The sequence below is a fragment of the Bacillus sp. VT 712 genome, assembly GCF_001614195.1.
In the GTDB taxonomy this organism is placed as follows: domain Bacteria; phylum Bacillota; class Bacilli; order Bacillales; family Bacillaceae_H; genus Priestia; species Priestia flexa.
This window is the reverse complement of record NZ_LWBK01000035.1, coordinates 1-57,671: the sequence shown is the minus strand read 5'-3', so window position 1 is coordinate 57,671 and position 57,671 is coordinate 1. Positions and strand designations below refer to the sequence as shown.

The window sequence follows — 57,671 nt, the reverse complement described above, 5'->3', positions numbered from 1 at the left end:
AAACGATAAATGCGCCATCCGGTGATTGTGTGTTATACATCCCCGTAAATAAAATCATAAACGCTGTTGCTGAACAAACTAGTAATGTATCGATATAAACAGAAAATGCTTGAACAAGACCTTGTTTCACTGGGTGAGATACCTCTGCTGCAGCTGCCGCGTGAGGGCCTGTTCCTTGCCCTGCTTCGTTGGAATAAATCCCACGCTTAACTCCCCATGAAACAGCCAAACCAACAATCCCACCAAAAGCTGATTCTAACGCAAAAGCACTCTTAAAAATTAAGGCAAAAACCGCGGGTAATTCAGTAATATTAATTGCAATAATAACTAAAGAAAGTGCGATATAAGCCAAAGCCATAAATGGCACGATAATTTGAGCTACTCCTGCGATACGCTTAACCCCACCAAAGATGATTCCAGCTAATAAAATAATTAAACCGATAGCTGTTACTGTTGGGCTAACGTTAAATGCATTGTCTAAACCTGCTGCGATAGAGTTAGATTGCACTCCTGGCATCAAAATGCTCATAGCTACCAGTGCTGCAATCGCAAAAATAACACCATACCATTTCATTCCAGTTCCTTTTTCAATATAGTAAGCCGGGCCTCCTCGATATTGGCCATCTTGCTTTACCTTATAGATTTGTGCCAGTGTTGATTCGATAAACGCACTTGAAGCACCAATGAAAGCTACTGCCCACATCCAGAACACCGCGCCCGGTCCACCGAACGTAATGGCCGTTGCTACCCCTGCAATGTTACCTGTACCTACGCGCCCAGATAATGCTAATGCAAGCGCTTGGAAAGATGATACCCCTGCTTTTGAACTCTTTCCTTGAAACATGAGCTTAACCATTTCTTTTAGATGCCTAACCTGTAAAAAGCGAGTGAGAATGGAAAACAAAAGCCCAATCGCAAGACAGCTATAGATAACCGGTGTACTCCATAGTACGTTATTTAAGCTTGCAACAAACTGCTCCAATAAAAATCCCCCTTATAACTTACTAATTTTCTGTTTTTTTAAAATTATAAGTTATATTGTTTATTTTAACAATATAACTTTGATTATTTATTTTAAATTTAGTTATTTCGCACAAAAATAACTAGTTTTTATAGATTTTATAACTATCTTTCACAAAAAGAAAGCGGTATCATTTTTTTTGTAACCTTACGCATATTTTTATTTTCTTGCCAATTCTCTAAAGGAAACAAGCACCAAAATCTCATTTTTTCATAGTTTGAGATAAAAACGTTTGTTAGAGAAAGTGGGCTTAAATATGAAGATTGAACCTTTGTTTTATCGACCGCTTGCTTTGGACCTTCTTTATATGTGCGTACTGAGCTATCAACAGTATCAGCAAGCAGGCACGTTCGAGGTTCCAAAAGGGTATCAATTCATTAAAGCATTTCAAGCATCTGTCCTGGGGAAAAAAGAGTGGTTTGGGTTTATTCTAGAATCCGATAATGCCATAGTAATTGCATTTCGAGGAACTCAATCGGAAGCGAATTGGATTGCGGATGCTCAAATTCACCAGCGTCCTTACCCTTATACACAAAATGCTGGACTTGTTCATGAAGGATTTTTAAACATTTATGAATCATGTCGCGATGAGCTGCTGGCCACGTACACTACCTTACCTGCCAAGCCTCTTTATATTACGGGACATAGCCTTGGAGCTGCCCTCGCTACGCTACATGCTCTTGATGTTGCAACCAACACAAATTTCCCAAGCGTCACCATGTATAACTACGCATCACCACGGGTGGGAGATTCAAACTTTGTTCGTACGTATACAAGCTTAGTACCGCAGAGCCGATCGTTTATTAATACAACAGATGTCGTACCAAAACTTCCTCCTAAGGTATTTTATAACCCGTATACAAAAGAAACAATGTACTATGCAGATGACCCTTTAAAACTGTTGTTTACGATTCAAGGTGGAAGCACGGTAGAAAACCATAGTCCTAAAACCTATAGCGTGGGTATCTGGACGATGTCTGACTATCCCATTCTTTCTCCAAATTAAAAAGAAACTGCTTCTTTTCTGCTGGCTTGTTCTCTCCATTTTGCAACTGGTGCCAAACGCGAGCCACAATCATTTCTTCCATTAGGTAGAGATGTTCCAACACTTGCATAATAATCCATTTGTCATCTGATATCTTTTGATTCAACTCTTCATACGACAAATCTGAAACGGCTTCTAATACCTCTTCACGAAAAGCTTGATTTGTATTCATAACATCACTCCTTTGTGTTCTTTTTTATCGTACCAAATATTATTTTGTTCGAAAAATAGTATCCTTTCCCATAAAAAGATTTAAAAAAACACCAAAACACTATTGACTTCCACGATGATATTGCGTAAAATTATACTTCTAACTTCAAAAAGAAGTAACTTGAGAGGATGTATTGTAAAATGCAAGGTAAAAATACTGGCATTCTACACATGTTTTTAAAAACAACTTACTCACACTGGATCGGCTTCGGAGCCGTAAGGATGCAAGAGAGGTAGGGCTTGCGTCGTTTAGGTTAAACGATCGTGTGGAATTGATGAACCGCGGCAATGGATAAATCCATATGAACAGACACAATCAATGCTAATTGTGTCCAAAACAGCAGAGAAAATTTAAATCCTTATTAGTATGGGTTTAATCATAATATGAATTTGTTTTTACACTTGCAGAGAGGCAAGTTACTTAATATGAAAGCTAAAAAAGCGAGCAGGGATTTCCTTGCTCGCTTTTTTCATTTTACTAAATAGTTTCCAGTCTGTAATAGAAAACACATACCCCAACGAGATATGTGTTTTCACTTACTTCTTATTGCTCTGCCAAAACGTCTGCGAATGCTTTTGCATAAGGCGGTAAATCTGGTGGACGACGGCTTGAGATAATGTGGGCATCAACCACAACGGCTTCGTCATGCCAGATAGCGCCAGCATTCTCCATGTCATCTTTAATACCAGGTGTACTTGTGACGTTACGGCCATTTAAAATCTTCGCTGAGATCAGTACCCAGCCGGCGTGGCAAATTTGGCCAATTGGCTTTTTGTGCTCGTCCATATATTGAACCATTTCAATAACTTCTGGATAGCGACGCAGTTTATCTGGCGCCCATCCTCCTGGCACTAAAATAGCATCATAATCGCTTGCTTTCACATCGGAAAACGCATAGTCTGATACAGCGGGCACTCCGTATTTTCCTTTATACGTTTCCTTAGCCTTTTCACCAACTAAATGCACCTCAGCTCCTTCTTCACGAAGTCGCATGACAGGATACCATAACTCTAAATCTTCAAAGTCTTCGCTTACAAGCGCAATTACTTTTTTATTTTCTAAACGCATCTCGACACCTCCACTTTTCAGTATAGCATGTTCCGATTCCCCCTTGAAAATGTAAGCTTTTAGTGTGAAAGTGTACCCGACGTAGAATCAAATGAATAAAGATAAAATAACATTTTTACTAATAAGTGCAAGAACAACAGCTATAACAGCTGGTATTAATGAAATCCAACCCATATGTTCCATAAAAAACCCTCCTGCACAAAATGAATAAATATATAATTAAATTAATTATAATTCATTGATATTATATATAAATCAACCTTTATTTGAAAATCTATTACTATTTCATTAAAAACAGCTTGCGGCTTCTTTTCATGCTATAATGTACGCAATTACAAACTGTTTTTGAGGAGGTTTACCGTGAGCAAAGGAAAGATTTTAATAATTGAAGACGAAAAGAAAATTGCAAGGCTTATTCAACTTGAGCTGGAATACGAGGGATATGAAACTGCTACTGCTCATACTGGCACAGAAGGGCTATCGCTATTTCAGAGTCAACAATTTGATTTACTCATTCTTGACGTCATGCTTCCAGGGTTAAGTGGTCTTGAAGTATTGAGAAGAATTCGATCTACCAATCAGCTTACACCAGTGATTTTGTTAACAGCTCGCGATTCACTTCCTGATAAAATTAGCGGACTTGATTTAGGGGCAAACGACTATATGACGAAGCCATTTGAAATTGAAGAGCTACTTGCCCGCATTCGCGTTTGGCTTCGCAACCAGTCTACTGCTATTGAAGAAAACCCACTCCTTCAAATTGGCGACTTAACCGTTGATGAAAAAACGCGGATGGTCACAAGAGAAAAAAATACAATTGAATTGACACCAAGAGAATTTGATTTGCTTATTTACTTATTAAAGAATCAAAATCAAGTTCTTAGTCGGGAACAACTTCTGACAAATGTGTGGGGATTTGATTACTACGGAGATACAAACGTAGTAGATGTATACATTCGCTATCTTCGCAAAAAGCTTGATGCACCTTATTCAACTCCTTACCTTCATACTGTACGTGGCGTCGGCTACATGTTAAAGGAATAAATGAGATGAAGCTAAAAACGAAAATTACGTTATTTACAACGCTCCTTCTTATCTTGCTGCTTCTCATAACCAATAGCTCAATCTACTTTATCTTTAAAAAAACCATGACAGACAATGCCATAGAGCGCTTGGATAGTCAAGTTGATGATATTGCAGAGGGCTTTAACAGAAGTGGCTCAACCGCTGTTGAACCACGAAACTTATTCAATGCTTACGTCCCTTTAAACGGAATGATTCGCATTATTGATGAAAATAACAAATCGTTGCTAACAACCTTAAAGGATGAGCTATCGCTTCGCAGTTTAAATGCAACCTACCGAACAAATGAACACACCGATGTTACACAGGAATCAGGCGCCATTTATGCAAGTGCATCAATGCCTATTATTTGGACAAACGATAATGTTGTGAGCCTGGAACTTACCGAACGATTAGTGGATGTTGAGCAGTCTTTAGGGATTTTACGCATTATTCTAATTGTGGCTTCTTTTATTATTTTAGTTCCAACCGTTATTGGTGGTCGCTTTTTAAGCAAGGTGGTTTTACAGCCAATTCAATCACTCATTTATACAATGGAAGATATTCAAACCTCACGTACCTTTAAACGAATTACAACGAAGTCATCCTCTAAAGATGAGCTTGACCAAATGGCTAATACGTTTAACAACATGATGGATTTACTTGAAGAAAACTATAAAAAACAGGAACAGTTCGTATCTGATGCTTCCCATGAGCTAAAAACACCGCTTACAGTCATTGAAAGCTATGCGAATATGCTAAAGCGTTGGGGAATGAAGCGACCTGACATACTGGAAGAAGCGGTTGAATCCATTCACTCAGAGTCAATTCGGATGAAGACTTTAACAGAGCAAATGCTTGTCTTAGCAAAAGATGACTCCCAGTTGGACTTACATATACAGCCAACTGATATTAACACCCTATGTATTGAAACGGGTCGCAGTCTGCAGCAAGCATTCCAGCGAACAATTCATGTAAAGCCTTCACCGCATCCAATTCAAGTTAGTAGCGATGAGCAAAAGCTTAAGCAGCTTCTTTATATTTTACTAGATAATGCGATTAAATATAGCGAGGAATCAATAGAGTTAACCGTATCCACCTCAGCAGAGAACATGTGTCTTATTACAATTACAGACCAGGGAATCGGTATTCCAAAAGAGGATTTGGCTCACGTTTATGAGCGCTTTTTCCGCGTAGATAAAGCAAGAAACCGCGAGACTGGTGGCTCTGGATTAGGTCTGGCCATTGCAGCAAAAATTATTAAAGCACATCAAGGTACTATTCATATCGATAGTGAAGAAGGTAAAGGAACCATCGTACAAGTTCACTTGCCAATCTATTTCTCATGAAATTTTAATCTTCTTTTAACTTCATTATCATAAACCAATGAGATAATCAGTTGGAGGTGATACTATGAAACGAACATTTATTATGGTTTTAAGCGCGCTGGCTGTAGCCATCGGAATTTGGTATTGGGTAACAGCTTTAAACAATACAAATGCTTCTTCTTTATCAGAAAGCGACATACAAAGCCTCGTTAAGCAAAAATATGAAGGTCAGATTGAGCGAATTAAAAAAGTAGACAATCAGTTTCACGTACAGCTTACCAATCAAAACAATACGTACGAAATCATGGTTGATGGAGTTTCAGGTGACATTGTCGATTTTTCAAAAGTAAGTGAATCAACAAACCAAGAGAAATCTCCTCCCCAGCTCACTGAGGAGCAAGCAAAAAAGAAAGCTCTTGAACGTGTACAAGGTACTGTTGAAAACGTAAAAGAAAGCAATGAACACTACGATATAACAATTAAAAGTGATGATGGCACTCATATTGTGAAAGTCAGTCGCCCAGATGGTTCAATCGAAAATATCTCTAATCCCCCAAAAAATGAACAGTTAACTACTCTTATCAGCAAAGAAGGAGCAAAAAAAATTGCGTTAGAAAAAGTAAAGGGCACCATTTCATCTGTCGAACTAGAAGATGATGACGACCAGCTTTTATACGAAGTGGAGATTGATCAAAGCCCAGATGAAGAAGCAACTGTACTCATCGATGCGTATTCAGGTGAAATCATATCAATCCAGTTTGAGACTGATGATGATTAAAAGCTTATCCTGCTACTTTTGTAGCGTGGATAAGCTTATTTCTATGAATTATGAGAGCATTCCCTCAAAAACTATCCAATTTCTCATCAAATTCTAATCTTTCTCTCCTTTTCTTTTAATCTTCGCTGGATATGATAAGGATGTAAACAAAACAAGGAGGTTATTGATTATGAAACTTGCGACGACGTTATTAACGGGAACTTTAATTTTAGGTGGATTAGGTGCTGGTGCTTACGCTATGACAGATAAACAGCCTTTACAATCTGTATCAGCGAACTCAACAACCATTTCAGAAGAGCAAGCAAAAGAAATTGCGTTAGAACAAACAAATGGTGGAAACATCACAAAGATGAGCGTGGATACAGATGATAGAACGAAAAAGTATGAATTTGATATTGTAAACGGTGAATTTGAATACGATGTGGACATTGATTTCAACTCTGGAAAAGTAGTGGAGTTTGATCAAGAACGCTTAGATAGTGACGATGACGATGACCGTGATGATGGGATAAGTATTGAAGAAGCTAAACTTTCATTAGAGGAAGCAAAAAAATTAGCATTAAAAGAGCAAGCTGGAACGATTGTTGAAACAGAGTTAGACCGCGACGATAATCAGCTGCGCTATGAGATTGAAATTCACACTGACGATAATCATGAAGTCAACGTTGATATTGATGCGATGAACGGAAATGTATTGAATGTTGAGTGGGATGACTAATCCCCTTTTATATAGAAGAGTTTGGGACATAACAAAATGATTGCTTCTAAAAGACGAACACTAGCTGTTCCCATCTCTTTAGGTTATCTGAACACGTTCGTTCCATTGCGCTACGTCCACTCGTTTTCCGCGGGGAGGAACCTGAGCTTCCTCGCTGCGCTTTGGAATCTCCGTTTTCCCTCTATTTCCCGCAGGAGTCGAGTGTCCTTCGCTCTATTCCACTCTGTTTCCAACATTGATTGTTTTCACAATCAACAAAAAAACTGAACGATTAAAAGTGAGGAACTCTCAATCGTTTAGGTTTATCATTGACTGAACTACTTATGTCTCAGTCTCTATTTTATATCTTCAGGCCTTAACTGAAAATGCGGATAATCTTTAAATCCTTCCCAGTCTCCTCCCCATTCAAAACCAAGCTCTTTACCAATTTCAGCTACTTCCATCCAATCCGACTTGCCGTTACCATTGCCGTCATACTCCATATCCCAGATAATATCACCATTATCTATTCGCAAAGCGAAATCGATAGCTAGACCATAATTATGATAAGACTCGCCACCTTTTGAATACGTGACAATCTGTCCTTCAGTCGTTCGGCCACGGGCATAAAGCTCGTCTTGTTCTTCAAATGATCGAAAGCCATCCGTAATGACAACATCTATTCCTTGTGCTTTTGTTTGTTCGATAAGCTGATCTCTTTTTTCAACTACAGCGGGATGAAGATCCGTTGCGTCTTTAAACTCATTTAAGCTGGGGCCAAAAGGTGAAATTGGCCAATTTTTTTGAACGAAAAAGATTAATCCATATACAATGATGCCAACTAATAGCAACTTTAGAATTGTTCCTACAGCATTCATGTTTTTATTCATGCTCCTTGCCTATACATGTAACGAATTAAGAATAAGCATAGTATACTCGGAGGTGAATGAAAAGAAATTCACTCTTGGAAATATGCTCCTCTCATCTTTTTTAAATCTTTTTGCCACTTTCACCATTTTTTCACTATTGCTGGTTACATTATCAAATGTGAACAACATACTTCTCATATGTTGTTCCTTTATCGGGGAACTTAACATAAAAAGGAGTGAGAAAAATGAACAAGAAGTGGCTTGGCTATGTGTTGGCCAGCAGTTTAACTCTCTGCGCAGTAGCAGCGGTAAACACACCTGTGTTTGCGGCAACAAAAGACAACGTAGGTGAAAGTACAATCGTCCAGCGAACAAATCACTATAAAGATGACGTTCAGCTAGATGCAGAAACACAAGAAAAAGTGGATGCAGTTATGAACGAGGCAAAAACAAAATTAGAAAAGCTCGGTGTGGAATTTCCCGAGAAGAAAGATCATCCTTTCCACAACTTAACACAGGAGCAAAAAGAGCAGTTCCACAGCATTATGGAACAAGTAAAAGATGGCTCTTTAATAAAAGAAGAAGCCTATACTAAGTTAAAAGAACAAGGTATTAACCTGCCTAAAAAAATGCATAAACACCCGTTTTCCAATTTAACGGAAGAGCAAAAAGAACAAGCGAAAAAGATTATGAATCAAATTAAAGAAGGTTCCATTACAAAAGAAGAAGGTATCGCAAAGCTTAAAGAAATGGGAATCACCTTACCAGAACGTGAAAGTCGTCTATTACAAGGATTAACAGATGAACAAAAAGTGGAAGCAAGAGCAATTTTACAAGAAACAAAAGAGAAAGTAGAAGATTTAGGTGGAAACTTCCATCATGAAAAGCATAAGCATTTTTTACGTCATTAAGGACCCTACAATCTCTTGCGCTGAGCAGCTTTTCACTTTATTATGACCAACTCCAGCCCAAAGTGAAAGGTAATCTACCGCCCCTTGCTCAGCAGCTTTTTTCCGAAGTGGCTGCGTCATATAGTGAACGTGCGGATAGGCTGCTGGGGCTGAGTCAGTAAGTGAAATCAGAAACGCATTAGCCAAACCTCTAGCACGTCTGCCTGTAAAAGCTCGCGTGACGGCCGTCTCCTTATATGTTTTATTTAATAATGCTTTTTTATATGTAGGGTTTGCTCCACTTTCCTTACAGCAAAGAAATGCTGTTCCTACTTGAACGGCACTAGCCCCAGCAGTCAATACTATCTCTACATCATCTTTATCCATAATTCCACCGGCAGCAATAAGCGGCAAGCTAGACTGCTTTTTCACAAGATCAATCAGCTCTAAAACCCCATAGTCTTCCTCTTTCTCCTCTTGGTTGTCAAAGCTTCCTCGATGGCCACCCGCTTCAATTCCCTGCAAGCAGAGTGCATCCGCCCCTGCTTCAGCTGCCAGTTTAGCTTCTTTTGGTGTTGTTACCGTTACGATGACGAACGTCCCCTTCTCCTGCAACGCTAGAATGACATCTTTTGATGGACAGCCAAACGTAAAACTAACCAGTGGAACAGGGTGATTTGTTAAGAGAACGAGCTTATTCTGCCATTCATCGTCATGGTACCTTGGAACGCCTACTTCTGCCTGCAACGTAACAGCAATACGCTTTATATGCTGTTCATATTTTTTGAAGTCATAGTTTCTTTCTTCTTCTGGTACAAACAAATTCACGCCAAACACACCGGGTTTTTGCTTTTTCAGCTCTTCTATTTCTTCTTTTAGAGCAGATGTTGTTTTATACCCTCCTGCCAGAAAGCCCACTCCGCCAGCTTTGCAAACAGCAGCCGCTAGCTTAGGTGTAGATACTCCTCCTGCCATCGGTGCTTGAACTAATGGATATTTGCTGTTAAACATTAATCATTTCACCCTTTCTCTAACCTTACATTCTCCATGTTCTTTACTATCATCTAAATTTCCTGTTGATAAACCGAAAAAACCTATCCACTTAGGCGGATAGGTTTTTCAAACAACAAGTTAATTTATATATTTAAAAACTTTACGCAAACCGCGTACGGCACATCAACGATTGAATCTAAAAACGTTAACTTCCCTGTTTCTTCATTTCGTTCAAACAGCACTAAGTTTCCAGTCTCTTGATTAGATGCAATAATAAATTGCTCTGTTGGATCTAATACGAAATCGCGTGGCCAGTCTCCTTTTGTATCCGTCCACTCAACAAATATAAGTTTACGACCGTCTTCATTGACCGCAAACGTTGCAATCGTATTATGCCCACGGTTTCCAGCATAGACGAAGCGGCCATCTGATGAGATATGAATCGCACTTCCTTGGCTATTTTCAGTAAAATCCGCTGGTAGCGTTGCGATTGCTTGTAGTTGTGTAAAGCTCCCGTCTTGCGCGTTATACTCTAACACTAACACTTCGTTGCTTAACTCTGTCATCACATACGCGTACTTGCCGTTTGGATGGAAAGTTAAGTGTCTTGGTCCAGCGCCAGGTGCCGTGTTAAACGTTTGAGCTTTTGTTAACTTCCCTTCTTCTCCAACAGCATACGTGATAATTTCATCTGTGCCAAGATCCACTGCTACAGCGTACTTACCGTCTGGCGTAAAGTCTGAATAGTGAGCGTGCGGCTTTTCTTGACGATCTTTATTTGGGCCTTTACCTTCATGTTGCATAACTGAAGTGGCTGGCCACACTTCGCCACTTTGAGGAGAAGTTACGTATGACTCAATACTTCCTCGATGATAATTGGCAGTTAATACTTGGTTATTGCTATCGTTAACCGTCACATAACATGGTGAAGGCCCTTCAAGCATTTGTTTATTCACAAACGTTAAATCGCCGTTTTCAGAATTGATTTTATAAGAAGCTACGCCTCCCTTATCTCCTTCTTTTACAACAGCATATAAGTATTCATTGCTCTTACTAATGTTCACATATGTAGGATTATCGATTTTAGCTACTGCTCGTACATCTCTTAATTCCTTTTTCTCTGCATCAAATGTAAATGTGTATATTCCTTCACTTGAACCTTTTGTATACGTTCCAACATAACCAGTAAACGTTTTTCCTCGAGTCATCGCTGCATACCCTCCTAAATTATTCATTCTATCTTTTAACTATACCATAACTATAGCTGAAGTCTCATTTTTACTCTCCCCTGAATGCCCTTTTTACAAACATGAAATCAAGCGGGTTTCTTGCTTTTTTAGTTTAGAGAGCGTTATCATAAAATTTGGATTAAACTTAGTTTGGATTTTTTAAAAATCCATTTTAGATATAGAGAATATACATTCAAAAGGAGGAGTTTACTTGATTTCATTAAAAAGTGAACGCGAAATTAACTTAATGCATGAAGCAGGTAAGTTATTGGCTCAATGTCATAAAGAGATTGAACAAATGATCAAGCCAGGTATTACGACGCATCAAATTGACCAATTTGTTGAAAAATTTTTAGAGAAACACGGTGCTACGCCAGAGCAAAAGGGTTATAAAGGGTACCAGTTCGCAACATGTGCATCGTTGAACGACGAAATCTGCCACGGCTTCCCAACGAAGACACCTTTAAAAAGCGGAGATATTGTTACTATTGATATGGTGGTTAACTTAAACGGAGCTTTGGCTGATTCAGCATGGACTCATAAAGTTGGGGAAATCTCTGAGGAAGCAGAGCGCTTAATGGATGTAACGTACAACGCATTATACAAAGGCATAGAGCAAGCACAGGTTGGAAATCGAACAGGTGATATTGGCTATGCTATCCAATCTTACGTAGAAGGAGAAGGCTTTTCTGTCGTTCGTGACTTTACAGGACACGGCATTGGTAACACAATGCACGAAGAGCCAACCATTTTCCACTATGGCAAGCCTGGGAAAGGACCTCGTTTAAAAGAAGGTATGGTTATTACAATTGAACCGATGGTAAACGTAGGAACTTGGCATTCCAAAATGGACAAAAACGGATGGACAGCGCGTACAACAGATGGAAAACTATCTGCTCAGTACGAGCATACCATTGCAATTACGAAAGAGGGACCGGTTATTTTAACCGAACAATAAATTAAAAGACTGCCTGGTGCTCAGGCAGTCTTTTAATTTATTGGCAACGTCATCATAAACGTTGTTCCTTTTTCAGATGTTTCCACTAACTCAATATCTCCACCGTGATTTTGAAGAATCGTCTTCACGATGGTTAAACCTAATCCCGTGCCGTTTTCCTTCGATGTAGTAAACGGATAAAAAATACTTTTTTGAACCTCTTCTGGGATGCCAGTACCACTATCTTTTAGATAAATGCAGTATTGATTTCTCTTCACCATTCCGGTGATTTCCATCCTGCCAGCCCCACCCATAGCTTCTATGCTATTGCGCAACAGGTTATGAACCACTTGCTTTATTTGTTTATCATCAATCCAAACCATTGCTTTTTCCATCTCTACTTGAATCGTAAAGGCTTGATTATTAGCGGTAATAAACGAAATGATTTCTTCTAGTACATAATCAATTCTTTTTGCTTTCATAACGGGTGCTCTAGGCTTTGCAAGCATCAGCATTTCTTCTACGATGGAATTAATTCGTTCAAGCTCTTTAAGCAGTAGCTCAACCTGAAACGATTTACGCTCATCTACAGAAAGCCCATGGTTCATAAGTGATAAAAAACCATGAATAACTGCTAATGGATTACGAATTTCATGAGCTGCTCCTGCAGCTAGTTCTCCTACTTGCGCTAGTTTCTCTGATTGATGCATGCGACATTCTAACTGTTCGGTATCAGTAATGTCGATGAAATGGAAGATACGGCCGACCACATTGTTTTCATCGTCTACTAGCTGTGATTGAGAAACCAGCAGGCAGCGTTCTTCCTGATTGAGCTGGTACGTTACTTTTTGATGCTTTTTTACTTTTTTCTCACGCAAAATACGCCAAAATGCTTCATTGTCGTTCCCTTCATGATGTAAAGCATGTTGAACATCGCTTAAGCTAATCATTAACATCTTTTTTACTGCTGCATTTAAGAAAAGATGATTATTGCAATGATCAACTGTAATAATACCAACAGGCAATGAGTTCAATATTTGCTCGCGGTATGTCTTCTCTGCCGTTATCTTATGGAAAGACTCAGAAAGATTTTGAGACATCTTATTTATTGATTTGCTCAGTCTAAGAAACTCGATTTGCTTCTCTTCTTCTAATCGTAAACCGTACTCACCATCGGCAATCCGATCGACTCGTGCAGTCATGCTTTCCACAGGTTTGGTAAGCATTCTGCTCATCCGGTAAGAGATAAGAATCGATAAGAATACAATGACAACCATTGAAATTAATAACCCAATTAGTGTGTTTCGAATAATAAGCGGTAAATCACCAGACAATTGACCTAAGGAATTTGATACGTCTTTCTTTTGATCCTGAATTTCTGCTTGTACCTTGTATAGCTGAGGCAAGTAAACCTCGTCAAGATAAGTAGCAGCTGCTTCTTGATCTTCGTAAGCGATTAATCCTGCGACATTATTATTTATTTGGAAGTCAAGTAGTTGGATTTGTTCTTTCAATTGCTGGAGCGATGCTGGAAAAGCTACCTGATCATTCTCCACTCTGCTTATTGCATGGTTTCCGTATTGTTTATATTCCGTTACTACGCTCGTACAGCAATCATTTCTGTCTAAATTATTTGAAACAATGTATTGCTTAACATGCAGCTCTTCTTCCCAGTAAGAAAGCCAAACTAATTCTGGGATCTCTTCGTCTTTTAACTTTTGGCTAACAACACTCAAATCATCGATTGAATATACAAAAATAAACGACAGGCTGCTCAACAACAAGGCAATAACCAAGAGTGAACTTAGGATTTTACTCCGAAACGAAAGCTTACTTATCACATTCTTCATAATCATCTCTTTCTTTGTATACTTTCTATATTGCTAGCTTCCTGCTACTATTCTTCTATGCTATCCTCGATTGCGCTCTTCTCTTTTTCTGTGTACATAGGACCAAAAGGAGCAAGTCGATAAACACCATCATTCTCATCTAAAACCACCGTTCCTGATGGTAAACCGCTTTCGCTAAAATAGTCCTCCATAATGGAGCGATAAGACTGTGGTACATCATTGATAACGCTTGTCAGTACTTGACTCTCTCCCATATACGATTGATCATCAAGATAACCTATGACATAAATTCCTTTTTCTTTAGCTACACTAATAATATCTCGATTGTATGAATTTCCTTTAGTATAAATGACGTCGACTCCTTGGTCTACTAACTCATTCATCAACTCAACAGCTTTTTTACTATCATCTCGACTATTTACCACTCGGTAAAAGAATTCAATATTCTGATCCGCCGCCATTAGCCCATTTTCAAAGCCTTTATTCTTTTCACGAGCTTCAAATGCATCAATAAGACCTACTTTGTTACTACTTGTTTTAAAACTAGCTGCAACTCCTGCTTCATATTCAGTTTGATATTGATCAAACGTATAGACTGTTTGATTTGAATGCTCAGCGGTACCGTGTATCGTAACGAAGTGAACATCTGAATAGGAGGTTGCTAATTTATTAAAAAAAGGAGAGAACTCCCTTCCGTGACCAATAATGACTTCAACTTTTTCTTCAACTGCAGCCTGAACAGCATTTTGAATTTTTTGTTTACTATCAAGCTGGCTGTAAACCTTTGCAATGACGGGGAATTCATTCTCAATTTCCACTTTCCCTTTATAGGCTAAACTTCCCCAACTTTGATCTACAATAACATCACTAGTTAAAATAGCGACATGTTTTTTTTCATCTGGTTCTGCCCCTTGATTATGTAAAATCCCTTGTGCTTTTAGCATAATAACAGCAAAAAGAATGAAAAAGAACAGCACCGCAATAAAGATAATTATTTTTGATTGTTTTGCTTGTTCCAATATAATTCTCCTTTTTCAACTTCTTCCTTTATTATACAAAAAACAAACCCTTAAAAACTACATTTTCAGTCATTTTTTTTCTTTTTTCGACATTTTTTGCGCATATCAGCACTTAAATACTCCTTTTTAGTGGCTGAAACGTGCTTAATCACCTCTGAAAAGGGTGAGAATTAATCTTCGTCTTTTACATCCATGTCTTCTGGAATAGGCTCACTTAAATACTCTTCCATCTGCTTTTTATATTTTTCAAGCTGCTCAAAATGCGTATTAAATTGTTCTTTGTTTACTACGTATTGTTCACCGTCAAAAACAGTACGAATCTTTCCTTGCTGAATAAGACTTTCAATATATTGTTCAGGTAAGGATAAATACTCGGCTGCTTCTTTTAGTGTTAAGTACATTTTTATTCCTTCTTTCAATTCATAACTTACTTCTAGAATACCACGTTTAAAAGGAAAGAGCTTCAATAAGTCATTGAAGCTCTTTCAACAGTTCATTTAATTCTTGCTGTGATAGCTCTCTCCAAGCCCCCGCTTCTAAATTTCCTAGGTGAATATTCATAATGCGAATCCGCTGCAGGCGCTCAACTCGATAACCTAATGCTTTACACATTCTTCTAATCTGCCGATTAAGTCCTTGAGTTAAAATAATCTTAAACACATTGTCACTTATTTTTTCGACCTTACACGGCTTGGTGATGGTATTTAAAATCTCAACACCGCTTTCCATTTTCAGCACGAACTGCTCTGTAATTACCTTATCCACTGTAACAACATACTCTTTTTCATGACCATGCTCTGATCGAAGAATCTTGTTGAAAATGTCGCCGTCATTTGTCATTAAAATAAGCCCTTCGGAAGCTTTATCCAAGCGGCCAACAGGAAAGATTCGCGTTGGATAATTTACAAAATCAATGATATTTCCCTCCACTTCTTTAGCTGCGGTACACGTAATACCTACCGGCTTATGAAGCGCTAAATAAACAGACTGTTCCTTACGAGGGATAGGCCTTCCATCAATCAGAACTTCATCATGTTCTGCTATCATGGTGTTCTTATCACTAACGACTCCGTTTACAGTCACTCTGCCTTCTATAATCAAGCGATTTGTATGCCTCCTTGAACAGAAGCCTGTTTCGCTAATATACTTTTGAATTCTCATCTCATACTCGCTTTCTCTACCTTTTTCTTTATTTTAGTGAATTTCTCAATGGAAAGCATCACTCTTTCAATAAAAAAATCCCGGGAAATAAATTCCCTAGGATTTTTTCATGTACATAATTAGCCGAATCGACCAGTAATATAGTCTTCTGTTCGCTTATCTTGCGGAACTGAGAAAAGTTTATCTGTAGAACTGTATTCAACGACCTCACCATTTAAGAAAAAGGCAGTTTTATCTGAGATACGAGCGGCTTGCTGCATGTTATGAGTTACAATAATAATTGTATAATCTTTTTTCATCTGCGTAATTAATTCTTCTACTTTTAAAGTAGAAATTGGATCTAAAGCTGAAGTCGGTTCATCCATTAAGATTACATCTGGTTTCATAGCAATTGCACGAGCAATACAAACACGCTGTTGTTGTCCACCTGATAAACCAAGCGCGGATGTCTTTAAGCGGTCTTTTACTTCATCCCAAATCGCAGCGCCACGTAAACTCTCTTCAACAATCTTGTTTAGCTCTTTTTTATTTTTTATACCATGCATTCTTGGTCCATACGCTACATTATCATAGATGCTCATGGGAAATAGGTTTGCTTTTTGAAACACCATTCCTACTTTTGTTCGTAGCTTAATTACATCGCTTGACTCATAAATGTTTTCATTATCAATAATTACTTTTCCACTGATTTTGACACTGTCGATTAAATCGTTCATTCGGTTTAATGTGCGTAAAAATGTTGACTTACCACAACCAGATGGACCTATAAATGCAGTGACTTCTTTTTCTTTTATATCAAGGGAAACTGAATACAGTGCTTGTTTTTCTCCATAAAACAAATTCAAATCACTCACGCTGATTTTTGTCTTCTTATCAGAATGCCTCTCATTTCCTAACACGTTTGTTTTGCTACCCTTCTGACGATCAATAGTTATATTCATCATTCGACTCCTCTCTTAATAATCCGCTTTGTTTAGCTTTTTAGATATAAAAGTCGTTGCAAAGTTTAACACCAAAATAACCACAATCAATACAATTCCAATTGCCGCGGCAAGCTCAATATCTCCAGATTCTTGCGTAACTAAGTACGAATGAACCGTTAATGTTCTAGCTGAAGAAAAAATACTCTCTGGCAGTGCAGCTACCGTTCCCGCTGTTAAGAAAATTGCTGCTGACTCACCAACGATACGACCGATTGAAAGGATGATACCAGATAGTATACCCGGCATAGCGCTCGGTAAAATGACTTTATATAAAGTTTGTAACTTTGTTGTACCTAGAGCTAATGATCCTTCGCGATATGAGCGTGGCACAACTTTTAATGCTTCTTCTGTTGTTCGAATAATAACTGGTAAAACAATAATCGTAAGTGTTAAAGAAGCCGAAATAATTGACATACCTAGCTTTAACGTCGTAACAAAAAATACTGCACCAAACAAACCGTAAATAATGGACGGAATCCCAGTTAAACTTTCCGTGGCAAAGCGAATGACTCTAACTAGCTTTCCTTGTTTTGCGTATTCCTGTAGGTATACAGCAGCCAAGATTCCAATTGGTGTGGCAATAAGCAATGAAATAACAATTGTATAGATAGTTGTGACAATCATTGGCCAAATTCCACCGTCATGTCCTGAAGGTGAATAATCTCCAAAGATAAAATCAATGTTAATTAAACGATAGCCTTTATAAAAAATATATCCGACGATAGTAACTAGGACGGCAACTGTTAAAAAAGCTGAAAACCAAAGCAGTCCATTTAGTACATTATCTTTAAACTTCCTCAACTTAGTTACCTCCTTTTGAACTGATCTTTGCCAATACAAAATTTAAAAGTAAAATAAACGAGAACAACACAATCCCTGTAGCAAAAAGCATCTCTTGGTGCGTACCTGCTGCATACCCCATCTCTAGCGCAATGTTAGTCGTTAACGGACGTACACTATCAGTTAAGCTAGATGGAATAATTAAGCTGTTTCCTGCAACTAATATAACAGCCATCGTTTCCCCAATTGCTCTACCCATTCCTAAAACAACAGCTGTCATAATACCTGACTTAGCCGCTGGGACTACTACCTTGAAGATTGTACCAATCTTAGAAACTCCAAGAGCTAACGACCCTTCACGATACGCTTTTGGCACTGCACGAATGGCCGTTTCCGATACTGTAACAACCGTTGGTAACATCATAATAGCTAAAACTAAAATGACCGCTAATAAACTTTGACCTCGAGCTAGCCCTAAATTATTTTGTAGAAAAGGAACAATAACAGCTAATCCAAATACTCCATATAGTACAGACGGAATACCCGCTAAAAGCTGTACAGCAGGTGAAACAATTTTCGCTAAGCTTTTAGGCGCAATTTCAGCTAAAAAGATAGCGGTAAACAAGGCAATTGGTACACCGATAATGAGTGCTCCAATCGTAGCAAAGACAGATGCTACAATCATAGGAAAGATTCCGAACTTATCTTCACTAGGTACCCAATCTACTCCAAAGAGAAAGTCAATAAAGCTATACCCTTGCGTAACAAAAGGATGAAATCCTTTATAAAATACAAATCCGATAATTAATACTAAGCTGACTACTGAAAGGAGAGCACATAACATAAATAATCTTCCCGACAGTTTCTCTAGCACGTACTTCATTCGATTCGATTTTTCAACTTCTTGATTTTGATTTTTAATAGGTGGCGTTGACATACTTCATTCCTCCAAAATTGCTTAAACGTACCGTTTTATTTTAATGGTATTACGCCCGCATCCGATGCAATTTTTTGACCTTCTGGACTTAAGATATAATCAATGAATTTCTGACCTTCTTCACTTAAAGTCTCTTGTTTGTTCACAAACAGAAACGGTCTTGATAAGCTATATTTTTGCTGCAATACATTATCTGCTGTAGGCTGTACTCCATTAATATTTAAAGTAGCAACAGATTCATCAATATACTCAAATGAAACAAAGCCTACAGCGTGCTTATTTGTAGCAACTGTGGTTTTAATGTTTCCATTTCCACTCGCAACAATGGCGTTTTTGATTAGCTCTCCAGAAGAGTAGCCAACAATTTCTTGAAATGCATCTCTTGAACCTGATCCATCTTCTCGGGAAACGACGACAATTTCCATGTCTTCTCCACCAAGCTCTTTCCAATTTGTAATTTCACCAGTAAAGATTTTCTTTACTTCTTCCATTGAAAGATTCTTGACCTTATTTGTAGGATGCGTAATTACCACAATTCCATCGTAAGCAATGATATGCTCTTTTAAGCCAGTTGCTTTTTCTTCTTCTTTTAAGTCACGTGAAGACATGCCAATTTCTGAAACACCGCTTGTTGCGTTGGTAATTCCAGCAGAAGAACCAATTTGATTGATCTCTATATTAATGTTATTTTTCTCTTCATATTTAGCTGCTAGCTTCTCAGCTAAAGGACCAACGGACGTTGAGCCTGAAATTGCTAGTGTGTAATTGCTACCGCCAGATGAATTTTCTGAGCTAGTATCAGAAGAACCACACGCTGCCAAAGTAGTAACGAAAGATAGAACAAGTAATCCTATCGCTGTCTTTCTTATAAGCTTCATCTCTAAACCTCCAAGACACTCTATTCGTATTTCTTATAGAGTAAACTCTGCTTGTAAATTTTTATTTTGATTTTTGTAAACGTTTTGTAAATCCTTTAATTATGTGTAAAAAGTCTAAAAAAAATGTTAATTTTATACTGTCAAATTAACAATTCAGACACGAAATATCCAAATATTTGATTTTTATTTTAAAGATGAAAAGATTTTCTTATGTCTGTTCATTTTTACGCAATCGATTTTCACATTATTATTTGTCACGGGTTAAGTATTCATGTAAAGCTCCTTATAAAAAAGCTCAACATCTGTCTTTATGACATCAGATGTTGAGCTTTTTCTTTTCGATTCATTTATTATTGACTGAGAGCTTTTGGAGCCTTGAATTGATGCTGGATCATACGATAATATACTCCTTCTTTTTTCATTAACTCATTATGATTACCAGTTTCTTTAATTTCACCGTTTTCAATAAGCATAATTGTATCGGCATGGCGAATAGTATTTAGTCGGTGAGCAATGATAAAGCTTGTTTTCCCTTGTAAGATGGTGCTTAGTGCCTCCTGAAGATACAGTTCGGTTCGCGTATCAATATTGCTGGTTGCTTCGTCCAGAATAAGCAGTGATGGATTTGAAAGCAGCACTCTGGATATCGCAAGCAGCTGCTTCTGACCCTGGCTCAGATTATCACCATTTTCCGATAGCTTGGTTTCATATCCTTTTGGCAATTGATTAATGAAGTAATCTGCATTCGCTACTTTAGCCGCTTCTTTTACTTCTTCGTCACTTGCTTCTGGGTTTCCGTATCGAATGTTTTCCATAATTGTTCCTGAAAATAAATACGTATCTTGAAGCACGATACCGAAGCATTTCCTTAAACTTTCTCTCGTATAGTTCCGAATATCAATTCCATCAATTAAAATTTGTCCTTCAGAGACCTCATAAAACCTTGTGAGCAAATTAACAATGGTTGTTTTTCCTGCCCCAGTTGTTCCAACTAAAGCTGTACTACTGCCTGCTTCTGCCTTAAAGCTGATATTTTTTAAAATCAACGCATCATCGCTGTAACCAAAGCTTACATTTTTAAATTCCACAATCCCTTTTGGATTTGTTAAATCAATTGCATTCTCAGGGTCTGCATCTTCTTCTTCGCTATCTAACACGTCAAATACTCGTTCAGCACCAGCCACGCCCGACTGAAGAGTATTAAAGATATTCGCAAGGTCATTTAACGGACGTACGAATTGGCGCGAATAGGTGATAAAGCTTGCAATTAAGCCTACTGTAATGAGCTCATTAATAGCTAAATATCCTCCTACAACGGCTATGACCATAAAACCAAAGTTATTAATTACGTTCATCATCGGCATTAAAAATCCTGACCATATTTGTGCTTTGATGCCAACTTCTCGCAGTCTCGTATTCACTTCTTCAAATCGATGAATGGACTTCTCTTCATAATTATAGGCTTTAACAACCTCTAACCCAGAGATCATCTCTTCAACATGCCCATTGAGCATCCCTAGCTCTTTTTGTTGCTCCTTAAATAGCACTTTCGTTTTTCTAGCAATCGACTTTGTTAAAAGAAACATTAAGGGAATGGTAATAAGGCTCGCTAGCGTGAGTAACGGACTTAAGACTAACATCATAACTAATGATCCAATTAAGATAATCACACCAGACATGAGCTGCGTAATAGACTGCGAAATTGACGTGCTAACGTTATCAATATCGTTTGTTAATCGACTCATCATTTCTCCATGTGTGCGTGAATCAAAAAAAGCTAGAGGTAGCTTTTGCAGCTTACCAAACAAATGTCGCCTTAACCTTTTAACCATTCTTCCAATAATTCCGGCCATGATCCAGCCTTGTGAAAAATTTAATAGAGAGCTTGTGATATACGCAACCAAAAGCGTCACTATCACGGTATTGAGCACGCTAAACGAAACAGTTTCGGTCAGCGCCATCGTATCTACCGCTTTCCCAATTAAAAATGGAACGAAAAGCAAGATGACTGAATCAACCATCGTCAACAGAAAAACAGTAGACAAAAGCGCTTTATCTCCTCCAAAATACGACCAGAGCCTCTTCATCGTTCTTTTAAAATCTTTCGGCTTTACGACTTGCCTTTGAAAGCGAGCCGCACCTCCGCCACCCGGACGGCCAGGCATAAGAGGTGCGCTATCCTTTTTCACTTCTTGATTGGTTCTTTCCGCCAAGTTAACGCACCTCCTTTTCAAACTGTGATTCGTAGATTTCTTGATAAGCTTGACACGTTTTTAATAGCTCATCATGCTTGCCGCTCCCAACGATCTCACCGTTATCCACTACAAGAATTCGGTCTGCATCCGCTACCGTTGAAATTCGCTGTGAAACAAGAATACAAGTAATATTATCGGCATATCTCTGCAACGATTGTTTAATCTTCCCTTCAGTCACCATATCGACTGCGCTAGTGCTATCATCTAAGATTAAGATTTCAGGCTTTTTAATTAGCGCTCGAGCGATTGAAACTCGCTGCTTTTGGCCGCCCGATAAGTTCACGCCACCCTGTCCAATTTCCGTTTCATAGCCTTCTGTTGACCTTTGAATAAACCCATTTGCATCAGCAATTTCAGCTGCTAGCTGTACTTCTTCTTTGGACGCATCTTCTCGTCCCCAGCGGATATTATCACCAATCGTCCCCGTGAATAACATCGCTTTTTGAGCAACAATCGCAATTCTTTCACGTATGGCTTTTGGCTCAATCTCGCGAATGTCGCTATCGTTTAGTTTGATTGTCCCGCTCGTTGCGTCATATAAGCGTAGAATTAAACTCACAAGACTGCTTTTTCCAGCACCCGTTTTTCCGATAATACCAATAGTTTCTCCAGGCATACACGTAAACGTCACGTTTTTTAAGACCGGCTCTTGCGATGTTTCATTATATGAAAAAGATACATTTTCAAACTCGATTTTTCCGCCTTGATTAGAAACAAACTGTTCCTCTGTCCACACCATATCATTTACTTCGCCCAGCACTTCACCAATGCGGCCAGCTGACGTTCTCGCTCGGACAAACATATTAAACACCATGGAAATCATCATGAGTGAAAAGAGAATTTGCGTCATATAGTTCGTAAATGCCACAACGTGCCCCACTTGAATTGTGCCGCCTTCTACTCCATGACCACCAATCCAAAGAACGGCCACAATTCCTACGTTCATCACAAGCATAATAATTGGACTAAAAATAGCAATGACTCTCGTGGCCGCAACCGATTTATCCTGAAGCTCATCGTTAAACCCGCTAAATTTCGTTGTTTCATAATTAAAACGATTGAATGCTTTTACTACGCGAACACCTGATAAATAGTCTCGCATTGATCCATTAACTCGATCGAGCGCATTCTGGAGCTTTGCAAAGCGCGGAATGCTGAGTTTAATATTTGTAATAAGCAGAACCACAATCATCGGTACCACGACCATAAGTACCACAGATAAATGAATATTTAACGTGGTTGCCATAATGAGGCCACCAATTGCTAGTAAAGGCGCTTTAATATAAATTCTCATCAAGCCGTTCACAAACAGCTGCACCTGCGTCACGTCATTTGTTAGTCTCGTAATTAACGACGCTCGGTCATAGTTATTGATTCGTTTAAAAGAAAGAGTTTGAATCCGTCTAAACAAATCAAGGCGTAGCTCAGCCCCAAAATTTTGAGACGTGATGCTTGCCAAAATGCTACGTGTCGAAGCTGCTACTCCTCCAAGCAGCGTCACGCCAAGCATCACCGCTCCCATCCGAAGCACATAGTCTAAATCCCGATTGGCTATTCCAACATCAATAATTTTTGCCATAATCGTTGGTTGCATCAAGTCACAAATGGCTTCTAGCATTAGGAACAAAAGTGCAATGCTAAAAGGCTTATAGTATTTTTTTATGTATCCTCTGTAGTTACCCATACATCACCCCACACTTAGTTAATAGACCGCCAGCGAACAGCTCGTATAGTTTTATTATATTTAAATGATTAAACAATTTACCATCTTTTTACGTAGAAAGCAGTTTTGAGAAGATAAAAAAAGCTCAATTCCGTTTGGATTTGAGCTTTTTATGTACTTTGAACGCTAGTTTAGCCAGTCTGAGAAACATATCTATACTGATACACCTTTACTAAGTGACGATGAGTCAAAGCTAAGGATAACATAAATATAACTTCAAACAGGTTTATCACAGCTGTACTTGGAAGAGAAAAAGGAATTGCGCTTCCTACAATCATCACTGCTACGCCAATCATCATGATGCTCCAATTCATGTGCTTGAAGATTGAGATACCGATAAAAAGTAAGATAAACGCTACAACTATTACCATAATGGGTGGACCAGATGTTCCTACAATTCCATAGCGAATAATGCCATACTCACTTATAGCTGCCACATCATGACTAATTGTCTTTACTACTTCATAACTAATAAGGATTGCTGTGCTTATTAGAAACAACACCTTAACAATTGGCTTATTAGCCCAGCTAATATTGGCATGTTTTGCGACCCCATATCCAAACAGAATAAGTGTTGGCGTAAACAAAGCATGGAGCCAAAAGCGGAGCAAGCTAAGAGCAAAGAGTGTATTCCCCTCGCCAATAAATGAACCTATAAAGATAATTAAATTATCATAGATTAAGCCTATGATTACTAAAGGAAAGGAAAGCATATAAAACGATAATGCTTTTTTCTTAATTAATTTAATACTGAATAGAAACAATGCTACGTAGAAAATAGTAAATAGTAGATAGAGAATGGTATCAATCATTTTTGCTCCTTTTTATAAAAACAATTCTTTTAAACATAGTGGCTATCACGGTTTGTTCGAATTTCTAATCATTTCTTTTAATTTTGCTTGATTACGATGTTTGGCTTTTCTAATGCCTGTGAAAGTGACCACTCGGCACGGTCATCCTTGTTTACTCGTACTTTTTCAACCCGGATGTTTTGCTTTTTTAATGCTTTAATGATCATATCAATTGAATTCATTCGACTCACTCTCCAAAGAAATGCTTAGTATTTGTTTTCTTTTATCCATGTTAGTGTAGTCTGTGCCATTTCATCCTGCTGCTTTTTAACGGGGATAGATGCTTTCATATCTCCTTTTTGCGGTCCATAAACTCCAAATTGAGCATGATTTCCACCTTTTATTTCATGCATTGTTGCATTCTTGGAAAGAAGCTGCTGCGTGTCTTGAATCTTATCTTTTGTAGATAGGCCGTCTCTTTCACCATATATAGACAAAATAGGAAGGTTAGTGTTTGAAAAATCAGATGCTTCATCCGGATAAGAACCTAAGAAAAACAAACCAACTACTTCTTTTGGATGAGAATGAGCAAATTTAGATGCCGCAACGCCACCTAAAGAATGTCCACCTACGATCCACTTGTTTACTGATGAATAACTATCCATTACCTCTTGCGCTTTATTTGAGTCAAACAAGGCAAAATTGAAATTCACATTAGGAATCGCAACTAAATAGCCTTCTTCTGCCAATTGCTTACCGTAGTAGCTGTAAGCTTCAGGCTCTACTTTCGCACCAGGATACAGGACAATTCCTACTTGGTTGTTTTGTTTAGGATTAAAAATAATCCAATCTTCCTTATGCTTAATATCTTTTTTATCTACCAGCGTATAAAGCTTTTCAGATGGTTCATAGGTTTGTTGTGACCATATAAAAAAGCCTAGAAAACCCAATACTAGTAGAGTGACAATACTAGCCAAAAGGTAACTTATTTTTTTCTTCATCCACAAGTCCTCTTTTCTTCTGAATTACATTTGTTTGATTTGGTCAAATCCATTAAAATGATGATAGACCCTTTAAATAATTATATATACTGAAAGGTTAATTAATCAACTGAATTAATATGTCTATTTTTTGAACTAGGAGGCTCCCTATGAGTGATAACATACCGAAGAAAAAGCCTGGAAGACCCAAAATAACAATTGAAAAGAATGTAACGAGGGAGCAAATCTTGAAAACTTCAGCTCATCTGTTTATGACATATGGATATGAAAGTGTCTCAATGGAACAAGTCGCAGAAGCAAGCGACGTAACAAAAGCTAGTGTTTATTATTACTTTAAAAATAAAGCAAACTTGTTCACGGTATCTGTATCAAGTATGTTTGAGCGTATTACCATACAAACAGAGCGGCTGTTACAAAGTTCCAAAGGATTAAAAACGCGATTATATGAAGTCACGTTAGACCATCTTCAAAGACCACACATCGACTTTGAAACACTATTAACCGAAGCTACTTCTTCACTTACAGAAGATCATATAAAGAAAATTCGCGGGTCAGAAAAAGCCGTGCATCAAGCACTGGAAAATATTTTCAAACAAGCAATGGAAGACGGTGATATCGTTCAGAGGAACCCTCTTCTCCTTACCCATGCATTTTCAACAGTCACTATGATTCGAAATAAAAAAGAATTAATCAATGAACTAGGAGGACCCGAAAAAACCGCTCAGTCTTTAGTGGATCTTTTTTGGGAAGGGATTAGTCCAAAGTGAAGGCACTATCCTTTTTAATAAAAGAGTTTGGGACATAACAAAATGATTGCTTCTAAGAGACGAACAATAGCTGTTCCAATCTTTTTGGTTTGTCTGAACACGTCCGTTCCATTGCGCTACGGCCACTCGCTTTCCGCGGGGAGGAACCTGAGCTTCCTCGCTGCGCTGCGGGATCTCCGTTTTCCCTCTCTTTCCCGCAGGAGTCGAGTGTCCTACGCTCCATTCCACCCTGTTTCCAACATTGTTTTCACAATCAACCAAAAAACCTGAACGATTAAAAGTGAGAAACTCTCAATCGTTCAGGTTTATCATTGGCTGAATTACTTATGTCCCAGCCTCTTCTTTTAAAATAAGCTTTGCCACTGATTCCACATGCGTCGTATGCGGAAACATATCAACAGGCTGCACTTCCACCGTTTGATAGCCGCCTTCTTCAAGGATCTTGAGGTCACGCGCCAGCGTTGCCGGGCCGCATGATACGTAGACGACTTTCTTTGGCTTCATTTTAAGAATTGTTTTTAATAGTGCTTCGTCACAGCCTTTTCTCGGCGGATCAACGACGATGACATCCGCTTTGATGCCTTGCTTGTACCAGTTAGGAATGACAACTTCAGCTTCTCCCACTTCAAACTCAGCGTTATCAATGTTGTTTAGCTTAGCGTTGCGCTTAGCGTCTTCAATCGCTTCAGGAACAATTTCTACTCCGTATACCTTCTTGGCTTTTTGCGCTAAAAACAGAGAGATTGTCCCAATTCCGCAATATGCATCAATCACCGTTTCTTCACCTGTTAAGTCCGCATACTCAAGTGCTTTGTCATAAAGTACTTTCGTTTGCTCTGGGTTTACCTGATAAAATGACTTGGCTGAAATAGCGAACTTAACGTCACCGATATAGTCATAAATATATTCTTCGCCCCAAAGTACGTTTGTTTGATCACCCAGAATAACGTTTGTGCGCTTTGTATTGACGTTTTGAACGATTGATTTCACATTCGGCACGGCTTTAACGATTTCTTCAATGATGTGCTTTTTGTTTGGAAGCTCGCTTGTGCGAGTAACAAGCACAACCATAATTTCTCCCGTCGTTAAGCCGTAGCGAGCCATGATGTGGCGAATGATTCCTTTGTGTTTTTGCTCATGATAAGCGGGAACATTGTACTTTTCAAGAATGCTTTTAACAACTTGAACAACATCATCGTTTTCTTGCTGTTGAATTAGGCACATGTCCATATCAATGATGTCATGGCTGCGCTGCTGATAGAAACCAGCCACTAAGCCACCGTCTCGATTTGCAACAGGAACCTGCGCTTTGTTACGGTAGCGCCAAGGATCTGTCATACCCATTGTTGGTAGCACCGGCACGTTTGGCAGGTGGCCAATTCTTTCCATTACCCCTTGGACCTGCTTTTGCTTAAACGAAAGCTGACCTTCGTAACTTACGTGCTGAAGCTGACAGCCTCCGCACTGCTTATACACAGGACAGGGAGGTTCTACGCGAGCTTCGCTCACCGTACTGTGATTCATAAGTTTTCCAAACGCATAGCCTTTTTTTACTTTTATTACTTTCACTTGGCCGCTTTCGCCAGGCAGTGCGTTCTGAACAAAGATTGGAAAGCCGTTTACTTTGGCTACGCCTGAACCGTCATGTGTTAAATCTTCAAACGTAACATCTATATAATCATTTTTTTCAACTGGTGGTGTTAACTTTTCCATTTATCGTACATCCTTTGTATTTAAAAATGCTGAACTGATTGTACCACATCGATTCCCTTTACACAAAAGTCGTTTCCATAAAAAAAGATCGCAGTTAGGCGATCTCATTTTTCTCCATTAATTTCGCTGTCTCTTTTGGGACAAAAACTTCTACATGTCGATATAAATTGACAAATTCCCCAGGCAATAATCCACCGTATTCCCCATCAAGGTTCAGCTGCATCTTATCGTTTGTATGAATCTTAACGCGATTTGCTTTTGTATAAATAATATGGGGGTCATTGATGTGCTCTCCACGTAGCGCTAATGTAGCAATACGAATAAACTCAGCTAAGTTAGCTTTTTTCAAAATAATTAAATCAAACATTCCATCATCTAAAGAGGAATCTGGCGCTAGCTTCTCAAAGCCTCCAACCGAATTTGTTAAAGATACTAGAAACATCATAATATCTCCGCTAAAAAACTTGCCATCATACTCAATTTCAACCGTGGTTGGCTTAATTGAAGGCAGCATTTCCATTCCTTTTAAGTAGTAAGCAAGCTGACCCAGCATTGTTTTTAACTTACTCGGAACTTCATACGTAAGCTCTGTTAAGCGGCCACCGCCTGCAATATTTACAAAGTGATGAGTCTGTCCTTCGTTGGTAACTGCACCTAGATCAATCGCTTTTGGGACACCGTTAATGATAACATCAACCGCTCCTTCGATCGTACGAGGAACGTTAATTGCACGAGCAAAGTCATTGGTTGTTCCTACTGGAATAATCCCTAGCTGAGGTCGATAGTCTTGTCCAGCAATGCCGTTAATAACTTCATTAATCGTTCCATCACCGCCAGCAGCAATGACGATATCAAATTTGCGCTCCACTGCTACCTTAGCAGCTTCTGTCGCATCACCAGCACAGGTAGTTGCATGACAAGACGTCTCATAACCAGCTTGCTCTAGCTTTTGAAGTACCTCTGGTAAATTCTTTTTAAAAATTTCACGCCCCGATGTCGGGTTATAAATGATTCTCGCTCTTTTCATTTTCATCATCCTAATAATGATAATTTATCAAAATCCAAACCAATTCAATATCTACATTATATACATCTGCATAATCTCTATTCCAAAATAAGACCCCCTCTTAAAATAGCAGCTACAATTTTACGAGGGGGCAGTCATCACATGATGTAAAGAAATTAACGGTCGCTAATTAGCGCTTTTTAATTTCTTCTAATAAAATTTTGTTAACCATTGGAGGGTTGGCTTGACCTTTTGACGCTTTCATAATTTGCCCTACTAAGAATCCAATTGCACGGTCTTTACCATTTTTGAAATCTTCAATTGATTGAGGATTTGCATCTAACGCATCCGTTACAAACTTGCGTAGCGTTGCATCGTCAGAAATTTGCACAAGGCCTTTTTCTTTTACGATTTTTTCTGCGCTTCCACCATTTTCAATTAACTCTTTGAAGACTTTTTTCGCAATCTTAGATGAAATTGTGCCTTCCTGAATTAACTTAATCATGCCCGCTAAACCTTCTGGAGTTAATGCTACATCAGCTAACTCTTTTTGGTTTGAGTTTAAGTATGCTGATACTTCACCCATTAACCAGTTAGAAGATAACTTCGCGTCTCCGCCAGCTTCAATCGTTGCTTCAAAGAAATCAGACATTTCTTTTGTTAGCGTTAATACCATTGCATCATAAGCAGGTAACCCAAGTTCTTCAACATAACGTTTCTTACGAGCATCTGGAAGCTCTGGAATTGACGCACGGATGCGCTCTTTCCACTCATCATCAATATGAAGTGCTACAAGGTCTGGCTCTGGGAAGTAACGGTAATCATCCGATCCTTCTTTTACACGCATTAAGAGTGTTTCGCCTGTTGATTCATCAAAGCGGCGTGTTTCTTGCTCAATGATTCCACCAGCTAATAATACTTTCTCTTGGCGCTTTTCTTCATGCTCAAGACCTCGACGTACGAAGTTGAAAGAGTTTAAGTTCTTTAACTCTGTTTTTGTACCGAACTTCTCTTGTCCAACTGGACGTAGAGAAATATTGGCATCACAGCGAAGTGAACCTTCCTCCATCTTACAATCAGATACGCCTGTGTATTGGATGATAGATTTTAATTTTTCTAAGTATGCGTAAGCTTCTTCCGGAGAACGCATATCTGCTTCTGATACGATTTCAATTAAAGGCGTACCTTGACGGTTAAAGTCTACTAGAGAGTAACCATCACCTGTATGCGTTAATTTACCCGCATCTTCTTCTAAGTGAAGTCGGTTAATACGAATACGCTTTGTTTCACCGTTTACTTCAACTTCAATCCAACCGTTTTCACCAATTGGTTTATCAAATTGAGAAATTTGATAAGCTTTTGGGTTATCCGGATAGAAATAGTTTTTACGGTCAAACTTTGTATCTGTTGCGATTTCACAGTTTAATGCAAGAGCTGCTTTCATCGCGAAGTTAACCGCTTCTTTATTTAGAACTGGCAGTACGCCAGGATATCCCAAGTCGATAACGCTTGTGTTCGCATTTGGCGCTGCTCCGAACGCGTTTGGACTTGCTGAGAAAATTTTAGATTTTGTCTTAAGTTCAACGTGTACTTCAAGACCGATAATCGTTTCAAAGTTCATCTTCTTCTCACCCCTTACAGTGCTGGTTTCGCTTTGTGATGCTCAGTTGCTTGTTCGAATGCATGAGCGACGCGATAAATTGTGCTTTCATCAAAATGCTTACCGATAATTTGCAATCCTAATGGTAATCCGTTCGCAAGACCACAAGGTACAGAGATACCTGGTACGCCTGCAAGGTTTACTGGAATTGTTAAAATATCATTTGCATACATTGTTAACGGATCATCTGTCTTTTCACCAATTTTGAACGCTGGTGTTGGCGTTGTAGGACCAATGATAACGTCATAGTTTTCAAATACAGATTCGAAATCTTCCTTAATAAGCGTACGTACTTGCTGTGCTTTTTTATAATAAGCATCATAATAACCTGAGCTTAACGCAAATGTACCAAGCATGATACGGCGCTTCACTTCGTTACCAAAGCCTTCGCTACGCGTTTGCTTGTACATTTCAAGTAAGTTTTCAGCATTATCTGTGCGGTATCCATAACGTACACCGTCAAAGCGAGATAAGTTTGCAGAAGCTTCTGAAGAAGACAGTAAGTAGTATGTTGCTAAGGCATACTTAGAGTGTGGTAATGAAACCTCTTCCCAAGTTGCGCCAAGGCTTTCTAATACTTTTAATGCATCCAGTACAGATTGACGAGCTTCTTCTCCAACACCTTCACCTAGATATTCTTTTGGTACAGCAATTTTAAGGCCTTTAATATCGCCAGTTAAAGCAGATACATAGTCTGGAACATCTACATTTGCAGAAGTTGAATCCATTGGGTCAACGCCTGAAATCGCTTGAAGTAAATATGCATTATCTTCAACTGAGTTTGTGATTGGTCCGATTTGATCTAAAGAAGATGCAAATGCAACAAGACCGTAACGAGACACGCGTCCGTATGTAGGTTTTAATCCAACAACACCACAATAAGCCGCTGGTTGACGGATTGAACCACCCGTATCAGAACCTAGTGAGAATGGTACTTCGCCAGCTGCAACAGCTGCTGCTGAACCACCGCTAGATCCACCCGGTACATAATCTAAATTCCACGGGTTACGAGTTAATTGTAGGCCAGAGTTTTCAGTTGAAGAACCCATTGCGAACTCATCCATATTTAATTTACCAATCGTTACTGCTTCAGCTGATTGTAGCTTTTGAACAACTGTTGCGTCATAGATTGGATCAAAGTTTGCTAGAATTTTACTGGAGCACGTTGTGCGTAAGTCTTTTGTTACGATGTTATCTTTCACACCGATAGGCATACCAAATAACAAACCAAACTCATCTTTCGTTTGTAGCGCTTCGTCTAGTTGTTTTGCGTAAGCACGAGCGTTATCCTCGTTTAGTGCTAGGAAAGCACCCACTTTATCATCTACTGCGTTAATACGCTTATACGATTCTTCTACTAGGTCTTGTACACTTACTTCTTTGCTATGAAGAAGCTTATGTAATTCTGAAAGTTTACGATCAAATAATGACATCGTAAAGCCTCCTTTCTTATTCTAAAATAGTTGGTACGCGGACGTATCCATCTTTATGGTCTGGCGCGTTTTTCATTACATCTTCAACAGGTAATCCTTTTGCTGGCTTGTCCTCACGCATTACGTTTTTCACGTCTAGTACGTGTGAAGTTGGTTTTACGTTTGTAGTATCCAATTCATCTAACTGCTCAGCGTATGTAATGATTGCATCTAATTGCTTCGTAAATAGAGCTGCTTCTTCATCTGTTACAGCTAATCTAGCTAAATGTGCAACATGTTTTACTTGTTCAACAGAAATTCTTGACATGTTCGTTCACCTCCGAATATTCGTCCCACTACAATATACTGATAATACCAAACTTCACTAGCATCAAGCAACATTTCTGAGAGCAGTTCCATAAATATAAAATCTTCCTTTTAAAATGATAGGGGTTACACTCTATATTCCTCTAGAAAAGGGATTTTTCTCCTGGACTTATTTAGAGTTTTTATTCCTTTTCTTCTAAATGAATAGCTCGTTGACATATATATTAATAACCTCTTCATAAGTTTCTTAATCAGAAGTATAGGGGTAAATAAAAAGGTCGAAAATGAATATGACTGCTAGTAAGGAGTGTGAACATACCATGAATCCATTACTCATTTACTCGACTATTCATAAGCGTCCTGTCTACCAAGAGTGTCAAAACTGGTTTGTGCTAGATGAAGAATTTTCATTTGACTTGCACAGCCTGCAAAAAGAAGTATTCTCATGTCTTAACCGAAAGTTCACAACCCCAGTTGTGTTTTGTGACTCTTGTGAAGCCAATAAGATTGTTTCTGAACTTGGAGAAGAAGAGGCAGAATTCCTTCAATATGCATCCGCCGTTTATTGGAGGGAAGTTGGCATCATTTTTATATTTAATTTTGAGGAGTACTTACCTTTGATTGAAATAATCTTTCATGAATTGCGTCATGTGATGCAAGAAGATATTCCTTTTTTTAAAAAGCAGTTTGAATTTGATAAAAAGTTGCCATATGAAGAGCGAAAAACTGAAAAGGATGCATTTCAATATGCTAAGAGTCACCTGCAAAAATTCATGAAATCTCACCAAGACACACCTTTTTTCTCACAATGAAAAAGCCGCTCAGGTGAGCGGCTTTTAACTTAGTTTTCGTAAATATGCACGGTTGGCGTTTCTTGATCAGGCTTACGGATAATCAGTGCTTCCGGACCGTTTACAGACGTAATGGAAATGCTTGTTTCCATATAGTCTGGGAAATGATCAAGCATTAATCCAGCAACATACTGAGTAAACCCAACAATTTCACCTTTTCCGTAAAATTGAATTGGGATTTCAATGGACATTCTCTGCATCTGACCATCGATATAATGACCTTTCCCTACTACACTTGTAAAGTTCGGGAAGTAATCTTCAATTTGTGCTTTGAATTCATTAAACTTCATTGCATCATCGCGATAGTCTTTATCGGCAGCAGATGACGGGAATAGGTAATACTTTTCATCAACTTTATCCCAGCTGTTCACTGAGTTACGTCCTTTGCCAGCTTGGCCAACGCTAATGAAGTTCCCAGGTGTTAAAGAAGATTTTGGATTTTGCTTAAAGATTGCCACCGTGATTGGCACTTGTTCTAGTCCCTTCTTTTTACGCATACGATCCACGATGGTATTTGCTATCTCTTTGCCTCGCTCTTCAATTTCTTTATCATCCAGCTTAACTTCACGAGCGTATCCATCTTCTTGCGTATAGTAGTGGACAGAGTTCATTGCCAGACCAATAACTACCCCGCCAAGCGCAACTTTATCGTCACCGTCTTGAACTAAGTAGTTTTGCTCCGTAATGTGAGCCAAATACATGGGGCTTCTTTCATTTCGTGCTTTTAAGTCTCCATCACCCGTATCGGCTGGATTGAGACCTTCATTCTTTAATGAATCACGATCATTTTCCTTTGTCTTATCCTTTAGTTCTTTAAACTGCGCGTCTGTTTTCTTACGGCTTAACCATGAACGAATCGTCTCTTTGTCTAGATATTGCCCTTCTTGGAACACATATTTGTCAGGTGAAAAATCATCTTGCGCTAGACGCATTAATCCTGTTTCAAACTCTTGAATATCAAGGCGATTATTCATATTCGCTGCTACAAGGCCTCTCGCTACTCCCGGTTTATAAGGAAGAATTGTCCGGTAATACTCATCTGAAATGCTGTATTTTGGAATAACAGCTTTTTCATTTTTATCATCTGTTTGTTGAACAATCTCTTCCTCTTTCGAAAAATTAGGTGTACATGCTGAGGTTATAAGCATGACCATAAGAGACAGTAAAAATATCTTTTTCAACTATACACACCTCTTATTTGTTTAATTCAATAAGTAACCTCGCTTCGTCCCACACTTCAATGCCAAGCTCATTTGCTTTAGCAAGTTTAGAACCTGCGTCTTCCCCCGCAATGACAAGGTCTGTTTTCTTACTTACACTACCTGTTACTTTTCCGCCTAAAGCTTCAATCTCCGCCTTTGCTTCACTTCTACCTAACTCTTCTAATTTACCAGTTAAAACAATCGTTTTACCAGCAAAAACAGAATCAGACTCTTCTACATTGACTGGTTTTGGGCCTTTATACGTCATGTTAACGCCGGCTTCTTGAAGCTCGCTCAACAGCTCTTGCACTTCTTCTTGTGAAAAGTATGTAACGATTGCATCGGCCATCTTATCACCGATCTCATTAATTGTCACTAACTCATCATACGTTGCTTTTTGCAACTTGTCCATCGTATCAAATTGTTGTGCTAGGGTTTTTGCTGCTTTGGCACCAACGTGACGAATGCCTAGACCAAATAGCAACCTTTCAAGAGAATTCTCTTTAGAAGCTTCAATGGCTTTTAACAGATTATCCGCTGATTTCTCACCCATTCGCTCAAGCTCAATTAACTGCTCTTTTGTTAGTTCGTAAAGATCCGCTACGTCTTTGATTAACTCTTCTTTAAAGAGTTGAGTAATCACTTTCTCACCAAGACCATCAATATTCATTGCATTGCGAGACACAAAGTGAATGAGCCCTTCACGAATTTGAGCTGGGCAGCTTGGATTAATACAGCGAAGCGCTACTTCTCCTTCCAAGCGAACAAGTTCACTCTCACATTCCGGGCAGTGAGTTGGCATCGTAAACTCTTGTTCCTCACCCGTTCGTTTTTCGGTAATTACATTCACAACTTCCGGAATAATATCGCCCGCTTTCTTAATAACTACTTGGTCGCCGATGCGAATGTCTTTTTCACGAATCAAGTCTTCATTGTGTAAAGATGCGCGCTGCACGGTCGTACCGGCAACCTGCACAGGTTCTAAAATGGCCGTCGGCGTAATAACACCTGTACGTCCAACCGTGAGCTCGATATCTTTTAGAGTTGTTACAACTTCTTCTGCAGGAAACTTATAAGCGATTGCCCAACGCGGACTTTTTGCCGTTGTACCAAGCTTACTCTGTTGCTCAAACGAATCGACTTTAATAACAATCCCATCGATATCATAAGCAAGAGATGGGCGTTTTTCCTGCCAGTTTTCAATGTAAGCAAGAACTTCTTCAATGGTAGCACATTTTTGACGCTCTTTATTTGTTTTAAAACCAAGATGGTCTAAAAGGTCTAAGCTTTCACTATGAGCTTCTACTTCCTGCTCACCCGCATCCGTCATTGCATACACAAAAATATCAAGATTTCGCTTTGCTGCAATTTTAGGATCTAACTGACGCAGTGAACCAGCAGCGGCATTACGAGGGTTTGCAAACGGAAGCTCTTCATTTTGAATCTTAGCTTCATTTAATTTTTCAAATGACTTTCTCGGCATGAATGCTTCTCCGCGCACTTCCATTGTCACCGGGTCTTTTACACGAAGAGGAATTGAACGAATTGTTTTCAGATTCTCGGTGATGTCTTCACCAATTGTCCCATCTCCACGCGTAGCTCCACGTACTAGGTAGCCATCCTCGTAAAGTAAAGAGACTGCTAAGCCATCGATTTTCAACTCGCATACATAGGAAAAATCATCTCCTACGACTTGGCGAATACGACGATCAAAATCACGCAAATCCTGCTCATCAAACGCATTGCCTAAGCTGAGCATCGGCGTGCGGTGCTCAACCTTTTGAAAGGCATCAAGCACCTGGCCGCCAACGCGCTGAGTAGGAGAATCTTGCGTTTTCAACTCCGGAAATGCTTCTTCTAATTTAATCAGCTCGTTCATTAAGCGGTCGTATTCCGCATCCGGAACTGTTGGCTGATCTAATACATGATACTCATAGTTATAGCGATTTAAAAGCTCATGCAACTCTTGAATTCTTTGTTTGCTCGTTTCAAGATCCATATCCTTACTCCTTTTTCACACATTATACTTTTGTTACAGGTGCAAATTTAGCCAACAGACGCTTTACTCCCATTGGACTTGGAAACGCAATGTCCAATTCTTTTGAGTCTCCTTCTCCTTTAACGCTAACCACTGTACCGATACCCCATTTTTTATGCTCCGCTTTGTCGCCAACCCTCCAGCCAATTGATTCGCCACCGGTAGACGTGAGCGTTGTTTTTGCAACGGCCGCTTGTCTGCGAGCAGCATATGGTGATGCGCTTCTTCCGCTTGGCTGCATCGGTGATTTCTTCGCTTCATTCAGCGACTCGATTAACTCAGATGGAATTTCGCTAATAAAGCGTGATGCCGGGTTAACGTTTGTCTTACCGAATAGTGTGCGCATTTGTGCGTTTAATAAGTAAAGTTCTTGTTCCGCACGCGTAATTCCAACGTATGCTAAGCGACGCTCTTCTTCCATTTCCATATCTTCAAAGAGTGAGCGGCTGTGTGGGAATACGCCTTCTTCCATACCAATTAAGAACACAACCGGGAATTCAAGTCCTTTTGCAGAGTGAAGAGTCATTAAGATAACTTGTTCGTTCTCATCTTCCTCTTCATCAAGCTGGTCGATATCAGCCACAAGCGCCAAGTCCGTTAAGAACGCGACTAAGCTTTTATCTTCGCTTGCTTCTTCAAAGGTTTTCGTAACAGATAAAAACTCATCAATGTTCTCTAAGCGACTTTGAGCTTCTATTGTTTTTTCCGTTTTGAGTGACTCTCGATAGCCCGTTCGCTCAAGTACTTCTTCCACAAGCTCTGTTACAGACATATAGTCTTGCATTTGAGCTAAGTTATCAATCATTGCTTGGAAATCTCGAAGCGTATTCGTTGCTTTGCCGGTTACCCCAATTAGCTCTACTTCATCAAGTGCTTTAAAGATTGAAATATCATGGGTTAGTGCATAGTTTGCTACTTTATCAACAGACGTTGCTCCTACGCCTCTCTTTGGTACGTTCACAATGCGCGTTAAGCTAATATCATCATCTTGGTTTGCAATTAAGCGTAAGTACGCCAAAATATCTTTAATCTCTTTACGGTCGTAGAACTTAATCCCACCGACGATTGTATAGTTAATATTCGATTTTAATAATACTTCCTCCATCACACGCGACTGAGCGTTCGTGCGATATAGAATGGCAAAATCGCTATATTTGCGTTTACCAGCCTCTACGGCTTCTTTAATTTTACGCGCTACAAATTGAGCCTCATCATGCTCGCTCATTGCCTGATAGCGATAAAGCTTTTGGCCATCTACGTTTTCTGTCCATAAATTTTTCGATTTTCGGTTCATGTTGTTGGCAATAACTTCGTTCGCTGCTGCTAAAATATTTTTTGTTGAACGATAGTTTTGCTCTAATAAAATAACCGATGCCTTTGGATAGTCCTTTTCAAAAGAAAGAATGTTGGTAATATCCGCGCCGCGCCAGCGATAGATAGACTGATCTGAATCACCGACTACGCACACATTTTCAAAGCGCGCCGCTAGCAATCGAACAAGCATATACTGCGCATGGTTTGTATCTTGATACTCATCAACGTGAATATATTGAAACTTACGCTGATAGTAAGTGAGTACTTCTGGAACACGCTTAAAGAGCTGAATCGTCGTCATAATTAAGTCATCAAAGTCCAGCGCTTGATTTTTCTTAAGGCGCTTTTCATACTTTGTATACACCGTGCTCACGACTTCCTCGTAAGGACCCGCAGCTGTTTTTGCAAAGTCATCCGCTGTTTTTAACTCATTCTTTGCAGAACTGATGCTTCCTAGCAATGATCGTGGATCGAATTTTTTCGGATCTAGGTTTTCTTCTTTTAAGACGTTTTTAATAACCGATAACTGGTCTGTTGAATCAAGAATAGTAAAGTTTCGATTATAACCAATTCTGTCAATGTCTCGGCGTAGGATACGCACACACATGGAGTGGAACGTCGAAATCCAAATATCTTCTGCTACTCCACCAACGATTGCACTAACACGCTCTCTCATCTCACGAGCCGCTTTGTTTGTAAACGTAATCGCAAGGATATTCCAAGGCGCCACTTCTTTTTCAGCCATTAGATACGCGATGCGATGCGTGAGCACACGCGTCTTTCCGCTTCCTGCGCCGGCCATGATTAACAGCGGACCATCTGTTGTTTTTACCGCTTCTTTTTGCTCTGGGTTTAATCCCGTTAATAACTTTTCACTTAGAAAATTCATCATTTCACCGCCTAATCAAACATATGTTCTATTTTACTTTACTTTATTTTTCGTTCGCAACATTCTTTTTCACTGCATCTACTGTTTTTAACGCTGTTGATATATCATCATAGATGACGTTCCCAACAACTACCGTATCTGCTATTTTCCCCATTTCAGTAGCCTGCTCTTTCGTTCTAATACCGCCACCGTAGAAAAGCTTTGTATTAGTTAACGACTTTTTTACCTTTTCAACAATATCAGGATTCCCGTACGTACCGCTATACTCTAAGTAAAAGATTGGTAAATTAAACATTCTTTCTGCCATTTGCGCGTACGCTACAATATCATCAGCGTCTAGGTCTGTTTTCGCACTCGTTAAAGTTGCTACTTTGGCTTCTGAATTTAGCACGCAATATCCTTCTACAAAGATTTCATCCCAATCCATAATTTCTCCATACTCTTTCATTGCGTGATGGTGTAAACCAGAGATCCACTTTGGGTCACTGCTGTTCAATACGGTTGGAATAAAGTAAGAGTCAAAGCCAGGAGTAACTGATTCAATTGTCGATACTTCTAAAGCACACGGCACCGTATAGCGACGAATACGCATTAAAAGCTGCAGCACGTTATCTAACGTAATGCCGTCTGACCCACCTACTATTACCGCGTCTGTACCGGACTCGCATACTTTTTCTAATGCTTCATCTGAAATTTCTTTATTTGGATCTAATTTAAATACGTGTCTCCATTCTTTTACGTCGTACATTGTATGAACCTCCATCTATTTATCCCGCAGCTCTTCACTATGCATTAACTTAACGGACTACTTTCCATTTGTTCATTATAACAAAACTAAGATTGGGAAACGAAACGAAAACTAATCTTTTTTGTCCACATTAATCAAAGCGAAAAAAGCATTTTGTTATAACGGTTATTGTATCCCTGCATAGGATATGCTAATATATAGCTACAAAATTGTATAGCCATACTTTGAAGGATTAATAGTACTTAAACCCTCTGCAGTAGAATAGCGATTTAGGGATAGTGAAAGCCTAAAGCAAGATTTAAGGAAAAGGCAATCTGGAGTATATACATGTTTAAGGTGGATACAGTACGTATCAACCAGGGTGGAACCGCGGGAAAATCTCTCGTCCCTGGGCATATGCTTGCATATGCCCAGAGACGAGAGATTTTTTTTATTACATCATTTATTATTGGAGGAATTATTATGAAAAAATCAATGGATCAAATTGTATCTCACGCGAAGCATCGCGGCTTTGTTTTTCAAGGCTCTGAGATTTACGGCGGCTTAGCAAACACTTGGGATTACGGTCCACTTGGCGTAGAACTTAAAAATAATATCAAAAAAGCTTGGTGGAAGAAATTCATTCAGCAGTCTCCTTACAACGTAGGGTTAGATGCTGCTATTTTAATGAATCCAAAAACATGGGAAGCTTCTGGTCACTTAGGAAACTTCAACGATCCAATGATTGACTGTAAAGATTGTAAAGCGCGCCATCGTGCTGATAAATTAATTGAAGAAAAGCTTCAAGAAAAAGATATTGAAATGATTGTAGACGGTCTTTCTTTTGATGAAATGAAAAAGTTAATTGCAGAGCATGAAATCACTTGCCCAGAGTGTGGTTCCGCAAACTTCACAGAAATTCGTCAATTTAACCTAATGTTTAAAACACACCAAGGGGTAACAGAAAGCTCTACAAACGAAATCTACCTTCGTCCTGAAACAGCTCAAGGTATCTTTGTAAACTTTAAAAACGTTCAGCGCTCTATGCGTAAGAAACTTCCTTTTGGCATTGGACAAATTGGTAAAAGTTTCCGTAACGAAATTACGCCAGGTAACTTTACGTTCCGTACGCGTGAATTTGAACAAATGGAGCTTGAGTTCTTCTGTAAACCAGGAACTGAACTAGAATGGTTCGATTACTGGAAGAAAACATGTGAACAGTGGCTATTATCTCTAGGTATGAAAGAAGAGAACATTCGACTTCGTGACCATGATTCAGATGAACTATCTCACTACAGTAACGCAACGACTGACTTTGAATATAAATTCCCATTTGGCTGGGGCGAACTATGGGGCGTAGCATCTCGTACAGACTATGATTTAAAACAACATATGGAGCACTCAGGTGAAGACTTCCAATACGTAGATCAAGAAACAAACGAGCGTTACGTACCATACTGCATCGAGCCTTCTTTAGGCGCAGACCGCGTAACGTTAGCGTACATGATTGATGCATATGAAGAAGAGGAACTAGAAGACGGTTCATCTCGTACAGTAATGCGCCTACACCCTGCTTTAGCACCGGTAAAAGCTGCGGTATTACCGCTTTCCAAAAAGCTTTCAACTGAAGCTCAAGCCGTATTTGCTGAATTAGCAAGCGACTTTATGGTTGACTACGATGACGCAGGTTCAATTGGTAAACGTTACCGTCGTCATGATGAGATTGGTACACCATTCTGTATCACATTTGACTTTGATTCATTAGAAGATAACCAAGTAACGGTTCGTGACCGCGACACAATGGAACAAAAACGTGTGCCAATTAGCGAGCTAAAATCCCTTCTAGAAGAAGCTATTAAATTTTGATAAAGAAAAAGCGTGAGAATGTCTCACGCTTTTTCTTTATCATCTTGCAGGCGCTCTAATACCATTTGATACGCATCGCTACCATAGTTTAAGCAGCGTTTCACGCGTGAAATTGTTGCCGTACTTGCACCTGTTTCCGTTTCAATCTTATGGTACGTATTTCCTTCACGAAGCATACGTGCTACTTCTAAGCGCTGTGCTAATGATTGAATTTCATTAACCGTACACAAATCATCAAAGAATTGATAGCACTCTTCTATATTTTCTAAAGATAAAATTGCTTCGAATAATTGATCTAATTCTTTGCCGCGAAGTTTGTTAATTTGCATGTGCTGAAAACTCCTTTACACTAAACTTTCTATTCATTATCATTTATTCATGTTGTGTTTCATAAACAAAATTCCTGTCTTTTAAACGCTCTATTACAAAATGCTTTTACACTTTTATATTTTAACGCATTATTGACGGAAAAAGTACCTTTTTATTCATTACGTCATAAATTCCTGCCGGTGTCACTCGAATATAAGGTAAATGAGTAGATGAGAAAAAAAGAAGTGAATAGATTGGGTCTTCATGCTGATAGCCTCTTACTCTTAGCTCTTGTTTTAAATGCTCCTCTTGCGTCATTAAGACTTCCATTTTTGCAGTTGACATGCTTCCATTTAGAGTAAGCGGAAGCTCTGCAACGATTTTTTCACCCTCTGCAAGAGCAATGCCTCCACCCATTTCTTTCATTTTATGATAGGCGTATAGCATATCCTTTTTCGATTTTCCAATAAGAATAAAATCTCCCGTACTAGAAAACGAACTTGCTAATCCTTTAACATGCGTCGCAAAACCTTTCAACAGCGTGTTAATTCGCCATTTACCGTAGCGATCAATGAGCATGAAGAAACATTCATCATGGTTTGTATCTAAGCACTCATCCCCTACATTTAGTTGAATTGAGTAAGGCTCCATAATAACTGCGTTTTTCATATAAACACCCATAGGCATTGAAAATTGAAAGTCATCCATCTTAAGATTCCAGTTACAATCAAGCGGTTGAAATTGATACGAAGCCCAAGGGAAATATGTTTCGTTTTCTTTCTGTTCTTCTCCATTCTTTAAAACCCATTTTCCGCTTGAGAGAACGCTTACTGGTGTTGGACTTTCAGGGCCAGCGAGTAGATTAAGATTAGCTATACATCCAACGCCAATATGACCATGTAAGTGTTCAATATTATAATACCGTGCAATATTCGTAGAAACCATTTTATAGGCATCAATGATTGGCACGTGATGTTCAAGTGCTACCTTCACTAGCATATCTGAAACTCCGTCTGTATAAAAAGATGGTGGGGAACCATCCGTATTCATAGTCAAATGTTCATAATAACTGAGGTCTTCTTCATGTAGTTCATCCAAAATTTTCGGAAGGTCGGGACGAATGGAAGAATAGCGTAGCGATACATCGTACCCTAATGACAGCCTTGAAAGAACATCTTTTCCACTCATAGCCTCGTGATCCGCATCTGCTCCAAGCAATTTCATCTTAACAAGCGTTCGTTCTGAAGCTCCTGGGAAATGTCCTTCAATATGCTTTCCTAGCCGCTTTGCTTCCTGGATCCAATGAAGCATAAGATCATCTCCATTTAGCAAACGAGGCCAACTCGTAAGCTCTCCTCCTTGTAGGACTGCATCATGATTTAACCACTTTTTAATATGGGCGTGAGAGAAAATCTCTGCTTCGTTTTCAAATTTCGTTTGAGAATCAAAGCGACACCACCAGTACATCGAATATGGTAGCGTTTTCATTTCTTCGATTAATGAAAATGCTGTTTCTGTATCTACTTGCAGCATAAGCATTAAGTTATCGTTGATTAATGTGGTTGTGCCGTGCTTAGCCGCATACTGTGCAAAAGTATGGGGATTATATAATTGAAACGGATGCACATGAGGTTCAATATAGCCGGGCACAATGTACTGGTCGCGACAGTCAAACACTTCCGCAGATGAATCCAGCACAGCTGGCATTGCTTCACCAACGTACACAATGCGGTCGTTAACAATCCAAATGTTAGCTTTCATCCATTTATTTAAACGAGCATTTAAGTAGGTTGTTCCTTTTAATACAATCGTCGGGGATGTTTGATCACTCACAACCGAAAGCTGATTTCGAATTTGTCTATTTCTCCAACGATACATTCCTATCGACATGCGCTGTGCCTCCTTTTGGTTATACTGAATAGATTCCATTTACAAAATAACTTTTATTAATTTATGAGAAAAGGTGATGAAACATGAGACCAAATATTGGAATCATTAATGCTTTAATTCGACTTACGGTTGGCTTTACCCTGCTTTCTTTGGCAACCTCTCGTTTAACAAGACGCCCTTACCGGGATTCTTATTTATGGTTAGCTTTTTTGGCAGCAATGAAAATTGGTGAAGGAATTACGCGCTTTTGCCCTTTAGTATTTGCTTATGACAAATACCAAGAAGACCAACATGACTACACAGAGCGCCCACCGATTAACCCAAGTTAAAATGACCTAAATAAAAAGAAGAGCGAATGCTCTTCTTTTAGTTCTTTGATGCTTTTTCAAGGGCACGATATCCAATATCTTTTCGATAGAAGAAACCTTTTGCTACATCAATATGATTCATTTGTTTGTATACTTCTTCTTGTGCTTGTGAAAGTGTATCTCCTTTAGCTCCTACTAAAAGAACACGTCCTCCATTTGATACGTATGTTTGGCCATCTAAAGCTGTTCCAGCATGGAAAACAAGCGCTTCTTTGTTGATCTTTTCTAAGCCGTAAATTGGATTTCCTTTTTCATAAGATTCAGGATAACCAGCAGCTGCTAACACAATCCCCATAACGGCTTGATTATCCCACTCAATTTCAACGTCTTCGTTGTTTAAAATGCGAAGTAAAACATCAACTAAATCGCTTTTCATTCGCGGTAATACAACCTGTGTTTCAGGGTCACCAAATCGAGCATTAAATTCAATAACCTTTGGACCTTGCGCTGTTTGAATGAGTCCAGCATATAAAATACCCGTATACTCACAGCCTTCTTCAGCTAACCCTTCTGCCATTGGTAATAAAATTGTTTGAACCGCTTTTTCTACTTCAGCCTCACTGATTTGAGGAACCGGAGAATAAGCACCCATTCCACCAGTATTCGGGCCTTTATCTCCGTCAAACGCACGCTTATGATCTTGTGCAATGACCATTGGATATACCTTTGTACCACGTACGAATGCCATTAATGAAAATTCTTCACCGTCTAAAAATTCCTCAACTACAACAGTGGCGCTAGCTTCCTGGAACTTTTGATCAACCAAGAAGTCATGAAGTGTTTCTACAGCTTCTTCAACAGTTAAAGCGACAGTTACCCCCTTACCAGCAGCTAAGCCATCTGCTTTAATAACAATGGGTGCACCTTGTTTTTCTACATACGCTTTTGCCTCTTCGTAAGACGTAAATGTTTCATATGCAGCGGTAGGAATCTCATACTTTTTCATTAATTCTTTCGCAAAGCTTTTGCTTCCTTCAATCATAGCTGCTTTTTTACGAGGCCCAAAAATCGGCAGACCCTCAGCCTCGAAGCGATCTACAACCCCTTCAATTAGAGGATTTTCAGGGCCTACAATTGTTAGTTTGATATCTCTTTGTTTTGCAAAAGCCACTAGCTCATCATGATTGCTTTCATCGATTGAGACAAGCGTTGCCACGTCACTCATACCTGGATTACCGGGAGCTACAAATACTTCATTTACAAGTGGGCTTTTGGACGCTTTCCATGCAATTGTATGTTCTCTTCCACCTTTTCCGATAACTAAAACATTCACGTTCTTCACCTCATTAATGTTTAAAATGTCTTAAGCCTGTAAATACCATTGTAATGCCGTACTCATCTGCTTTTGCAATCGACTCTTCATCACGAATTGAACCACCTGGTTGAATAATTGCTGTAACACCAGCTTTAGCTGCTGCTTCAACTGTATCTCCCATTGGGAAGAAAGCATCTGATCCTAAAGCTGATCCTTGTGCTTTTTCACCGGCTTGCTCAATCGCAATTTTCGCTGCCCCAACGCGGTTCATTTGTCCAGCGCCTACTCCGACTGTCATATCGTCTTTTGCAAGTACAATCGCATTTGACTTTACATTTTTCACAACTTTCCATGCTAATTTCAAATCTGCCCATTCTTTTTCTGTTGGCTCACGCTTTGTTGGAACAGAAACCGTAGCATCGTCAAAACCAAATACATCTTCGTCCTGAACAAGCACGCCGCCTTTTACAGATGTTAAGAAGGATTCTTTTTGTGCATTTTCATCAAGCTCTACTGTTAGTAGACGTAAATTTTTCTTCGCTGTTAATACATCAATTGCTTCCTGATCAAATGAAGGAGCAATAATGATTTCTAAGAAGATTTCTTTTAATTGAATAGCTGTTTCGCGATCAATTGGACGGTTTGCTGCTACAATACCACCGAATATTGATGTTGGATCTGCTTCGTAAGCTTTTTGATAAGCTTGAGCAATCGTTTCACCCACACCTACTCCACATGGGTTCATATGTTTGATGGCCACAACAGCTGGCTCCGAAAATTCTTTTACAATCTGAAGTGCTGCGTTCGCATCATTAATATTGTTATAAGATAACTCTTTTCCATGCAGCTGCGTAGCCGTTGCAATTGAACCTTTTTGCGTTAATGGTTTTTTATAGAAAGCCGCTTCCTGATGTGGATTTTCTCCGTAGCGTAATCCTTGAACACGCTCATACGTTACTGTTAGCTTTTCAGGAGTCTTTTCACCCGTAATATTTGTTAGGTATTCAGCAATTAACGCATCATAAGCTGCCGTATGACGGAATACTTTCGCTGCTAGGCGCTGGTTTGTTTCAAACGAAACGTTTCCATTTGATTTTAATTCTTCTACTACGGTCGCATAGTCAGTTGGATCGACAACAACTGATACCGAACGATAGTTTTTAGCAGCTGAACGAAGCATTGTTGGTCCACCAATATCAATGTTTTCAATTGCTTCAGCAAGCGTTACATCGTCTTTTTCAATTGTCTTTTTAAACGGGTATAAGTTTACAACTACAAAGTCGATTGGTGAGATATTGTGCTCTTTCATTTGTGCCTGGTGCTCTTCGTTATCGCGTAACGCTAATAAAGCGCCATGAACATTGGGATGTAGCGTTTTTAAACGGCCATCTAAAATCTCAGGAAAACCTGTTACTTCAGAGATACCAATTACATCAATGCCGTTTTCTTCTAGCGTACGCTTTGTACCGCCAGTCGAAATAATTTCCACTCCTAATTCCTTCAGTTCTTTAGCAAATGAAACAATACCTTCTTTGTCAGATACGCTAATAAGCGCGCGTTTTGCTGTCATTTTGTAAACTCCTCCTGATTCGATCTCTCTTTTTATAACTTTCTTACACTATCACTCTACCATAGTAAAGCATTAAAACTTTTTTGACAACCCAGTCTATTATTTAACCACAAGCTGTTGAAACAGCTTGTTGAGTACTTGAGGATAAAACGTATGCTCAATCTCATGGATACGAGCTTCAACAGTTTCTCTTGTGTCTTCCTCATTTACACGAATTGCTTGCTGGTCAATAATCGGCCCCGTATCCATTCCTTCGTCTACAAAATGTACGGTAATACCAATAACCTTTACACCAGCATCAAATGCTTGCCCAATGGCATCCATGCCTGGGAACGCTGGTAATAATGAGGGATGAATATTAACAATTCGATTTTTATATGGTTGAAGTAATGTTGGACCAACTAAGCGCATGTAACCTGCTAATACTAGAAAATCTATGCTATTAGCCTGTAATTCGTTTAGAATTGCTTGTTCATAAGCTGCTTTATCAGGAAAGTCTTTAGGTGAGCAAACAAAGCACGGAATACCACATGCTTTTGCTCGCTCGATTACATACGCTTCTGGCTTATTACAAACCACAAGCTTAATCGTCGCCTTTAATTGACCCGATTGCGTTGCTTCGTATAGAGATTGAAAGTTGCTGCCGTTTCCTGAAGCAAAGACTGCAATATTCATCATCCAAGCACGCCTCCACTAAACTCTACCCCATTGCCTTCTGTCACGCGTCCAATCACAAACGCTTTTTCCCCTTTGCTTTCAATCGCATTGATGACCGCGTTCATTTCTTCTGGCTCTACCGCTAATACAAACCCAATTCCCATATTAAAAACTTCAAACATTTCTTTACGCTCTAAGCCACCATACTCTTGAAGGAAATCAAAGATTTTTGGAATTGGCCAAGAACCGTAGTCAATTTCTACTCCTAAACCATCTGGAAGCATGCGAGGAATGTTTTCAATAAACCCTCCGCCTGTAATATGGGCCATGCCTGCTACTTTTGCTGCTTCTAACGCTTGAAGCACAGGCTTTACATAAATTTTAGTTGGTGTTAAAAGCTCAAGGCCAAGAGCTTGATCAAATCCTTCATATACCTTTTGAAGATCCAGCTTTTGATCATCAACGATTTTTCGAACCAGTGAATAGCCATTGCTATGAATACCGCTTGATGAAATACCTACTAGTAGCTGTCCTGGCTTTACGTTCTCTCCAGTAATAATTTCCGATTTCTCAACCGCTCCAACTGTAAATCCAGCTAAGTCATATTCATCTTCCTCATATAACCCAGGCATTTCCGCTGTTTCACCGCCAATTAATGCACAATTTGACTGCTCGCATCCATCCGCAATTCCTTTTACAATTGCTTCGATTTTTTCAGGGACTGCTTTCCCACATGCAATATAATCCAGGAAATAAAGAGGCTCTGCACCTTGTACAACCACATCGTTTACACACATCGCTACAGCATCAATCCCGATAGTGTCGTGCTTATCCATTTGAAAAGCTAATTTTAATTTTGTACCAACACCGTCTGTTCCTGATACTAAAACAGGCTCTTTTAAGTTTAAGGAAGATAGATCAAACATTCCTCCAAATCCACCCACTGTGCCCATAATACCTTTACGCTCTGTTCGTGCAACGTGCTTTTTAATACGTGAAACGGCCTCGTAGCCTGCTTCTAAGTCAACTCCAGCTTGCTTATATGAATATGACATATTGTCACTCCTTTTTTACATTGAAACTAACAAGTTACTTTCTCATGTGGGTGTACGGTATCAGGATAAATTTCTGTTGGATATTTTCCTGTGAAACAAGCCATACACTGTCCACCATTTTCATAATCTCGACCGATTGCTTCAATTAATCCTTCATTGCTTAAGAACTCCAAAGAGTCCGCTTCAATTAATTCACAAATTTCTTGTACAGAGCGAGTTGCTGCAATTAGCTCGGATGAAGAAGATGTATCAATTCCATAGAAGCATGGATTTTTGATTGGAGGTGCACTAATACGAACGTGAACTTCTTTCGCTCCTGCTTCTCGTAGCATGCGAACGATACGGCGACTTGTCGTTCCTCGAACGATTGAGTCATCAACCATGACAACACGCTTACCTTCTACAATCTTACGCACCGGAGACAGCTTCATTTTCACGCCTTGTTCGCGCAGCTCCTGTGATGGTTGAATAAACGTACGGCCAACATAGCGATTCTTAATTAATCCTAACTCATACGGAATACCTGATTGCTCAGCAAATCCAATGGCCGCTGAAATACTAGAATCCGGAACACCAGTTACAACATCTGCTTCGATTGGAGATTCCATCGCTAGCTGTTTTCCTAGGTTTTTACGTGCTGAATGCACATTAATACCATCAATGTTACTGTCTGGACGTGAGAAATAAATGTATTCCATACTGCAAATTGCACGATTTACATTTAACGTAAAGCGCTCAGATTTTATTCCTTCATCATCAATAATTAACAATTCTCCAGGTTCTACATCACGTTCGTGAACTGCTCCTACAATATCAAATGCACATGTTTCTGATGCCACGACATAAGCATCTCCTAGACGACCAAGTGATAGTGGACGTAAGCCATTTGGATCTAAAGCAACCATCATGGCATCTTCAGTTAAAATAACAAACGCATACGCACCCTTTACCATGGAGAGTGCATTTTTTACTTTGTCTTTCATATCACTATAGCCACTACGCTTAATTAAATGTGCTAACACTTCTGTATCAGAGGTGGATTGAAAAATGCTGCCTTGATTTTCAAGTTGGTGCTTTAGCGCATTGGCATTTACTAAGTTACCGTTGTGAGCTAATGCAATGCTTCCGTTATGAGAGCGGAAGTGAAGGGGCTGAACGTTTTCAAACCCTCCACCTCCTGCTGTTGCATAGCGCACGTGACCGATTGCTGCTTTTCCTTGAAGCTGATCAAGCTCACCGTGGCCGAATACTTCATTTACAAGGCCAACGCCTTTTGCCACGCTGACTTTTTCTCCATTTGTAACGGCAATTCCAGCTCCTTCTTGACCGCGGTGCTGAAGGCTGTGAAGGCCATAGTAAGCGATTTGACTTGCATTTTCATGACCCCATATGCCGAATACGCCACATTCTTCGTTTAAACCTTTTATTTCAGCAAGCATGGAATAGCTCCTTTCCAAGCTTTCGTTAAGTCTTGAACAAATTGTTGTACAACTGCATTTCCTTCATGCTTAATTGTTAATTCTCCGTTTTCAGTTACGCGTCCCACTAGCTTAGCATCCGCAACAATACTCTCGAAAGCCTGTTGATTTTGTGGTGCTACTGTCACAATAAAGCGTGATTGTGTTTCACTAAATAACTCTGCTGTTAGGTCACCGTTCACCGTAACTTCTACTCCAAGCCCACTACCATTCATTACTTTCTCTGCTAGGGCTACCGCAAAACCACCTTCTGCAATATCATGTGCAGATTGTACAGTTCCTTGACGGATTGCTTGAAGAAGCTGATCTTGACGTGCTTTTTCTACTGATAAGTCTAGAGCAGGCGATTGGCCAAATACCTTACCGCTTTCAATTACTTTTTGAAGCTCAGTCCCAGCAAATTCTGCTTTTGCTTCGCCAATTACATAAATTAAGTCTTCTGCTTGTTTGGCATACTGAGTTGTAATATGCTTCACATCGTCAATTAGTCCAACCATTCCAATAACAGGTGTTGGGTAAATTGCTTCACCTTTTGTTTCGTTATAAAGAGACACGTTACCACCGATTACTGGTGTTGAAAGCTGACGGCAAGCGTCGCTCATTCCGTCCGTTGCTTTTTCAATTTGCCAGAAAATTTCCGGCTTTTCTGGATTTCCAAAGTTTAAGCAGTCGGTAATTGCTAAAGGCTGTGCACCTGAACATACAAGATTGCGAGCTGCTTCGGCTACGGCAATGCGTCCACCTACTTCAGGATCTAGATAAAGATAGCGAGAGTTACAGTCGGTTGTCATTGCTAATGCTTTATTTGTATCTCGCACGCGTACAACGGCTGCATCAGAACCAGGTGATACAACTGTATTTGTACGCACTTGATAGTCATATTGATTATAAACCCACTCTTTGTTTGCAATCGTTGGTTGTTGTAAAAGCTTCACTAGCATATCACTATGATTGTCTACTGTTGGTGCGTAAGCAGGTTGAGCTTGAAACTCACGGTAATAAGCTGGCTCTGCTGATGGTTTGTGATACACAGGTGCATCTTCTGCTAACGCATCAACTGGCACATCCGCTACCACTTCACCTTTATGAGTTAACCGAAGGCGTTTGTCATCTGTTACGTGACCAACTGATACTGCTTCTAAACCGTAGCGCTCTACGATATCTACAATCTCTTGCTCACGGCCTTTTTCAACAACGATTAGCATACGTTCTTGTGATTCAGAAAGCATCATCTCGTAAGGAGTCATACCTGTTTCACGCTGAGGTACAAGATCAAGATTCATTTCGATACCAGAACCTGCTTTACTCGCCATCTCTGCTGATGAACTCGTTAAACCAGCCGCTCCCATATCTTGAATACCAACTAATGCATCACATTTAATTAACTCTAAGCATGCTTCAAGAAGAAGCTTTTCCATAAATGGATCTCCCACTTGAACTGCTGGACGTTTTTCATCTGATTGATCTGAAAGTTCCTCTGATGCAAATGTTGCTCCATGGATACCATCGCGGCCCGTTTTAGCACCGACATACATCACCGTATTGCCAACACCTTTTGCTTGGCCTTTTTGGATGTCTTCGTGGTTAATTAAACCTACACACATTGCATTAACTAATGGGTTTCCTTCATAAGAGTCTTCAAACTGAATCTCTCCACCCACTGTTGGGATCCCAACGCAGTTACCGTAACCTGCAATCCCTGCTACTACTTCCTCAAACAAATGACGAACTTTTGGAGACGTCAGCTCTCCGAATCGTAAAGAGTTTAACAGCGCAATTGGTCTTGCTCCCATTGAAAAGACGTCACGGATAATTCCACCTACACCAGTTGCTGCTCCTTGGTAAGGTTCAATGGCTGATGGATGATTGTGACTTTCAATTTTAAATACAACTGCTTGATTATCGCCGATATCAACAATCCCTGCGCCTTCACCTGGTCCTTGAAGTACTTTTTCACCAGTAACAGGGAATTTCTTCAAAACAGGCTTAGAGTTTTTGTAGCTGCAGTGCTCTGACCACATAACAGAGAATAACCCTGTTTCTGTGTAGTTAGGCGTACGACCTAATAATTGCTCTACATTTGCAAACTCTTCATCTGTTAATCCCATATCTCGATATAGCTTTTGCTCTTTAATTTGCTCTACATTTGGTTCAAGAAGTAACGACATTTTGTTCCCTCCACTGCTTTACGATTGATTGAAATAATTTTAGTCCATCTGCGCTACCTAGAATATCACTAACTGCTCTTTCTGGGTGGGGCATCATTCCTAATACATTTCCTGCTTCATTTGAAATTCCTGCGATGTTTTGAAGACTTCCATTTGGGTTATCTTCGTATTGGAAAAGGATTTGATTGTTTTCAACCAATTGTTGTAACGTTTGTTCATCGCAATAGTAATTACCTTCACCATGTGCTACTGGAATTGCAATGATTTCGTCTTTGTCATAAGCATTTGTAAACATAGTTTCATTGTTAGCTACTTTTAAGTTAACGGTTTTACAGATAAATTTTAAATTTTCATTGCGACGCATAGCTCCTGGTAAAAGACCTGCTTCTAAAAGAATTTGGAACCCGTTGCAAACGCCTAATACAGGTTTTCCAGCCGCTGCTGCCTTTTTCACTTCATCCATTACGTTCGAAAAGCGTGCAATTGCACCTGAACGTAAGTAATCTCCGTATGAGAAGCCACCTGGTAACAGGATACCGTCATATTCGTCTAAAGACTTAGCATCGTGCCAAACATATTCTACTTCCTCACCAAGTTCATCTTTAATTGCATGATACATATCTACGTCACAGTTTGATCCTGGGAACACAATTACAGCAAATTTCACTGTACGACAACCTCCTCAACCTCGTAACGATAGTCTTCAATTACTGTATTCACTAAAAGCTTTTCACACATTTCTTTCACTCGCTCATCTAATGCATCTGTGCTATCAATTGTTAGCTCTAAGAACTTACCGATACGAACTTCTTGTACTTCTTCATAAGACATACGGTGTAATGAATTTTTAACGGCTACGCCTTGTGGATCTAGTACGCTTTCTCTTAATGTGACAAATACTTTTACTTTATACATGGTTGGGTTATCCTCCGATTCGCTGTAAGATTTTTTCGTATGCTTCTGTTAAACCGCCTAAATCTCTGCGGAAAACATCTTTATCTAATTTTTCGTTTGTATGAACATCCCAGAAACGGCAAGTGTCAGGTGAAATTTCATCAGCCAAGATGATATCTCCTTGAGACGTACGACCAAACTCTAATTTAAAATCAACTAAGAAAATGTCTCTCTCTTTAAAGAAAGAAGATAATACTTTATTAATTTGAAGTGCTTGTGCTTTTAAGCTATCAATCTCTTCTTGAGTTGCAGCTTGTAGGAAAATGGCATGTTCGTCAAGGATTAACGGGTCTCCTAATGCATCATCTTTGTAATAAAGCTCTACAATTGGATTTTCAAATCGAATACCTTCTTCAACCCCAATACGCTTAGCTAAACTACCGGCTGTTGCGTTTCGAACCACTACTTCAAGCGGAACGATTTCAACCTGCTTTACTGCTTGCTCATAGTCAGATAGTTGTTTTACAAAATGTGTCTGAATTCCTTTTTCATGAAGCATTGAAAATAGCAAACTACTAATTTGGTTATTTAACTTTGCTTTTCCTTCAATCTCAGCTTTCTTTTCACCGTTAAATGCTGTTGCTTCATTTTTGTAAGCAACCCACAGTACATCTTGTTCATTTGTTGCATAAATCTTCTTTGCTTTTCCTTCGTAAAGTAGCCCTTGCTTTTCCATGCTGACACCTCTATATCCAGAATATTCTGATACCCATTTTTGCAGAAAGGCAAGGACTTACCTTGCCTTTTTTATTAAAGACCTAAACGTTCAAAAATCATATCTACACTTTTCAGATGATGCGTATGATCGAAGCAGTCATCAATTTCTTCTGCTGTTAAATGTTTTGTAATGCGCTCTTCTCCTTCGATTAGAGAGCGGAACGGGACTTGTGTTTCCCAAGCTTCCATCGCTTTAGGCTGAACTAGATCATATGCTTCTTCACGAACCATACCTTTGTTAATTAACGTTAGTAACACGCGCTGTGAATAAATTAAGCCGAGCGTACGATCCATATTGCGCTTCATGTTGTCTGGGAATACCGTTAAGTTTTTCACGATGTTTGCAAAACGATTTAACATGTAGTTCAGTGCAATTGTTGCATCTGGTAAGATAACGCGCTCTGCAGAAGAATGTGAGATATCACGTTCGTGCCAAAGTGGTACGTTATCATAAGCTGTTACCATGTATCCTCGAATTAGTCGTGCTAACCCCGTCACGTTTTCTGAACCAATTGGGTTACGCTTATGCGGCATAGCTGATGATCCCTTTTGACCTTTTGCGAAGTATTCTTCTACTTCACGTGTTTCACTCTTCTGAAGGCCGCGAACTTCTACTGCAAACTTCTCAATTGAAGTTGCAATTAACGCTAGTACAGACATATAGTGTGCGTGACGATCACGTTGTAGAGTTTGTGTAGAGATAGGAGCTGGCGAAATACCAAGTTTTTCACATACATACTTTTCAACAAACGGGTCGATGTTAGCAAACGTTCCAACTGCTCCAGACATTTTCCCAAACTCTACTTCAGCAGCTGCTCGCTTCAAACGCTCTAAGTTACGCTTCATTTCTTCGTACCATAACCCCATCTTTAAGCCAAATGTTGTTGGCTCTGCGTGGACACCGTGCGTACGACCCATCATAACCGTATATTTATGTTCTTGTGCTTTTTCTTTTAATACCTCAATAAAGCGCTCAACGTCGTTTACTAAAATATCGTTTGCTTGTTTAAGTAGGTAAGATAAAGCTGTGTCCACAACATCTGTAGAAGTTAAACCATAGTGTACCCACTTACGCTCTTCGCCAAGTGTTTCTGATACCGCACGAGTAAACGCAACAACGTCATGTCGTGTTTCAAGTTCAATTTCATTGATTCGATTAATATCAAAAGATGCATTTTCACGAATTAGCTTTACATCTTCTTTTGGAATGTGTCCTAATTCAGACCATGCTTCACAAGCTAAAATTTCAACTTCTAGCCAAGCTTTAAATTTATTCTCTTCAGTCCAAATTGCTGCCATCTCTGGTCTTGTATAACGTTCAATCATATTGTTAATTCCTCCGTTCTTTCCCATATTCCCAATGATTCGGCTTTTTCTACCGCCTCATCTATCTTATCAGCTAATACAGTAATATGTCCCATTTTTCGTTTATGTTTCGGAACTTTTTTTCCGTACAAATGAAGGTGCATATCGTCTAAATATTCGATTTTTGCCATTGTTTCTTCAATATGCTCTCCTAATAGGTTAACCATAACAGCAGGTTTTAACAATGTTGATTGAACTAGCGGCCAGTTACAAATCGCTCGAACGTGCTGCTGAAATTGCGATAAGCTGCAAGCATTGATTGAATAATGTCCGGAATTATGTGGTCTTGGTGCTAATTCATTAATATAGAGATTGCCTTCTTTTGTTAAGAACATCTCAACAGCAAGAGTCCCAACTAAGTTTAGGCCTTTTGCAATTTCTTTTGCATATTCAATTGCCGTTTGCTCTTGGCTAGCTGTAATACGTGCTGGCACAATGGTTTGGTGTAAAATATGATCTTTATGAATGTTCTCAGCAACTGGTAAGCATACAATGTCGCCTCTCATATTTCGGTGAACGATTACAGAAACTTCTTTATCTAAGTTCATCCATTGTTCTACGATACATTCAGACTGTGATAATAATCCTTCTGCTTCAACTACGTCATGACTGCTTTTTAAAAGAACTTGCCCTTTGCCGTCATAGCCTCCTCTACACGTTTTTACTACGCAAGGATAGCTAATCGTCTCGACAGCCTTTAACAGCTCTTCTTTATTCTTCACAATGGCATACTGAGGTACGTTTAGATTTAGATTAGTAATCATTTCTTTTTCTAAACGACGATTTTGAGTAACTGCTAATAAACGACTTCCTTGTGGCACATAACATTTCGTTTCTAACCACTTCATCATCTCAACATCAACGTTCTCAAATTCATATGTGATTACATCTGAAACTTCTGCAAGTCGTTCAATTGCCTTTCGATCGTCATAGGCACCAATCACTTTAATATCAGCTACTTGACCACATGGAGAGTCTTCTGTAGGTTCTAAAACAGCTATATAGTAACCCATTTCCTTAGCAGCTAGGGCAATCATTCTCCCTAGCTGGCCTCCGCCAACAATCCCTATTGTTTTTCCTGGACGTATAAGAACATTAGACAAGTTGATCACTGCTTTCTAATACGGATAATCGAATTGATTCTCTTCTCTCATCTAGCTGTTTACTAATGCCCGAATCTGATGTACCTAAAATTTGAGCTGCAAGCAAGCCTGCATTTGTTGCTCCTGCTTTGCCGATTGCTACTGTTGCGACCGGAACACCTCCGGGCATTTGAACGATGGACAGCAATGAATCTAAGCCATTCAAGTTACTTGATTTAACCGGTACACCAATCACAGGCAATACTGTTTTTGCAGCAATCATACCTGGTAAATGTGCTGCTCCCCCTGCTCCTGCGATAATAACTTGAATTCCTCTTTCCTTTGCTGTTTCGGCGTATTCAAACATATAATCTGGAGTTCTATGTGCCGATACAACTTTCTTTTCGTAAGCAATATCTAATTCTTCTAAGATGTCACAAGCATGTTGCATTGTAGACCAATCTGACTGACTTCCCATGACAACAGCAACTTTTACATTCATAGATAAAAGCTCCTTTTTTAATTTATAAAAAAAGCCTAGAATGATGTGATTTCCAAAAGGAAAGTCACAATCACTCTAGGCTTTATTAATTCGTACCTTTACTATAAGTTGCAGGATACGAATAGTTAATCCTAATTGATTGTTCTTTCCTCATAGTCCAATAATTTACGGTTATTGGGTAGAAACTCTCAGGCCATATTCCTGAATATTATATGAGGTTTCGTTTCTCTTATTTGCAACTTAATGATAACAGCCAACCATGAAAAAAGTCAACTCAAAAATCGAATATTTAACTTTTAATTTTTAATAATGTTCGTGTTTAAAGTGATTTTCCTTCAAATATGATTTGTTGCTTTACAGGAACATGCTCTTTAACCCCATTCTTGACCGTTTCTTCAAAGATAGGCTTTTCTATTCTTCTCACAGGCATATAGCCATCTTTTTTCATACGATCTAAACAATCAGCAATCGTTTCATTTTCACCTACTTCATACATAGCTTTTTTCTTTTTCTTCTCACTCATAGTAAAATCTCCTTTTTATTCGAGAATATAGAAAAAAGGCTAGTCATTTGACTAGCCTTTTTTCGCTGTTGCCTGGCAACGTCCTACTCTCACAGGGACAAAGTCCCAACTACCATCGGCGCTAGAGAACTTAACTTCCGTGTTCGGCATGGGAACGGGTGTGACCTCTCTGCTATCGTCACCAGACATGATTTGAGATTATTCTCTCAAAACTAGATAACATTTCGCTGAGTACTTCGTGTACTATCGCTTTGGTTAAGTCCTCGATCGATTAGTATCAGTCAGCTACACACGTCGCCGTGCTTCCACCTCTGACCTATCAACCTGATCATCTTTCAGGGATCTTACTAGCTTGCGCTATGGGAAATCTCATCTTGAGGGGGGCTTCATGCTTAGATGCTTTCAGCACTTATCCCGTCCACACATAGCTACCCAGCGATGCCTTTGGCAAGACAACTGGTACACCAGCGGTGTGTCCATCCCGGTCCTCTCGTACTAAG

The 57,671-nt window shown here is 39.3% G+C and carries 54 protein-coding genes, 2 rRNA genes and 1 riboswitch (1 of these 57 running past the window's edge); of the genes, 11 read left to right on the top strand and 45 right to left on the bottom strand.

Going from position 1 to position 57,671, the window contains the following annotated elements:
- Positions 1 to 982 carry the 5' portion of an alanine/glycine:cation symporter family protein gene (locus tag A2U94_RS15460; RefSeq protein ID WP_025907580.1) on the bottom strand. 473 nt of this gene lie to the left of the window's left edge, so only the first 982 of its 1,455 coding nucleotides appear in the window; the start codon lies at positions 980 to 982; the stop codon falls past the left edge of the window.
- 295 nt (positions 983 to 1,277) lie between these two features.
- Between A2U94_RS15460 and A2U94_RS15455 the strand changes: the two genes are divergently transcribed.
- Positions 1,278 to 2,027 (top strand): lipase family protein, encoded by a 750-nt coding sequence (locus A2U94_RS15455; RefSeq protein ID WP_025907583.1) that lies wholly within the window; start codon positions 1,278 to 1,280, stop codon positions 2,025 to 2,027.
- On the opposite strand, the gene A2U94_RS15450 is transcribed toward A2U94_RS15455, so the two are convergent.
- Positions 1,966 to 2,238: a DinB family protein gene (locus tag A2U94_RS15450; protein ID WP_062954714.1), complete on the bottom strand. Its 273-nt coding sequence runs from the start codon at positions 2,236 to 2,238 to the stop codon at positions 1,966 to 1,968. The genes A2U94_RS15455 and A2U94_RS15450 overlap by 62 nt on opposite strands.
- Before the next feature lie 582 nt (positions 2,239 to 2,820).
- A complete protein-coding gene (locus A2U94_RS15445; protein WP_025907584.1) occupies positions 2,821 to 3,345 on the bottom strand; it encodes a type 1 glutamine amidotransferase domain-containing protein in 525 nt (174 codons plus the stop codon).
- 360 nt (positions 3,346 to 3,705) lie between these two features.
- Between A2U94_RS15445 and A2U94_RS15440 the strand changes: the two genes are divergently transcribed.
- From A2U94_RS15440 to A2U94_RS15425, 4 genes are all read left to right on the top strand, one after another.
- Positions 3,706 to 4,389, top strand: a complete 684-nt coding sequence (locus tag A2U94_RS15440) for a response regulator transcription factor (RefSeq protein WP_025907586.1) — start codon at positions 3,706 to 3,708, stop codon at positions 4,387 to 4,389.
- Positions 4,390 to 4,394: 5 nt separating this feature from the next.
- Entirely contained in the window at positions 4,395 to 5,756 is a 1,362-nt protein-coding gene (locus A2U94_RS15435) for a sensor histidine kinase (RefSeq protein WP_025907588.1), read from the top strand.
- 64 nt (positions 5,757 to 5,820) lie between these two features.
- Positions 5,821 to 6,513, top strand: coding sequence for a PepSY domain-containing protein (locus tag A2U94_RS15430; RefSeq protein ID WP_025907590.1), 693 nt, complete (start codon positions 5,821 to 5,823; stop codon positions 6,511 to 6,513).
- Between the two features lie 169 nt (positions 6,514 to 6,682).
- Positions 6,683 to 7,231, top strand: coding sequence for a PepSY domain-containing protein (locus A2U94_RS15425; RefSeq protein WP_025907592.1), 549 nt, complete (start codon positions 6,683 to 6,685; stop codon positions 7,229 to 7,231).
- Between the two features lie 335 nt (positions 7,232 to 7,566).
- On the opposite strand, the gene A2U94_RS15420 is transcribed toward A2U94_RS15425, so the two are convergent.
- Positions 7,567 to 8,088, bottom strand: coding sequence for a M15 family metallopeptidase (locus tag A2U94_RS15420; RefSeq protein ID WP_025907594.1), 522 nt, complete (start codon positions 8,086 to 8,088; stop codon positions 7,567 to 7,569).
- Between the two features lie 236 nt (positions 8,089 to 8,324).
- On the opposite strand from A2U94_RS15420, the gene A2U94_RS15415 reads away from it, so the two are divergent.
- Positions 8,325 to 8,990: a hypothetical protein gene (locus tag A2U94_RS15415; RefSeq protein WP_062954713.1), complete on the top strand. Its 666-nt coding sequence runs from the start codon at positions 8,325 to 8,327 to the stop codon at positions 8,988 to 8,990.
- Here the strand turns inward: A2U94_RS15415 and A2U94_RS15410 are convergent.
- Positions 8,979 to 9,980, bottom strand: a complete 1,002-nt coding sequence (locus A2U94_RS15410; protein WP_025907598.1) for a nitronate monooxygenase — start codon at positions 9,978 to 9,980, stop codon at positions 8,979 to 8,981. The genes A2U94_RS15415 and A2U94_RS15410 overlap by 12 nt on opposite strands.
- A gap of 125 nt (positions 9,981 to 10,105) precedes the next feature.
- Positions 10,106 to 11,170 (bottom strand): lactonase family protein, encoded by a 1,065-nt coding sequence (locus A2U94_RS15405; protein WP_025907600.1) that lies wholly within the window; start codon positions 11,168 to 11,170, stop codon positions 10,106 to 10,108.
- 232 nt (positions 11,171 to 11,402) lie between these two features.
- Between A2U94_RS15405 and map the strand changes: the two genes are divergently transcribed.
- The gene (gene map / locus A2U94_RS15400) at positions 11,403 to 12,149 is read left to right on the top strand and encodes a type I methionyl aminopeptidase (protein WP_025907602.1); all 747 of its coding nucleotides are present in this window, start codon (positions 11,403 to 11,405) and stop codon (positions 12,147 to 12,149) included.
- Positions 12,150 to 12,181: 32 nt separating this feature from the next.
- On the opposite strand, the gene A2U94_RS15395 is transcribed toward map, so the two are convergent.
- The 13 genes from A2U94_RS15395 to A2U94_RS15340 all read right to left on the bottom strand — a co-directional run bounded on the left by A2U94_RS15395 (position 12,182) and on the right by A2U94_RS15340 (position 25,506).
- A complete protein-coding gene (locus tag A2U94_RS15395; RefSeq protein WP_025907603.1) occupies positions 12,182 to 13,978 on the bottom strand; it encodes a sensor histidine kinase in 1,797 nt (598 codons plus the stop codon).
- Positions 13,979 to 14,025: 47 nt separating this feature from the next.
- Positions 14,026 to 14,997, bottom strand: a complete 972-nt coding sequence (locus A2U94_RS15390) for a BMP family ABC transporter substrate-binding protein (RefSeq protein WP_025907604.1) — start codon at positions 14,995 to 14,997, stop codon at positions 14,026 to 14,028.
- 170 nt (positions 14,998 to 15,167) lie between these two features.
- Positions 15,168 to 15,398, bottom strand: a complete 231-nt coding sequence (locus A2U94_RS15385; protein ID WP_025907605.1) for an excisionase family DNA-binding protein — start codon at positions 15,396 to 15,398, stop codon at positions 15,168 to 15,170.
- Between the two features lie 70 nt (positions 15,399 to 15,468).
- A complete protein-coding gene (locus A2U94_RS15380; protein WP_025907607.1) occupies positions 15,469 to 16,158 on the bottom strand; it encodes a pseudouridine synthase in 690 nt (229 codons plus the stop codon).
- Positions 16,159 to 16,277: 119 nt separating this feature from the next.
- Positions 16,278 to 17,099: a phosphate ABC transporter ATP-binding protein PstB gene (pstB, locus tag A2U94_RS15375; protein WP_025907608.1), complete on the bottom strand. Its 822-nt coding sequence runs from the start codon at positions 17,097 to 17,099 to the stop codon at positions 16,278 to 16,280.
- A gap of 15 nt (positions 17,100 to 17,114) precedes the next feature.
- Complete coding sequence (gene pstA, locus A2U94_RS15370; protein ID WP_025907609.1) at positions 17,115 to 17,942, bottom strand: phosphate ABC transporter permease PstA; 828 nt, start codon at positions 17,940 to 17,942, stop codon at positions 17,115 to 17,117.
- Between the two features lies 1 nt (position 17,943).
- A complete protein-coding gene (pstC, locus tag A2U94_RS15365) occupies positions 17,944 to 18,858 on the bottom strand; it encodes a phosphate ABC transporter permease subunit PstC (RefSeq protein ID WP_035319835.1) in 915 nt (304 codons plus the stop codon).
- Between the two features lie 35 nt (positions 18,859 to 18,893).
- Positions 18,894 to 19,736 carry a phosphate ABC transporter substrate-binding protein gene (locus A2U94_RS15360; RefSeq protein ID WP_035319837.1) on the bottom strand — a complete coding sequence of 281 codons (843 nt, stop codon included), beginning with the start codon at positions 19,734 to 19,736 and terminating at the stop codon, positions 18,894 to 18,896.
- A gap of 350 nt (positions 19,737 to 20,086) precedes the next feature.
- Positions 20,087 to 21,901 (bottom strand): ABC transporter ATP-binding protein, encoded by a 1,815-nt coding sequence (locus A2U94_RS15355; RefSeq protein WP_051567046.1) that lies wholly within the window; start codon positions 21,899 to 21,901, stop codon positions 20,087 to 20,089.
- Positions 21,902 to 21,950: 49 nt separating this feature from the next.
- The gene (locus tag A2U94_RS15350) at positions 21,951 to 23,675 is read right to left on the bottom strand and encodes an ABC transporter ATP-binding protein (protein ID WP_025907613.1); all 1,725 of its coding nucleotides are present in this window, start codon (positions 23,673 to 23,675) and stop codon (positions 21,951 to 21,953) included.
- A 170-nt stretch (positions 23,676 to 23,845) separates the two neighbouring features.
- Positions 23,846 to 24,526: a hypothetical protein gene (locus tag A2U94_RS15345; protein ID WP_025907614.1), complete on the bottom strand. Its 681-nt coding sequence runs from the start codon at positions 24,524 to 24,526 to the stop codon at positions 23,846 to 23,848.
- A 77-nt stretch (positions 24,527 to 24,603) separates the two neighbouring features.
- Positions 24,604 to 24,747 (bottom strand): hypothetical protein, encoded by a 144-nt coding sequence (locus A2U94_RS21245; protein WP_156482267.1) that lies wholly within the window; start codon positions 24,745 to 24,747, stop codon positions 24,604 to 24,606.
- Between the two features lie 24 nt (positions 24,748 to 24,771).
- The gene (locus tag A2U94_RS15340) at positions 24,772 to 25,506 is read right to left on the bottom strand and encodes an alpha/beta family hydrolase (RefSeq protein WP_025907615.1); all 735 of its coding nucleotides are present in this window, start codon (positions 25,504 to 25,506) and stop codon (positions 24,772 to 24,774) included.
- 149 nt (positions 25,507 to 25,655) lie between these two features.
- Between A2U94_RS15340 and A2U94_RS15335 the strand changes: the two genes are divergently transcribed.
- Positions 25,656 to 26,273: a TetR/AcrR family transcriptional regulator gene (locus A2U94_RS15335; protein WP_025907616.1), complete on the top strand. Its 618-nt coding sequence runs from the start codon at positions 25,656 to 25,658 to the stop codon at positions 26,271 to 26,273.
- Positions 26,274 to 26,597: 324 nt separating this feature from the next.
- Here A2U94_RS15335 and rlmD read toward each other — a convergent pair whose 3' ends face one another.
- From rlmD to gatC, 5 genes are all read right to left on the bottom strand, one after another.
- Positions 26,598 to 27,986 carry a 23S rRNA (uracil(1939)-C(5))-methyltransferase RlmD gene (gene rlmD / locus A2U94_RS15330; RefSeq protein WP_025910458.1) on the bottom strand — a complete coding sequence of 463 codons (1,389 nt, stop codon included), beginning with the start codon at positions 27,984 to 27,986 and terminating at the stop codon, positions 26,598 to 26,600.
- 94 nt (positions 27,987 to 28,080) lie between these two features.
- Positions 28,081 to 29,013, bottom strand: coding sequence for a diacylglycerol kinase (locus A2U94_RS15325; protein ID WP_025910459.1), 933 nt, complete (start codon positions 29,011 to 29,013; stop codon positions 28,081 to 28,083).
- Between the two features lie 169 nt (positions 29,014 to 29,182).
- Positions 29,183 to 30,613, bottom strand: a complete 1,431-nt coding sequence (gene gatB, locus A2U94_RS15320; RefSeq protein ID WP_025910460.1) for an Asp-tRNA(Asn)/Glu-tRNA(Gln) amidotransferase subunit GatB — start codon at positions 30,611 to 30,613, stop codon at positions 29,183 to 29,185.
- A gap of 14 nt (positions 30,614 to 30,627) precedes the next feature.
- Positions 30,628 to 32,085, bottom strand: a complete 1,458-nt coding sequence (gatA, locus tag A2U94_RS15315) for an Asp-tRNA(Asn)/Glu-tRNA(Gln) amidotransferase subunit GatA (protein ID WP_025910461.1) — start codon at positions 32,083 to 32,085, stop codon at positions 30,628 to 30,630.
- Between the two features lie 16 nt (positions 32,086 to 32,101).
- The gene (gatC, locus tag A2U94_RS15310; RefSeq protein ID WP_025910462.1) at positions 32,102 to 32,392 is read right to left on the bottom strand and encodes an Asp-tRNA(Asn)/Glu-tRNA(Gln) amidotransferase subunit GatC; all 291 of its coding nucleotides are present in this window, start codon (positions 32,390 to 32,392) and stop codon (positions 32,102 to 32,104) included.
- A 319-nt stretch (positions 32,393 to 32,711) separates the two neighbouring features.
- Between gatC and A2U94_RS15305 the strand changes: the two genes are divergently transcribed.
- Entirely contained in the window at positions 32,712 to 33,203 is a 492-nt protein-coding gene (locus A2U94_RS15305) for a DUF3920 family protein (RefSeq protein ID WP_025910463.1), read from the top strand.
- A 29-nt stretch (positions 33,204 to 33,232) separates the two neighbouring features.
- Here A2U94_RS15305 and A2U94_RS15300 read toward each other — a convergent pair whose 3' ends face one another.
- The 4 genes from A2U94_RS15300 to pcrB are packed head-to-tail and all read right to left on the bottom strand — an operon-like array spanning position 33,233 to position 39,433.
- Positions 33,233 to 34,423, bottom strand: a complete 1,191-nt coding sequence (locus A2U94_RS15300) for a CamS family sex pheromone protein (protein WP_025909060.1) — start codon at positions 34,421 to 34,423, stop codon at positions 33,233 to 33,235.
- A gap of 13 nt (positions 34,424 to 34,436) precedes the next feature.
- Positions 34,437 to 36,443, bottom strand: coding sequence for an NAD-dependent DNA ligase LigA (ligA, locus tag A2U94_RS15295; protein ID WP_025909061.1), 2,007 nt, complete (start codon positions 36,441 to 36,443; stop codon positions 34,437 to 34,439).
- A 22-nt stretch (positions 36,444 to 36,465) separates the two neighbouring features.
- Positions 36,466 to 38,685, bottom strand: coding sequence for a DNA helicase PcrA (gene pcrA / locus A2U94_RS15290; RefSeq protein ID WP_025909062.1), 2,220 nt, complete (start codon positions 38,683 to 38,685; stop codon positions 36,466 to 36,468).
- Positions 38,686 to 38,728: 43 nt separating this feature from the next.
- Entirely contained in the window at positions 38,729 to 39,433 is a 705-nt protein-coding gene (pcrB, locus tag A2U94_RS15285; RefSeq protein WP_025909063.1) for a heptaprenylglyceryl phosphate synthase, read from the bottom strand.
- A gap of 462 nt (positions 39,434 to 39,895) precedes the next feature.
- Here pcrB and A2U94_RS15280 point away from each other — a divergent pair, with 462 nt between their 5' ends.
- The gene (locus tag A2U94_RS15280) at positions 39,896 to 41,278 is read left to right on the top strand and encodes a glycine--tRNA ligase (protein WP_025909064.1); all 1,383 of its coding nucleotides are present in this window, start codon (positions 39,896 to 39,898) and stop codon (positions 41,276 to 41,278) included.
- Positions 41,279 to 41,301: 23 nt separating this feature from the next.
- Here the strand turns inward: A2U94_RS15280 and A2U94_RS15275 are convergent, their stop codons facing one another.
- Together A2U94_RS15275 and A2U94_RS15270 are read right to left on the bottom strand one after the other, a co-directional pair.
- A complete protein-coding gene (locus A2U94_RS15275; protein ID WP_025909065.1) occupies positions 41,302 to 41,607 on the bottom strand; it encodes a YerC/YecD family TrpR-related protein in 306 nt (101 codons plus the stop codon).
- Positions 41,608 to 41,728: 121 nt separating this feature from the next.
- Positions 41,729 to 43,477, bottom strand: a complete 1,749-nt coding sequence (locus A2U94_RS15270) for an adenine deaminase C-terminal domain-containing protein (RefSeq protein ID WP_025909066.1) — start codon at positions 43,475 to 43,477, stop codon at positions 41,729 to 41,731.
- A gap of 83 nt (positions 43,478 to 43,560) precedes the next feature.
- Here A2U94_RS15270 and A2U94_RS15265 point away from each other — a divergent pair, with 83 nt between their 5' ends.
- On the top strand, positions 43,561 to 43,806 hold the full coding sequence (locus tag A2U94_RS15265; RefSeq protein WP_025909067.1) for a YgaP family membrane protein: 246 nt from the start codon (positions 43,561 to 43,563) through the stop codon (positions 43,804 to 43,806).
- A gap of 37 nt (positions 43,807 to 43,843) precedes the next feature.
- Here the strand turns inward: A2U94_RS15265 and purD are convergent, their stop codons facing one another.
- From purD to A2U94_RS15190, 15 genes are all read right to left on the bottom strand, one after another.
- On the bottom strand, positions 43,844 to 45,118 hold the full coding sequence (purD, locus tag A2U94_RS15260; protein WP_025909068.1) for a phosphoribosylamine--glycine ligase: 1,275 nt from the start codon (positions 45,116 to 45,118) through the stop codon (positions 43,844 to 43,846).
- A 13-nt stretch (positions 45,119 to 45,131) separates the two neighbouring features.
- Entirely contained in the window at positions 45,132 to 46,670 is a 1,539-nt protein-coding gene (gene purH / locus A2U94_RS15255) for a bifunctional phosphoribosylaminoimidazolecarboxamide formyltransferase/IMP cyclohydrolase (RefSeq protein WP_025909069.1), read from the bottom strand.
- Between the two features lie 99 nt (positions 46,671 to 46,769).
- Positions 46,770 to 47,348, bottom strand: coding sequence for a phosphoribosylglycinamide formyltransferase (gene purN / locus A2U94_RS15250; RefSeq protein ID WP_025909070.1), 579 nt, complete (start codon positions 47,346 to 47,348; stop codon positions 46,770 to 46,772).
- Positions 47,345 to 48,382, bottom strand: a complete 1,038-nt coding sequence (gene purM, locus A2U94_RS15245; protein ID WP_025909071.1) for a phosphoribosylformylglycinamidine cyclo-ligase — start codon at positions 48,380 to 48,382, stop codon at positions 47,345 to 47,347. The genes purN and purM overlap by 4 nt, the downstream gene beginning before the upstream one ends.
- A 26-nt stretch (positions 48,383 to 48,408) precedes the next feature.
- Entirely contained in the window at positions 48,409 to 49,821 is a 1,413-nt protein-coding gene (gene purF / locus A2U94_RS15240; RefSeq protein ID WP_025909072.1) for an amidophosphoribosyltransferase, read from the bottom strand.
- Positions 49,806 to 52,028, bottom strand: a complete 2,223-nt coding sequence (purL, locus tag A2U94_RS15235; protein WP_025909073.1) for a phosphoribosylformylglycinamidine synthase subunit PurL — start codon at positions 52,026 to 52,028, stop codon at positions 49,806 to 49,808. Before purL ends, purF begins: the two co-directional genes overlap by 16 nt.
- A complete protein-coding gene (gene purQ / locus A2U94_RS15230; RefSeq protein WP_025909074.1) occupies positions 52,012 to 52,695 on the bottom strand; it encodes a phosphoribosylformylglycinamidine synthase subunit PurQ in 684 nt (227 codons plus the stop codon). The genes purL and purQ overlap by 17 nt, the downstream gene beginning before the upstream one ends.
- Complete coding sequence (purS, locus tag A2U94_RS15225) at positions 52,692 to 52,943, bottom strand: phosphoribosylformylglycinamidine synthase subunit PurS (protein WP_025909075.1); 252 nt, start codon at positions 52,941 to 52,943, stop codon at positions 52,692 to 52,694. The genes purQ and purS overlap by 4 nt, the downstream gene beginning before the upstream one ends.
- Before the next feature lie 7 nt (positions 52,944 to 52,950).
- Positions 52,951 to 53,658 carry a phosphoribosylaminoimidazolesuccinocarboxamide synthase gene (purC, locus tag A2U94_RS15220; protein WP_025909076.1) on the bottom strand — a complete coding sequence of 236 codons (708 nt, stop codon included), beginning with the start codon at positions 53,656 to 53,658 and terminating at the stop codon, positions 52,951 to 52,953.
- 74 nt (positions 53,659 to 53,732) lie between these two features.
- Positions 53,733 to 55,025 carry an adenylosuccinate lyase gene (gene purB, locus A2U94_RS15215; RefSeq protein WP_025909077.1) on the bottom strand — a complete coding sequence of 431 codons (1,293 nt, stop codon included), beginning with the start codon at positions 55,023 to 55,025 and terminating at the stop codon, positions 53,733 to 53,735.
- The gene (gene purK / locus A2U94_RS15210) at positions 55,022 to 56,167 is read right to left on the bottom strand and encodes a 5-(carboxyamino)imidazole ribonucleotide synthase (protein WP_025909078.1); all 1,146 of its coding nucleotides are present in this window, start codon (positions 56,165 to 56,167) and stop codon (positions 55,022 to 55,024) included. Before purK ends, purB begins: the two co-directional genes overlap by 4 nt.
- Entirely contained in the window at positions 56,160 to 56,648 is a 489-nt protein-coding gene (gene purE, locus A2U94_RS15205; RefSeq protein ID WP_025909079.1) for a 5-(carboxyamino)imidazole ribonucleotide mutase, read from the bottom strand. Before purE ends, purK begins: the two co-directional genes overlap by 8 nt.
- A gap of 133 nt (positions 56,649 to 56,781) precedes the next feature.
- A riboswitch (purine riboswitch) is annotated at positions 56,782 to 56,884 on the bottom strand.
- An 83-nt stretch (positions 56,885 to 56,967) separates the two neighbouring features.
- Positions 56,968 to 57,171: an NETI motif-containing protein gene (locus A2U94_RS15200; protein WP_025909080.1), complete on the bottom strand. Its 204-nt coding sequence runs from the start codon at positions 57,169 to 57,171 to the stop codon at positions 56,968 to 56,970.
- Between the two features lie 70 nt (positions 57,172 to 57,241).
- Positions 57,242 to 57,357 (bottom strand): 5S ribosomal RNA (rrf, locus tag A2U94_RS15195).
- 65 nt (positions 57,358 to 57,422) lie between these two features.
- Positions 57,423 to 57,671: ribosomal RNA gene (locus A2U94_RS15190) — 23S ribosomal RNA — on the bottom strand; the annotation flags it as partial.

Excerpts from the sequence above, each read along its gene's own strand:
- A2U94_RS15445 (WP_025907584.1), bottom strand. The coding sequence starts at position 3,345 with ATGCGTTTAGAAAATAAAAAAGTAATTGCGCTTGTAAGCGAAGACTTT.
- A2U94_RS15425 (WP_025907592.1), top strand. The coding sequence starts at position 6,683 with ATGAAACTTGCGACGACGTTATTAACGGGAACTTTAATTTTAGGTGGA.
- rlmD (WP_025910458.1), bottom strand. The coding sequence starts at position 27,986 with ATGGAAAAGTTAACACCACCAGTTGAAAAAAATGATTATATAGATGTT.
- A2U94_RS15410 (WP_025907598.1), bottom strand. The coding sequence starts at position 9,980 with ATGTTTAACAGCAAATATCCATTAGTTCAAGCACCGATGGCAGGAGGA.
- pcrA (WP_025909062.1), bottom strand. The coding sequence starts at position 38,685 with ATGAATTTTCTAAGTGAAAAGTTATTAACGGGATTAAACCCAGAGCAA.
- A2U94_RS15385 (WP_025907605.1), bottom strand. The coding sequence starts at position 15,398 with ATGTACTTAACACTAAAAGAAGCAGCCGAGTATTTATCCTTACCTGAA.
- A2U94_RS15450 (WP_062954714.1), bottom strand. The coding sequence starts at position 2,238 with ATGAATACAAATCAAGCTTTTCGTGAAGAGGTATTAGAAGCCGTTTCA.
- A2U94_RS15340 (WP_025907615.1), bottom strand. The coding sequence starts at position 25,506 with ATGAAGAAAAAAATAAGTTACCTTTTGGCTAGTATTGTCACTCTACTA.
- A2U94_RS15360 (WP_035319837.1), bottom strand. The coding sequence starts at position 19,736 with ATGAAGCTTATAAGAAAGACAGCGATAGGATTACTTGTTCTATCTTTC.
- A2U94_RS15455 (WP_025907583.1), top strand. The coding sequence starts at position 1,278 with ATGAAGATTGAACCTTTGTTTTATCGACCGCTTGCTTTGGACCTTCTT.
- purH (WP_025909069.1), bottom strand. The coding sequence starts at position 46,670 with ATGACAGCAAAACGCGCGCTTATTAGCGTATCTGACAAAGAAGGTATT.
- A2U94_RS15430 (WP_025907590.1), top strand. The coding sequence starts at position 5,821 with ATGAAACGAACATTTATTATGGTTTTAAGCGCGCTGGCTGTAGCCATC.
- purB (WP_025909077.1), bottom strand. The coding sequence starts at position 55,025 with ATGATTGAACGTTATACAAGACCAGAGATGGCAGCAATTTGGACTGAA.
- A2U94_RS15380 (WP_025907607.1), bottom strand. The coding sequence starts at position 16,158 with ATGAGAATTCAAAAGTATATTAGCGAAACAGGCTTCTGTTCAAGGAGG.
- purN (WP_025909070.1), bottom strand. The coding sequence starts at position 47,348 with ATGATGAATATTGCAGTCTTTGCTTCAGGAAACGGCAGCAACTTTCAA.
- purM (WP_025909071.1), bottom strand. The coding sequence starts at position 48,382 with ATGTCATATTCATATAAGCAAGCTGGAGTTGACTTAGAAGCAGGCTAC.
- purE (WP_025909079.1), bottom strand. The coding sequence starts at position 56,648 with ATGAATGTAAAAGTTGCTGTTGTCATGGGAAGTCAGTCAGATTGGTCT.
- purC (WP_025909076.1), bottom strand. The coding sequence starts at position 53,658 with ATGGAAAAGCAAGGGCTACTTTACGAAGGAAAAGCAAAGAAGATTTAT.
- A2U94_RS15325 (WP_025910459.1), bottom strand. The coding sequence starts at position 29,013 with ATGAAAAGAGCGAGAATCATTTATAACCCGACATCGGGGCGTGAAATT.
- A2U94_RS21245 (WP_156482267.1), bottom strand. The coding sequence starts at position 24,747 with ATGAATTCAATTGATATGATCATTAAAGCATTAAAAAAGCAAAACATC.
- ligA (WP_025909061.1), bottom strand. The coding sequence starts at position 36,443 with ATGGATCTTGAAACGAGCAAACAAAGAATTCAAGAGTTGCATGAGCTT.
- A2U94_RS15345 (WP_025907614.1), bottom strand. The coding sequence starts at position 24,526 with ATGATTGATACCATTCTCTATCTACTATTTACTATTTTCTACGTAGCA.
- A2U94_RS15275 (WP_025909065.1), bottom strand. The coding sequence starts at position 41,607 with ATGCAAATTAACAAACTTCGCGGCAAAGAATTAGATCAATTATTCGAA.
- A2U94_RS15420 (WP_025907594.1), bottom strand. The coding sequence starts at position 8,088 with ATGAATGCTGTAGGAACAATTCTAAAGTTGCTATTAGTTGGCATCATT.
- pcrB (WP_025909063.1), bottom strand. The coding sequence starts at position 39,433 with ATGTACGACGTAAAAGAATGGAGACACGTATTTAAATTAGATCCAAAT.
- purF (WP_025909072.1), bottom strand. The coding sequence starts at position 49,821 with ATGCTTGCTGAAATAAAAGGTTTAAACGAAGAATGTGGCGTATTCGGC.
- A2U94_RS15395 (WP_025907603.1), bottom strand. The coding sequence starts at position 13,978 with ATGAAGAATGTGATAAGTAAGCTTTCGTTTCGGAGTAAAATCCTAAGT.
- A2U94_RS15355 (WP_051567046.1), bottom strand. The coding sequence starts at position 21,901 with ATGCCTGGCCGTCCGGGTGGCGGAGGTGCGGCTCGCTTTCAAAGGCAA.
- A2U94_RS15415 (WP_062954713.1), top strand. The coding sequence starts at position 8,325 with ATGAACAAGAAGTGGCTTGGCTATGTGTTGGCCAGCAGTTTAACTCTC.
- purS (WP_025909075.1), bottom strand. The coding sequence starts at position 52,943 with ATGTATAAAGTAAAAGTATTTGTCACATTAAGAGAAAGCGTACTAGAT.
- A2U94_RS15265 (WP_025909067.1), top strand. The coding sequence starts at position 43,561 with ATGAGACCAAATATTGGAATCATTAATGCTTTAATTCGACTTACGGTT.
- A2U94_RS15335 (WP_025907616.1), top strand. The coding sequence starts at position 25,656 with ATGAGTGATAACATACCGAAGAAAAAGCCTGGAAGACCCAAAATAACA.
- pstC (WP_035319835.1), bottom strand. The coding sequence starts at position 18,858 with ATGTCAACGCCACCTATTAAAAATCAAAATCAAGAAGTTGAAAAATCG.
- A2U94_RS15435 (WP_025907588.1), top strand. The coding sequence starts at position 4,395 with ATGAAGCTAAAAACGAAAATTACGTTATTTACAACGCTCCTTCTTATC.
- A2U94_RS15280 (WP_025909064.1), top strand. The coding sequence starts at position 39,896 with ATGAAAAAATCAATGGATCAAATTGTATCTCACGCGAAGCATCGCGGC.
- gatA (WP_025910461.1), bottom strand. The coding sequence starts at position 32,085 with ATGTCATTATTTGATCGTAAACTTTCAGAATTACATAAGCTTCTTCAT.
- A2U94_RS15200 (WP_025909080.1), bottom strand. The coding sequence starts at position 57,171 with ATGAGTGAGAAGAAAAAGAAAAAAGCTATGTATGAAGTAGGTGAAAAT.
- A2U94_RS15350 (WP_025907613.1), bottom strand. The coding sequence starts at position 23,675 with ATGGGTAACTACAGAGGATACATAAAAAAATACTATAAGCCTTTTAGC.
- A2U94_RS15305 (WP_025910463.1), top strand. The coding sequence starts at position 32,712 with ATGAATCCATTACTCATTTACTCGACTATTCATAAGCGTCCTGTCTAC.
- A2U94_RS15405 (WP_025907600.1), bottom strand. The coding sequence starts at position 11,170 with ATGACTCGAGGAAAAACGTTTACTGGTTATGTTGGAACGTATACAAAA.
- A2U94_RS15270 (WP_025909066.1), bottom strand. The coding sequence starts at position 43,477 with ATGTCGATAGGAATGTATCGTTGGAGAAATAGACAAATTCGAAATCAG.
- pstB (WP_025907608.1), bottom strand. The coding sequence starts at position 17,099 with ATGAATATAACTATTGATCGTCAGAAGGGTAGCAAAACAAACGTGTTA.
- gatC (WP_025910462.1), bottom strand. The coding sequence starts at position 32,392 with ATGTCAAGAATTTCTGTTGAACAAGTAAAACATGTTGCACATTTAGCT.
- purL (WP_025909073.1), bottom strand. The coding sequence starts at position 52,028 with ATGTCGTTACTTCTTGAACCAAATGTAGAGCAAATTAAAGAGCAAAAG.
- gatB (WP_025910460.1), bottom strand. The coding sequence starts at position 30,613 with ATGAACTTTGAAACGATTATCGGTCTTGAAGTACACGTTGAACTTAAG.